This window comes from Sphingobacterium sp. GVS05A (assembly GCF_019969845.1).
Lineage (GTDB): Bacteria > Bacteroidota > Bacteroidia > Sphingobacteriales > Sphingobacteriaceae > Sphingobacterium.
This window is the reverse complement of sequence record NZ_JAHXYR010000011.1, coordinates 1-57,671: the sequence shown is the minus strand read 5'-3', so window position 1 is coordinate 57,671 and position 57,671 is coordinate 1. Positions and strand designations below refer to the sequence as shown.

General features: G+C 43.9%; 47 protein-coding genes (1 of these 47 running past the window's edge). 23 read left to right on the top strand and 24 right to left on the bottom strand.

What is annotated here, in order from left to right; translation table 11 throughout:
* From LC454_RS23470 to LC454_RS23440, 7 genes are all read left to right on the top strand, one after another.
* Window positions 1–1,753, top strand: the end of a protein-coding gene (locus LC454_RS23470) for a hybrid sensor histidine kinase/response regulator (protein ID WP_223584881.1). It extends 2,258 nt beyond the left edge of the window; 1,753 of the gene's 4,011 nt are visible here — the last part of the coding sequence; the start codon falls outside the window, past its left edge; its stop codon occupies window positions 1,751–1,753.
* A 181-nt stretch (window positions 1,754–1,934) separates the two neighbouring features.
* Window positions 1,935–4,796, top strand: coding sequence for a TIM-barrel domain-containing protein (locus tag LC454_RS23465; protein WP_223584880.1), 2,862 nt, complete (start codon window positions 1,935–1,937; stop codon window positions 4,794–4,796).
* 29 nt (window positions 4,797–4,825) lie between these two features.
* On the top strand, window positions 4,826–7,963 hold the full coding sequence (locus tag LC454_RS23460; RefSeq protein ID WP_223584879.1) for a SusC/RagA family TonB-linked outer membrane protein: 3,138 nt from the start codon (window positions 4,826–4,828) through the stop codon (window positions 7,961–7,963).
* 12 nt (window positions 7,964–7,975) lie between these two features.
* Window positions 7,976–9,604, top strand: coding sequence for a RagB/SusD family nutrient uptake outer membrane protein (locus LC454_RS23455; protein ID WP_223584878.1), 1,629 nt, complete (start codon window positions 7,976–7,978; stop codon window positions 9,602–9,604).
* Window positions 9,605–9,694: 90 nt separating this feature from the next.
* Window positions 9,695–10,591, top strand: coding sequence for a hypothetical protein (locus LC454_RS23450; protein WP_223584877.1), 897 nt, complete (start codon window positions 9,695–9,697; stop codon window positions 10,589–10,591).
* Window positions 10,592–10,625: 34 nt separating this feature from the next.
* Window positions 10,626–12,221, top strand: a complete 1,596-nt coding sequence (locus LC454_RS23445; protein WP_223584876.1) for a glycoside hydrolase family 43 protein — start codon at window positions 10,626–10,628, stop codon at window positions 12,219–12,221.
* Window positions 12,222–12,251: 30 nt separating this feature from the next.
* On the top strand, window positions 12,252–14,696 hold the full coding sequence (locus LC454_RS23440; RefSeq protein WP_223584875.1) for a glycoside hydrolase family 2 TIM barrel-domain containing protein: 2,445 nt from the start codon (window positions 12,252–12,254) through the stop codon (window positions 14,694–14,696).
* A 105-nt stretch (window positions 14,697–14,801) separates the two neighbouring features.
* On the opposite strand, the gene LC454_RS23435 is transcribed toward LC454_RS23440, so the two are convergent.
* On the bottom strand, window positions 14,802–16,154 hold the full coding sequence (locus LC454_RS23435) for a DUF3472 domain-containing protein (RefSeq protein WP_223584874.1): 1,353 nt from the start codon (window positions 16,152–16,154) through the stop codon (window positions 14,802–14,804).
* Window positions 16,155–16,395: 241 nt separating this feature from the next.
* Between LC454_RS23435 and LC454_RS23430 the strand changes: the two genes are divergently transcribed.
* From LC454_RS23430 to LC454_RS26490, 3 genes are all read left to right on the top strand, one after another.
* A complete protein-coding gene (locus LC454_RS23430) occupies window positions 16,396–16,854 on the top strand; it encodes a GNAT family N-acetyltransferase (RefSeq protein ID WP_223584873.1) in 459 nt (152 codons plus the stop codon).
* Between the two features lie 12 nt (window positions 16,855–16,866).
* Entirely contained in the window at window positions 16,867–17,697 is an 831-nt protein-coding gene (locus LC454_RS23425; RefSeq protein WP_223584872.1) for an arylamine N-acetyltransferase family protein, read from the top strand.
* Between the two features lie 177 nt (window positions 17,698–17,874).
* A complete protein-coding gene (locus LC454_RS26490; protein ID WP_262903140.1) occupies window positions 17,875–20,208 on the top strand; it encodes a TonB-dependent receptor in 2,334 nt (777 codons plus the stop codon).
* On the opposite strand, the gene LC454_RS23410 is transcribed toward LC454_RS26490, so the two are convergent.
* Window positions 20,174–21,343 carry a PepSY-associated TM helix domain-containing protein gene (locus tag LC454_RS23410; protein ID WP_223584871.1) on the bottom strand — a complete coding sequence of 390 codons (1,170 nt, stop codon included), beginning with the start codon at window positions 21,341–21,343 and terminating at the stop codon, window positions 20,174–20,176. The two genes, LC454_RS26490 and LC454_RS23410, sit on opposite strands and share 35 nt — an antisense overlap.
* Window positions 21,344–21,683: 340 nt before the next feature.
* Here LC454_RS23410 and LC454_RS23405 point away from each other — a divergent pair, with 340 nt between their 5' ends.
* The gene (locus LC454_RS23405) at window positions 21,684–22,421 is read left to right on the top strand and encodes a hypothetical protein (RefSeq protein ID WP_223584870.1); all 738 of its coding nucleotides are present in this window, start codon (window positions 21,684–21,686) and stop codon (window positions 22,419–22,421) included.
* Between the two features lie 111 nt (window positions 22,422–22,532).
* On the opposite strand, the gene LC454_RS23400 is transcribed toward LC454_RS23405, so the two are convergent.
* The 6 genes from LC454_RS23400 to LC454_RS23375 form a co-directional block, all read right to left on the bottom strand.
* The gene (locus tag LC454_RS23400; RefSeq protein ID WP_223584869.1) at window positions 22,533–22,745 is read right to left on the bottom strand and encodes a hypothetical protein; all 213 of its coding nucleotides are present in this window, start codon (window positions 22,743–22,745) and stop codon (window positions 22,533–22,535) included.
* 229 nt (window positions 22,746–22,974) lie between these two features.
* Window positions 22,975–24,402 carry an MFS transporter gene (locus LC454_RS23395; RefSeq protein ID WP_223584868.1) on the bottom strand — a complete coding sequence of 476 codons (1,428 nt, stop codon included), beginning with the start codon at window positions 24,400–24,402 and terminating at the stop codon, window positions 22,975–22,977.
* Between the two features lie 34 nt (window positions 24,403–24,436).
* Window positions 24,437–25,795, bottom strand: coding sequence for a TolC family protein (locus tag LC454_RS23390; RefSeq protein ID WP_223584867.1), 1,359 nt, complete (start codon window positions 25,793–25,795; stop codon window positions 24,437–24,439).
* 24 nt (window positions 25,796–25,819) lie between these two features.
* Window positions 25,820–28,921, bottom strand: coding sequence for an efflux RND transporter permease subunit (locus LC454_RS23385; RefSeq protein ID WP_223584866.1), 3,102 nt, complete (start codon window positions 28,919–28,921; stop codon window positions 25,820–25,822).
* A gap of 6 nt (window positions 28,922–28,927) precedes the next feature.
* Entirely contained in the window at window positions 28,928–30,001 is a 1,074-nt protein-coding gene (locus tag LC454_RS23380) for an efflux RND transporter periplasmic adaptor subunit (protein WP_223584865.1), read from the bottom strand.
* A 317-nt stretch (window positions 30,002–30,318) separates the two neighbouring features.
* Entirely contained in the window at window positions 30,319–30,864 is a 546-nt protein-coding gene (locus tag LC454_RS23375) for a helix-turn-helix domain-containing protein (RefSeq protein ID WP_223584864.1), read from the bottom strand.
* 229 nt (window positions 30,865–31,093) lie between these two features.
* Here LC454_RS23375 and LC454_RS23370 point away from each other — a divergent pair, with 229 nt between their 5' ends.
* Window positions 31,094–31,360: a hypothetical protein gene (locus tag LC454_RS23370; RefSeq protein ID WP_223584863.1), complete on the top strand. Its 267-nt coding sequence runs from the start codon at window positions 31,094–31,096 to the stop codon at window positions 31,358–31,360.
* 10 nt (window positions 31,361–31,370) lie between these two features.
* Here the strand turns inward: LC454_RS23370 and LC454_RS23365 are convergent, their stop codons facing one another.
* From LC454_RS23365 to LC454_RS23345, 5 genes are all read right to left on the bottom strand, one after another.
* Window positions 31,371–32,441 carry an iron-sulfur cluster-binding domain-containing protein gene (locus LC454_RS23365; protein WP_223584862.1) on the bottom strand — a complete coding sequence of 357 codons (1,071 nt, stop codon included), beginning with the start codon at window positions 32,439–32,441 and terminating at the stop codon, window positions 31,371–31,373.
* A 42-nt stretch (window positions 32,442–32,483) separates the two neighbouring features.
* Window positions 32,484–32,855 (bottom strand): hypothetical protein, encoded by a 372-nt coding sequence (locus LC454_RS23360; RefSeq protein ID WP_223584861.1) that lies wholly within the window; start codon window positions 32,853–32,855, stop codon window positions 32,484–32,486.
* A gap of 123 nt (window positions 32,856–32,978) precedes the next feature.
* On the bottom strand, window positions 32,979–33,224 hold the full coding sequence (locus tag LC454_RS23355) for a heavy-metal-associated domain-containing protein (RefSeq protein ID WP_223584860.1): 246 nt from the start codon (window positions 33,222–33,224) through the stop codon (window positions 32,979–32,981).
* A 104-nt stretch (window positions 33,225–33,328) separates the two neighbouring features.
* Entirely contained in the window at window positions 33,329–33,664 is a 336-nt protein-coding gene (locus tag LC454_RS23350) for a hypothetical protein (RefSeq protein ID WP_223584859.1), read from the bottom strand.
* Window positions 33,665–34,201: 537 nt separating this feature from the next.
* Complete coding sequence (locus tag LC454_RS23345; RefSeq protein WP_223584858.1) at window positions 34,202–34,393, bottom strand: cold-shock protein; 192 nt, start codon at window positions 34,391–34,393, stop codon at window positions 34,202–34,204.
* A 711-nt stretch (window positions 34,394–35,104) separates the two neighbouring features.
* On the opposite strand from LC454_RS23345, the gene LC454_RS23340 reads away from it, so the two are divergent.
* Window positions 35,105–36,253: a cysteine desulfurase family protein gene (locus tag LC454_RS23340; protein WP_223584857.1), complete on the top strand. Its 1,149-nt coding sequence runs from the start codon at window positions 35,105–35,107 to the stop codon at window positions 36,251–36,253.
* Here the strand turns inward: LC454_RS23340 and moaCB are convergent.
* The 9 genes from moaCB to LC454_RS23295 are packed head-to-tail and all read right to left on the bottom strand — an operon-like array spanning window position 36,250 to window position 44,067.
* On the bottom strand, window positions 36,250–37,158 hold the full coding sequence (gene moaCB, locus LC454_RS23335; protein ID WP_223584856.1) for a bifunctional molybdenum cofactor biosynthesis protein MoaC/MoaB: 909 nt from the start codon (window positions 37,156–37,158) through the stop codon (window positions 36,250–36,252). The genes LC454_RS23340 and moaCB overlap by 4 nt on opposite strands.
* 1 nt (window position 37,159) lies before the next feature.
* Window positions 37,160–37,600 carry a molybdenum cofactor biosynthesis protein MoaE gene (locus LC454_RS23330; RefSeq protein WP_223584855.1) on the bottom strand — a complete coding sequence of 147 codons (441 nt, stop codon included), beginning with the start codon at window positions 37,598–37,600 and terminating at the stop codon, window positions 37,160–37,162.
* Window positions 37,593–38,699, bottom strand: a complete 1,107-nt coding sequence (locus LC454_RS23325) for a HesA/MoeB/ThiF family protein (protein WP_223584854.1) — start codon at window positions 38,697–38,699, stop codon at window positions 37,593–37,595. The genes LC454_RS23330 and LC454_RS23325 overlap by 8 nt, the downstream gene beginning before the upstream one ends.
* Before the next feature lie 2 nt (window positions 38,700–38,701).
* Window positions 38,702–38,929, bottom strand: coding sequence for a MoaD/ThiS family protein (locus tag LC454_RS23320; protein ID WP_223584853.1), 228 nt, complete (start codon window positions 38,927–38,929; stop codon window positions 38,702–38,704).
* On the bottom strand, window positions 38,926–39,435 hold the full coding sequence (locus tag LC454_RS23315; RefSeq protein ID WP_223584852.1) for a molybdopterin-binding protein: 510 nt from the start codon (window positions 39,433–39,435) through the stop codon (window positions 38,926–38,928). Before LC454_RS23315 ends, LC454_RS23320 begins: the two co-directional genes overlap by 4 nt.
* A gap of 8 nt (window positions 39,436–39,443) precedes the next feature.
* Window positions 39,444–40,178, bottom strand: a complete 735-nt coding sequence (locus LC454_RS23310; protein ID WP_223584851.1) for a sulfite exporter TauE/SafE family protein — start codon at window positions 40,176–40,178, stop codon at window positions 39,444–39,446.
* A 6-nt stretch (window positions 40,179–40,184) separates the two neighbouring features.
* Complete coding sequence (gene glp / locus LC454_RS23305; RefSeq protein ID WP_223584850.1) at window positions 40,185–41,954, bottom strand: gephyrin-like molybdotransferase Glp; 1,770 nt, start codon at window positions 41,952–41,954, stop codon at window positions 40,185–40,187.
* Window positions 41,951–42,931, bottom strand: coding sequence for a GTP 3',8-cyclase MoaA (gene moaA / locus LC454_RS23300; protein WP_223584849.1), 981 nt, complete (start codon window positions 42,929–42,931; stop codon window positions 41,951–41,953). Before moaA ends, glp begins: the two co-directional genes overlap by 4 nt.
* A gap of 5 nt (window positions 42,932–42,936) precedes the next feature.
* Window positions 42,937–44,067, bottom strand: a complete 1,131-nt coding sequence (locus tag LC454_RS23295; protein WP_223584848.1) for an XdhC family protein — start codon at window positions 44,065–44,067, stop codon at window positions 42,937–42,939.
* 294 nt (window positions 44,068–44,361) lie between these two features.
* Between LC454_RS23295 and LC454_RS23290 the strand changes: the two genes are divergently transcribed.
* From LC454_RS23290 to LC454_RS23270, 5 genes are all read left to right on the top strand, one after another.
* A complete protein-coding gene (locus tag LC454_RS23290) occupies window positions 44,362–44,814 on the top strand; it encodes a (2Fe-2S)-binding protein (protein ID WP_223584847.1) in 453 nt (150 codons plus the stop codon).
* A gap of 27 nt (window positions 44,815–44,841) precedes the next feature.
* Window positions 44,842–47,133, top strand: coding sequence for a xanthine dehydrogenase family protein molybdopterin-binding subunit (locus tag LC454_RS23285; RefSeq protein WP_223584846.1), 2,292 nt, complete (start codon window positions 44,842–44,844; stop codon window positions 47,131–47,133).
* Window positions 47,134–47,279: 146 nt separating this feature from the next.
* A complete protein-coding gene (fdhD, locus tag LC454_RS23280) occupies window positions 47,280–48,158 on the top strand; it encodes a formate dehydrogenase accessory sulfurtransferase FdhD (RefSeq protein ID WP_223584845.1) in 879 nt (292 codons plus the stop codon).
* 45 nt (window positions 48,159–48,203) lie between these two features.
* Window positions 48,204–48,554, top strand: coding sequence for a DUF7009 family protein (locus LC454_RS23275; RefSeq protein WP_223584844.1), 351 nt, complete (start codon window positions 48,204–48,206; stop codon window positions 48,552–48,554).
* 40 nt (window positions 48,555–48,594) lie between these two features.
* Window positions 48,595–50,997: an FdhF/YdeP family oxidoreductase gene (locus LC454_RS23270; protein WP_223584843.1), complete on the top strand. Its 2,403-nt coding sequence runs from the start codon at window positions 48,595–48,597 to the stop codon at window positions 50,995–50,997.
* On the opposite strand, the gene LC454_RS23265 is transcribed toward LC454_RS23270, so the two are convergent.
* Complete coding sequence (locus LC454_RS23265; protein ID WP_223584842.1) at window positions 50,985–51,620, bottom strand: NTP transferase domain-containing protein; 636 nt, start codon at window positions 51,618–51,620, stop codon at window positions 50,985–50,987. The two genes, LC454_RS23270 and LC454_RS23265, sit on opposite strands and share 13 nt — an antisense overlap.
* 223 nt (window positions 51,621–51,843) lie before the next feature.
* On the opposite strand from LC454_RS23265, the gene LC454_RS23260 reads away from it, so the two are divergent.
* The 3 genes from LC454_RS23260 to LC454_RS23250 are packed head-to-tail and all read left to right on the top strand — an operon-like array spanning window position 51,844 to window position 55,229.
* Complete coding sequence (locus LC454_RS23260) at window positions 51,844–52,308, top strand: (2Fe-2S)-binding protein (RefSeq protein WP_223584841.1); 465 nt, start codon at window positions 51,844–51,846, stop codon at window positions 52,306–52,308.
* 15 nt (window positions 52,309–52,323) lie between these two features.
* Entirely contained in the window at window positions 52,324–52,995 is a 672-nt protein-coding gene (locus LC454_RS23255; protein ID WP_223584840.1) for a hypothetical protein, read from the top strand.
* Between the two features lie 2 nt (window positions 52,996–52,997).
* Window positions 52,998–55,229, top strand: a complete 2,232-nt coding sequence (locus LC454_RS23250) for a xanthine dehydrogenase family protein molybdopterin-binding subunit (protein ID WP_223584839.1) — start codon at window positions 52,998–53,000, stop codon at window positions 55,227–55,229.
* 163 nt (window positions 55,230–55,392) lie between these two features.
* On the opposite strand, the gene LC454_RS23245 is transcribed toward LC454_RS23250, so the two are convergent.
* Window positions 55,393–56,178 (bottom strand): CPBP family intramembrane glutamic endopeptidase, encoded by a 786-nt coding sequence (locus tag LC454_RS23245; RefSeq protein WP_223584838.1) that lies wholly within the window; start codon window positions 56,176–56,178, stop codon window positions 55,393–55,395.
* A gap of 434 nt (window positions 56,179–56,612) precedes the next feature.
* On the opposite strand from LC454_RS23245, the gene LC454_RS23240 reads away from it, so the two are divergent.
* The gene (locus LC454_RS23240; RefSeq protein ID WP_223584837.1) at window positions 56,613–57,137 is read left to right on the top strand and encodes a TetR/AcrR family transcriptional regulator; all 525 of its coding nucleotides are present in this window, start codon (window positions 56,613–56,615) and stop codon (window positions 57,135–57,137) included.
* 5 nt (window positions 57,138–57,142) lie between these two features.
* Complete coding sequence (locus LC454_RS23235) at window positions 57,143–57,571, top strand: nuclear transport factor 2 family protein (protein ID WP_223584836.1); 429 nt, start codon at window positions 57,143–57,145, stop codon at window positions 57,569–57,571.
* The last annotated feature ends 100 nt before the right edge of the window (window positions 57,572–57,671 follow it).

Here is a 57,671-nt window from a genome sequence, read left to right as displayed (position 1 = left end):
GACAATGCGGGCCAGTTTTACCAATCTTGACTCCCGAAGGTATCGTTTATACATCAGGCAGGCCATCGGTTCCAACAGTTGGTCCGAACGGGTGCTGTTGCTGACGATTGATATCCAGCCGCCTTTTTGGCGCTCAAATTGGGCTTTTGTGCTTTATGCTACAGTAATATTAACCCTACTTTGGGTATTTTATTATTGGACAAAGCTACGGATTAAGACACGTAATCAGCTTTATTTGGCGAAAGAGCAGGCCTTGCAGGCTAAAGAACTGGATGCCATGAAAACGCGCTTCTTTACCAATATCAGCCATGAATTCCGTACACCAATCAGTTTGATTCTGACGCCGGCCCAGCAGCTACTGGACGAGGAACAGGATGCCAGCAAGAAGACTGATCTTACCCTCATCAAGAAAAATGCAGATCGTCTACTTAAATTGGTGAATCAGCTGCTGGACTTCCGAAAGCTTGAAAAAAGTGAACTTGAGCGGAATGAGGAGTACGGTGATCTAATGGACTTTATACGCCAACAATTCACTTCATTCGTTGGACTGGCGCAACTTAATCAGATCCGTTTTCAGGTACATATTGCACCAGAGGGACAGGCCGGATGGTTTGACAAGCATAAGCTGGAAAGCATTCTCCATAATCTAGTCTCCAATGCGATCAAATTTAGCCCAAAGGCTGGTAACGTCGTCTGTAGAGCAGAGCTGACAGCTGGTGAAAAAGCACAAGTACTTCATATTGAAATTCAGAATTCAGGAGCACCGATTCCTGAATCATTGCAGTCCCGTGTTTTTGAACGCTATTTTCAGCTGGAAGTGCCCAATGGGAAATTAAACCAGGGAACAGGCATTGGCCTATCTATCGTGAAAGATTATATCGAATTTCTTGGTGGTAACATCGAGCTAACAAGTAATCCGGAATGGACAACATTCACAGTGGATTTACCTATACAACACAGTGAGATGCCTATTGAGCCACAGAAAAGCGGCTACTCAGATAAACCCTGTATTTTGGTGGTCGAGGATGATATTGATTTCTTGCTTTACCTGGAGCGTACGCTGCAGACAGACTATATCATATTTACCGCGGTTACGGTAGCCGAAGCAAAAGCGTGCCTGTTGAAGCAACAGGTCGATCTGGTGGTGACCGACTTGAACTTACCCGTTGAAAGTGGGCTGGATCTCTGCCTTCATATCAAAAAACAGGCAAAGCTGGCGCATATTCCAGTGCTTATCGTAACTGCGGTGGTCAACCAGCAGCTCGCCGTCGAAGCACTACAGGCGGGTGCAAGTGATTATATTAACAAACCTTTCCATATCGGTTTGCTGCGTTCCAAAATCGCGCAGATCTTCAACCAACAACAAAACCTCGTAAAACGATATAAAAAACAGATTCAGGTGAATCTGTCACAGCCGGAGATCGAATCCGCGGATGAGCAGTTTATACGAGCGCTGGTCAGGGAAATCGAGAAGGATCTCAGCGACTCCACGCTTTCAGTGGAACTACTGGCAAAACGCCTGCACATTACCCGAGTTGGACTCTATAAAAAAGTACTCGCCATTACAGGCTATTCGCCAATGGAATACATCCGGCATATCCGGCTGAAACGCGCCATGCATCTCGTCCAGAATTCCAAATTGTCCATAGCAGAAATTGCTTATGAAGTGGGATTTGGCAATCCAAAACAATTCAGCAAATATTTTAAATCCGCCTTTGGAAACTTACCTTCTTTTCACCGTAAGAATCTTTAAATCATTCAATTAACCATATTTCTTTCAAATCACTACCTGTTGCTTGTTAACAAATCGCCCCCTAAAAGTTAACAAAACATAGCCTTAAGACAACCGGTTGCACCATATCTTTGATTTGTTCTTTCACTTGGGAAGGACATCAATAACCAAGGGAATACAGTAACCAATAAATCTTATTTTAATGCGCAACATAACGTATGCTTTAAGCGGTTTGATGCTCTTTGCAATCGTGCATCAGGGATTCGCACAAACTCACAAAGCTCAGCTTGAAAAAACGGCCACTGGCATAAGGGTCAGTTTCAAAAACTCCGAAACATCAATAGATCAGGACGTCTATCTGGACGCCATCACGGATAAGATCGTACGGGTAACGGTAGTTCCTAGCGGAGCTGTCTTAACTAAACAACAGAGCTTGGTCATCGTAGACTCGTTACATCGGCAGCTTAAATCACTGACCATTAGATCAAATGATTCTACTGCCACGGTACAGACAGCCGATCTGTATGCTTTGATTTCATTGCAGACCGGTAAGGTGGAGTTTTACGACTTAAAGGATCGTCCCATTCTGAAAGAGGCAAAGCGAAATTCCAATTCTTTTACTGCCAATAGCTACAATGGCGATGCTTTTTATCACATCAACCAGGACTTTATTGTCAGTCCTGAAGAGGGTATATATGGTCTTGGGCAACATCAGAACGCTGTAATGAACTACAACCGTGGAAAACAGGTCACCCTCCTGCAGTATAATACTGAAATCGGAATTCCATTTTTGCTTTCCACCAACAACTATGGCTTGCTCTGGCATAACTATTCCATCACGAAAGCGGGTGACGTACGTCCTTTATTGCCGCTGAATGCATTGAAACTTTCATCTAAGGAGGGGCAAGAGGGCTGGCTGACGGCGACCTACATGAATCGAAATAACGATGAGGTATACCTTTCCCGACCGGAGTCGATCATTGATTATGGTTATTTAACAGATCAGCACAAGTTTCCCAAAGATGTGAAGCTTGCGGATAGTAAGGTCGTTTATGAGGGTACCTTAGCTTCGCCGTATTCAGGCAGGCACGTGCTGCACTTCAAATACTCGGGCTATATGAAGGTCTGGATCGACGGCGAGCTTGTCGCTGACCGGTGGCGGCAGTCCTGGAATGCCGGTACTTTTGAGCTTGAAAAGGTCTTGGAAAAAGACCAGGCACACCAGATCCGGATGGAGTGGATCCCGGATGGGAGTGAGTCATACTTTACCTTAAATTGGCAGAGCCCAATTCCTGCAGCTCGGCAGGACCTCTTTTCATTTAATTCCGAAGCCGGGGATGCAATTGACTATTATTTTGTCCATGGCACATCCATGGACGATGTGATCAGCGGTTATCGACATTTGTCAGGTAAAGCACCAATTATGCCGATCTGGAGTTTTGGTTTTTGGCAGAGCCGCGAGCGCTATAAAACGCAGGCAGAAATCGAGCAGGCAGCCATGGAATTCCGCCAGCGGAAGATTCCGATTGACAACATCGTGCAGGACTGGTCGTATTGGTCAGAAAATGACTGGGGAAGCCAAAAGTTTGATCCCAACCGCTTTCCTGATCCGAAGGCAATGGTGAAGAAACTGCATGACAAAAATTTAAAGATCATGATCTCCGCCTGGCCAAAAATCAATGAAGAATCCACTGTATATGCCGAGTTTAAGACTAATAAGTGGATTTACCCACGAAATATTTACGATGGTCGCAAAGATTGGATCGGCAAGGGCTATACCTCTACATTTTATGATCCCTTCAACCAGGGTGCAAGGGATGCTTTCTGGAAGCTATTGGACAACAACTTGTTTAAAATAGGCGTCGATGCTTGGTGGATGGACGCCAGTGAACCGGATATTCATTCCAATATTGATCTGGATGAACGTAAAGCTGTTTTCCAACCCAGCATCGGCTCTTCAGTGCGCTACTATAATGCCTTCCCGCTCCAAAATGCCAAGGGCATTTATGAAGGCCAGCGGGCAACAGATCCAAATAAACGGGTTTTTATCCTGACGCGTTCATTTTTTTCTGGCCAGCAGCGCTATGCTGCGGCGGCTTGGAGCGGGGACATCGCGTCCCGATGGCATGATATGAAAGACCAGATTGCCGGCGGAATAAATTTCTCCATGTCCGGTACACCGTATTGGACAATGGATGCGGGCGGATTCCTGGTCGAAAACAGGTTCCATAAGCCTAATGCTACGGATCTGGAAGAATGGCGCGAACTCAATAGCCGCTGGTACCAGTATGGTGCATTCTTACCACTATTCCGAGCGCATGGCCAATTCCCGTACCGTGAGCCTTATCACATTGCACCCGAGGAACATCCGGCTTATAAAAGTATGCTCTATTCAATCAATTTGCGCTATAAATTGCTGTGCTATAACTATAGCCTGGCGGCAAAGACCTTTTTCGAAGATTATTCCATGATACGGGGGTTGGCCATGGATTTTCCGATGGATAAAGCAGGATTTGACCGTAATGACCAGTACCTCTGGGGACCTGCATTATTAATCAACCCGGTTACCGAGAAAGGTGCAACAAGCCGGAAAGTACATTTTCCAAAAGGTGCCGACTGGTACGATCTGTACAATGGCAAGAAAATAAGTGGTGGCCTGGACCTGGTGGTAAATGCGCCCTATGAGCGTATTCCCGTATATGCAAAAGCTGGCGCCATCGTTCCAATAGGTCAGCAGCTGCAATACACAACAGAGAAAAAGCAGACTGTCCTGGATCTATATATCTATGCCGGAGCCGATGGCCAGTTTTCACTATATGAAGATGAAGGCAATAATTATAACTACGAAAAGGGAAAATACAGTCGCATTGATATCCGCTATGATCACAACACAGGCACTCTGTCATTGGCTGATCGCATAGGTGATTTTGAGGGTATGTTACGCAACAGAAAATTCAATATCATTTTTGTCAATGATAAAAATGCTGTGGGTATCGACAGCAGCACAAGAAACTCAACAACAGTCGCTTATAACGGAAAAGCCTTACAGGTGAAATTAAAATAATGTAAAAACCAATTTATAAATCAAATCATATGATAAGCAAACAATTGTTGAGCAGGGGTGTGGCCGTGGTGGTCATGACCGGAATGACTTCGCTGGTCTGGGCACAGTCCTTTACAGGATCGGTTGTTTCAGCTGATTCAGGCTTGCCGATCGGGGGCGCGAGTATTAAAATAAAGAATCAGAAGATCTCAACAAGCACGGATGAGTCGGGTAAATTCTCATTGCAGACTCCAAAAGGAAGCGTGCTAACGATATCTTACGTGGGCTATAAAACGCAGGAAATTACAGTTACTGGAGCGAACAGCGTCATCCGCCTGCAACCCATCACCTCGGATCTGGACGAAGTGGTGGTCATCGGTTACGGTGTGCAAAAGAAAAAGCTCAATACTGGTGCAAACTTGAAAGTCGAAGGCGAGGAATTGCAGAAAAGAAATCAGCTGAACCCCTTACAGTCACTTCAGGGGCAAGCACCGGGTGTCTCCATTACATCCACTTCTGGTCAGCCCGGAGCGGATATGAAAGTGGTCGTCCGTGGATTGGGAACGATTGGTAATTCAGGACCGCTATATGTCATTGATGGTGTGCCGGGCGGCGATATTTCGGTATTGAACGCAGCAGACATCCATTCTATCGATGTCCTCAAGGACGCCGCTTCGGCAGCGATTTACGGTTCGCAGGCTGCCAATGGGGTCGTGCTGGTAACCACCAAGATGGGCTCAGCCGGTAAAAGCCAGCTATCCTTTGACGGCTATACCGGTATCCAGAATGTCTCACGTAAGGCGAAATTACTGGATGCCCATCAGTATAAAACAATCATGAATGAGCAATCCCTCAATTCGGGTGCTTCGACAATCAATTTTGATGGCATGCAAGGACTGGCCAACACCAGCTGGCTGGATTATATGTTCAAGGACAATGCGAAAATGGACAATTATAATGTGGCTCTGACCGGTGGTACCGAAAAATCCACCTATGCACTGTCGATGAACTACATCAGTCAGGAGGGGATCGTAGGTGGTAAAGACGTATCCAATTATCAGCGTTATGGCTTCCGTACAAATTCGGAACATAAACTGTTTGACAATTTTGTCAAAATCGGGCAGCACCTCAATTTCAATTACATTAAAAACCGTGGCATCGGTGTGGGAAACCAATACAATAATACTTTACGCGGTGCTTTCACCACTTCGCCGCTGTCACCGGTCTATTCAGACAACGGACTATATGGCAGCCCCTTCAACGATACTTCCAACTCACCGTGGTACAATGGAGATAGCAATCCGTATGGTGTAATGATGACCAATTCTAATAATAGCAACGATGGGCAGAAGTTGCTCGCGGATGTCTTTGCAGAGATCGAACCGATTAAGGGACTGAAAATACGCTCCTTATTGGGCTTTAATTATTATGCATCGGAATACCGGAGCTTTACGCCCTTGTACCGTTTTTCTATTTATACCTACAATCAGGACCATACCACCACTTCCCAGAATATGAGCAAGGGGCATACATTGACCTGGACAAATACCGCTTCCTATGATTTTGATATCCAAACGGATCACCGCTTTTCGGCTATGATCGGAATGGAGTCGCTACGATATCAGGGAACGTACCTTTCGGGCTCAAACTGGAACCTACTTTCGCAGTTCAACGATTTTGCACATGCCTATCTGGACAACACAACGGGGCAGGCGCATCTGGATGAGAAAGGAAATGTGGTTGAGACCCGCACCGTTTCGGGAAAACCGGAAAACGTCACACGTCGGGTTTCGTATTTCGGCCGCTTGGGCTACAATTATAAAGAAAAGTATCTTCTGAATGCTACCTTGCGCGCCGATGCTTCATCCAAATTTTCACGTGCCAACCGCTGGGGGTATTTTCCGTCAGTATCAGCGGGTTGGGTGATATCTTCGGAAGATTTCTTTCAGGAGAATCTAGGTGGAATAAACTTCCTTAAACTCCGTGCTTCCTGGGGGCAGGTGGGCAATCAGGATATTGCTGATTTCCAGTACGCCGCGCCAATCAGCACCTCAACGGGAATTACCTCGTCCAATCCCGGAGCCCATTATGTGTTCGGCACCAGCAATAACAATATCTCCGGTGCCTATCCGAGCCGCCTGTCCAATCCCAACTTAACCTGGGAAACCTCCGAACAGACAAATATCGGATTTGATGCCAAGTTTGCACAAAACCGTCTGGACTTGGTGGCCGACTTTTATGTCAAAAAGACCAAAGACTGGCTGGTGACGGCGCCAGTGCTGGCGACTACAGGAACGCTGCCCCCCTTTATCAATGGTGGCGATGTAAAAAATACCGGAGTCGAACTCGGACTCAATTGGTCGGATAAGGTGAACGAATTCAAGTACCGTCTTGGTGTCAATGGAGCATATAACAAAAATAAAGTTGGTCAGATCCCAACCGAAGACGGTATAATCCATGGTCAAACAGCGATGTTATACGACAATTCAGAGGAATTTTACCGCGCGGCAAATGGCCTGCCTATTGGTTATTTCTGGGGCTATAAGACCGATGGTCTTTTCCAGAACCAGTCAGAAATTGATACCTGGAAAAATGCCGGAAAGGGTATTCTGCAAGCGGATGTCAAGCCTGGTGATGTAAAATATGTGGATCAAAATAATGACGGGATCATCAATGCCGCTGACAAGACCAATCTAGGGGTAGGTATGCCTAATTTTACCTATGGATTTAACATCGGACTGGATTACAAGGGGTTTGATTTTTCGATCAATGCTTACGGTTCTTTAGGCAATAAGATCGTGCAGTCTTACCGAAATCATACCAATAAGCAAGCGAACTATACCACCCGGATACTAGACCGTTGGACGGGCGAAGGTACTTCCAATACCATCCCGCGTGTGACTGAAACAAATGTCAACTGGCAGTTTTCGGACTTATACATTCAGGATGGCGATTTCCTGCGGATCAGCAATGTAACCCTAGGTTATGACCTTTCAAAACTGATCAGGTGGAAATACGCCAATCAGATCCGTTTCTATCTGCAGGGCCAGAATCTCTTCACTTTTACCAAATACGACGGCATGGACCCGGAGATCGGTTATGGCACGGATGGTTGGGTATCTGGCATCGACCTGGGCTATTACCCTAGGCCACGGACTGTATTATTTGGTTTAAATGTTAAATTCTAAAATTGAGAAATCATGAAAAAACTAAGTTATATCTCATATTCCATGTTGTTGGGTTCCCTTTTATTGGGCTCCTGTTCATCTAGTTTCCTAGATGTTGAACCGATGACAAGTGTTCTGGAGAACAATTTTTATAAAACAATAGCAGACGCCGAAATGGCTTTGGTCGGTTGTTATGACGGCTACCAACGGACCACCTCTAACGGCAGCCAAGCTTTTTATATCACCTCGGAAGTCGCCTCTGACAACTGTTTTGGAGGTACCGGGACAACGGATGGTCGTGGTTTTCAGGCAATAGACCGCTTTGATATTGGGCAGTCCCAATCAGACAATAATATTTTCGATGGCACTTGGTCGGATTATTATTCGGGTATTTTTAGATGTAATACGTTGCTGGGAAAATTGAATGGCACAGATTTCTCCGGTAATACAACGGCACGCACACGGATCGAAGGTGAAACCCGGTTCCTGCGGGCACTCATGTACTTCGATCTGGTTCGCCTCTTCGAAAATATACCATTACTTACCATTCCGACAAGCGATAATATCCCGCAGTCGGATCCCAAGGAAATCTATAAGCTGATTGTTTCGGACCTTAAATTTGCTGCAAGCAGCATTCCGGCGAATGCTTATCCAAAATCGGCCGCTGCAACCAACGACGGCCGGGCAACACCTTTTGCTGCAAAGGCACTACTGGCAAGGGTTTATCTCTTTTATTCAGGCTATTATGCCGCTGAGGATATCGATATCTCCAAAACCGAAGCGCTGGCGGGATTGGAAGAAGTAATCAAAAGTGGCCAATTTGCTCTGGTCGCTGATTTTAAAAATCTATGGCCAGCAGCGAGTTATATTCCCAATGCCACAGACAATACATTGGATATTTCAAAATATGCGGGCAAAGGAAATTCGGAAGTGGTATTTGCACAGAAATTTAACAATACTTCAGATTACGAAGGTCATATCGATGGCAATCGCTGGGTCGTTTTCCTGGGCTTGAGAGGTAAGAATTGGTCGCCTTACGGCCAGGGATGGGGAGCATGTACCGTGAGCAAAAACTTCTTCAATACCTTTGATAACAATGACACCAGAAAGACAGCTTCAATCATAGACATCAACGGCGAGAAAATCCCTGATTTTGACCTGAAAGACCAGCGTGAATACACAGGATACGCCATCAAAAAATATGCACCAACAGCATTGCCGGATGGCACCACAAATACTGGTGGAGATAAGGATATGCAGTTGTCACAGGATCAGGATTACTTTGTAATCCGTTATGCGGACGTTTTGCTAATGGCAGCTGAACTGGGCTCACCCAATGCACAGCAGTATTTTGATCAGGTTCGCAAACGGGCCTATAAAACGAATTTCGTCGCATTGCCCGTCTCAAAGAGTAATATCCTGAAAGAGCGGAATTTTGAATTTGCCTTTGAAGGTATCCGTTACTGGGATGTGCTGCGGCAGGGGCTCAATAATGCTGCCGCTATACTGGAAACGTCCGAAGACGTACTAAGTGGATCGGCGCCCGATAAGGTCATTGTGACAAAAAGTAAATTTTTGACCACACGGGGATTTATGCAGATCCCGAATAAGCAGATCACCCTTTCAAATGGTGTACTGAAACAGAACGCCGGATGGAATTAATAAAAAGTACCGATCAATGATCGCTTGGTTTAACGATATAAATCTATACAAATGAAAAAAATAATAAGCTATGTCATCAGCCTCTTTGCGGTGATGACAATGGTTGGCGCATGTACTCCGGAAAAATATGCATTGGGGGAGATTGACGTCAGTCCGGCACAGCTGGCTAATGGAAAATCCTATACCGTGGAGCACGACGCCAATAATCCGAATATTGTTTATTTAACAAGTTTAATGGACTCGAAATACACGCCTTTATGGGAACACCCGCAGGGTCGCAGCCAAGATAAAAAGGTCACATTGAAGATGCCTTTTCCGGGGGAATACAGCGTCAGGTTTGGTATTGAAACCCGTGGTGGCATGGTCTATGGCAAGCCCGTAACGTTCAAGATTGACGAGATGTACGCCGAATTTATCAGTGATGAGACTTGGACTTTATTGAGTGGCGGCGCGGGAGAAGAAAAAACCTGGTACCTGGACCTGGATGCTGAGGGAGTCTCCCGTTATTTTAAAGGGCCTATGTATTTTTATGGTACCGGCGACTGGTGGGGAACGGTAAACAAGACCGGCGAACCATTGAACAGCGACAGCTGGAGCTGGGAGCCGGATTGGAAAGGCAATAGCTGGTTGATGCCTGCGGGCGATTATGGGAGCATGACCTTTGATCTCAAAGGTGGCGCAAATGTAAATGTAAACCATGCCATGCTGGGGAAAGTGCAGAAGGGGGTATTTAATATCGACACGGAAAAGAAAACCATGCGCTTGACCGGGGCGTCGCCGTTGCATGGCAAGCCGCAGGATGGGATCGTCGTCGACTGGGGTGATGTACGCATTATGTCATTGACGCAGAACACAATGCAGCTAGCTGTATTAAGGGACCCTGTACTTTCAAATGATGGAGCGGCCATGCTGACCTTCAATTTTATTAGTAGGGAGTATAAGGAAATTTTAGACCAAGCGGAATCGGATTCCAATCACGCAAGATAGGAGGCAGTACATGAATAGGAATAAATTAACTTTTTTGCGTAGGATATACATGTCCTTGGCTATCTTTGGCTACCTGCTACTATTCTTGACGATACCGAGCTATGCGCAGACAGGATTTAAAAATCCGGTTATCCGTGGATTTAACCCCGATCCGAGTATCTGTCGTGTGGGAGATGACTATTATCTCGTGACCTCCTCCTTTGAGTATTTCCCAGGGCTTCCGATCTACCATAGTAAGGACCTGGTCAACTGGAAGCAGGTGGGGCACTGCCTGACCCGGGCGTCGCAACTGAATCTCAAAGGGGTAAGTTCATCCGGTGGGCTATTTGCACCATCAATACGCTATCACAATGGTCTATTCTATGTGATCTGTACCAATGTATCGGATAAGGGTAATTTTTATTGTACAACAGAAAATCCTTCTGGTTCCTGGAGCGATCCAATCTGGGTGGATATCAAAAGCATAGATCCGGACATCTTCTGGGATGAGGATGGTAAAAGCTATTTTGTGACTCAGGGAGACGAAGGTATCCGTGTGACCGCCATTGACTTGAGTACGGGCAAATTGACCTCAATGGAGAAAGTAGTCTGGGCCGGTACAGGGGGACGTTTCCCGGAAGCGCCCCATATCTACAAAAAAGACGGCTACTATTATCTGTTATTGGGCGAAGGCGGAACGGAATATGCCCACAGCGCAAGTATAGGACGGAGCCGCTCCATCTGGGGACCTTACGAATCCTGTCCACTCAATCCGATTCTATCTCATTCCAACCGTTTGGGACAGGGGAATCCCATTCAAGGGGTGGGTCATGCAGACCTGGTCCAGGCCGCTGATGGCTCCTGGTGGACTGTATTCTTGGGATTCCGTGTGACACAACAGTATAGCTATTATCATATACTTGGACGCGAGACATTCTTAGCACCGGTAAGCTGGCCCAAAGATGGCTGGCCACAGGTCAACGGCAACGGAAAGGTCCAGTTAGATATGACTGTAAAAACCCCTCCAGCTGTGCCGGTAGCGGTCCCCGCACAGCGCGATAATTTCACTGATGCGCAATTAGGCTTGCCATGGCAATATCTGCGCAATCCCGACTCATCAAAGTACTCATTGACCGAACGCCGCGGAAGCCTGTGCCTGTATACAAGTCCGATTTCATTAAACGAAACGGAATCGCCCTCCTTTATCGGTCGTAGACAAACCGAACACGACTTTCAGTCCAGCGTAAAACTTGAACTTGTCGCCAATGCCGATGGGGAAGAAGCCGGTCTAACAATGTATCAGAACAATTCACACCATTACGACTTCTTTCTCAGCCGCAAGGGGGGAAACTATATGCTGCAGCTGCGTGCAAAAGTTGGCTCCCTGCATTATATCGTGGCTGAGAAGGAAGTTGCAGGCAGCGAGGTAGAATTGCGTATCAGTGGAACGCCTTTAACATACGCCTTTGCTTTTAAAGATGTAAAATCCGGAGGCTACAGCAAGTTGGCCAGCTTGGATACCCGTTACTTAAGTACCGAAGTAGCAGGCGGTTTTACGGGGGTAATGATCGGCCTGTATGCTAGCTCCAATGGGAAGGCGACCAAAGCGAAAGCATTTTTTGACTGGTTTGATTATCAACTATCTTCTTAACTTATGGAGTCATATCATTGCTATAATCTTATGCTGAAACTACTCTTATATAACAGGTATGGTCGACTACTGACTACAGTGGCACTTTGGCTGTTGATGACAGTACCCCTGATCGGACAATCCCGGCAGGAAACTATTTTTAATGCCGACTGGTGGTTTAAACTTGACAGCATCGGGCAGCATAGCCATACACGGGACGGTAGTGACTGGCGTCTGCTTGATCTACCACACGACTGGAGCATCGAGACGCCTTTCCGAGCGCACAGCCCCGCAGGTAGTAGTGCAGCTTATCTGGACGGTGGGGTAGGCTGGTACCAAAAATCGTTTAAGCTGAGCAAGGCGGATAAAGCCCAACGGATATTTATCAAATTCGAAGGTGTGTACGAAAACAGCGAAGTTTGGATCAATGGGCATCTGCTTGGGAAACGGCCAAACGGCTATATAGGATTTGAATATGAACTTTCGCCTTATTTACGTTGGGATGGCAAGGAAAATCTGCTTTCGGTCAAAGTTGACAACCATAAGCAGCCCAACTCACGGTTCTATTCGGGCTCGGGGATCTATCGCGATGTGCGGTTACTAACCCGTAATCCGGTCAGTATAGCCACAAACAGCACATTTGTTCAAGCTACACATCTCGATGAAAACCGTGCTGTTGTGAGCCTGTCACTGGATATAGAACAAATCCCGAAGCAGACCGGAACGCTTTCCCTGCGGACACAACTGGTATCACCCGAGGGTGTAGTAGTCGCCACTGAACAACATGTACTAGGCAAGCGTGGGCCAGGTGTCTATCCTTTCCAGCAGGAAATCATATTGGATAATCCGCTTTTGTGGGGAATAGAGACACCCCATCAGTATACTGCCCGAGTCCAGCTTCTGGCTGACAACCGGATCCTGGATGAACAGGACACCAAATTCGGCTTGCGCAGTTTTAGCTTTGATCAACAGCAGGGATTTATTCTGAACGGCAAGCGCCTCAAAATCCGCGGTGTCTGTCTGCATAGTGATCTTGGCGCACTGGGAATGGCTTTTAACCGATCTGCAGCGTTACGCCAGCTAGAGATAATGAAAGCAATGGGTGTCAACGGCATACGTACTTCCCATAATCCCGCAGCGCCGGCATTTTTGGACCTCTGTGACAGTTTGGGCTTTATAGTGATGAGTGAAACATTTGATGTCTGGAAAGGACATAAAAACCCCTTTGATTACCATTTATATTGGGATCAATGGTTTCGTCGGGATTTTGCTGACCAAGTTAAACGTGACCGAAACCATCCCTCGCTGTTTATCTGGTGCCTGGGCAATGAAGCGCAGGAACAGTGGCATTCCAAGACGGAAGGTGCAGCGATTCCCAAGGCTTTAGCAGCTATTGTAGACAGCCTTGATGGTACCCGCCCGACAACCATTGCCAATAATGAAATGTCAAGAGAAAATCCTGTATTAATGAATCCCGCCGTGGATATTATGGGCTACAATTATAACCATCAGAAATGGGCCAGTTTTCCGACAGATCATCCAGGAAAGAAGTTTATCGTAACTGAAAGTACTTCCGCACTGGAAAGCCGAGGCCAATATGATCCTGTACCTTACGATTCCATCCGGATGTGGCCTGAGCGATGGGATATCCCTTTCAACGGTGGCAATAGTGATAAAACCATCTCAGCATATGACAACGTCTATACTCCCTGGGGATCGAGCCATCAGACCAGTCTACGCTTAATGGAACAGTATGACCATATCGCCGGAATGTACGTGTGGACAGGATTTGATTACCTTGGCGAACCAACGCCTTATACCTGGCCTGCACGGAGTTCGTATTTCGGGATCGTGGATTTAGCAGGGTTCCCGAAAGATGTATATTACCTGTACCAAAGCGTCTGGACCGACAAGCCGGTCCTGCATGTGTTACCACATTGGAACTGGAAACAGGGCGATAAGGTTGATGTGGTGGTTTATTATAATCAGGCAGACCGGGTGGAACTATACCTAAACGGAAAAAAAATCCGTGAGCAGTCCAGAGATACCACCCGTTATGACCTTGTTTTTAAGGCGATTAATTTTGAAGCTGGTGTACTTGAAGTGATTTCTTATCGGGATAACCAAAAGGTATTGAGCAAAATTGTCCGCACGGCAGGAAAGCCTTATCGAATCAAATTGTCCAACGAAAAATCCACGCCTAATACGGTGGGCAATGAACTAACTTATGTGCATGCCTATGTGCTGGACGAGCAGGGTACCATCGTGCCCGACTCAGCCCATGATATTAGGTTTTCCATTGAAGGGGAAGACGCAAGGATCGTGGCTACCGACAACGGTAATACAACTGATCTCCGGAGTTTTCAGTCGGCCTCGCGGCAGGCATTTCATGGAAAAGCACTGGCCATCATCGCTATTAAAAATAAGGGGAAAGTTGTTGTAAGAGCCGAAAGTAAAGAGCTTGTCTCGGGGGAATTGCAAGTTGAATCAAAATAAGAACGCCTGTAGGCCAATCTGCAATCCATATAACCTAAGAAGGGCGGTATAGTTATACCGCCCTTCTCAATATTTATCCGAGATGATCCCTTGTCGCGTTTCAGGTTATGGTAGTGTCGTAAGATCTATCGCAGGCGCAGCATTTCCATTAGTTACGGTAAACATAGTACCCGGGCTGACCACGGTATTGAAAAAACCACCATTTTTAAGGAAGAAACTATTTCCATTGCTGCCACCCATGGCATCAATGCGCTGGTTGCTGGAATAGGTTCCATCCACTGTAAATTTCGCCTGAACCACCGGCATCCAGGTGCCTGATGCAGTCCTTATCCATTGATTTTTATAATCTGCTGAGCGTCCAAGGTAACCGTTATCGGCGTTAAAGTTTTCAAGGAAGCTATGGAAATTGGTCAGATAAGTAGATATCTTGGGTCTTTTCCAGCTCGCAACCAGTACCCAGCTATTGACCGAAGGATCATTGAACCAAGCGGTAAAATCAGTGGCGCCATTCCCATCGGGCTCACCTTTAAGCAAGAATTTGTAGCTCTTGCCGCTTGTCCAGCTATATTTCATATAACTTTGCCCACCGGAACCCTCGCCACCAAACTCGCCCGTCGTGGTGTTAGCTCCTTTGCGGTTGAGTGTAATGCGATCTTCAACGGGTATTTCCGCTGGATTGTCCGTGCTGTAAGGACTCCATACCGAAAACAGTACACGGCGCTCGGTAGCCGAATTGACCTGCATACCAAAATACCCTTGACCGAATCCATTGGCCATAAAATAGGAACCGATTTTATCTTCGCCAGCAGGGACATTGATTTCGCTATAATAATAGGAGACCTGCTGGTTAGTCGGTACAGTGTACCCCAAGTGACAGGAAGGTCCACGTCTTGACCAATAGTAGGTATTGTTGACATTGTTGTCGCTGTAGATGGCAGTACCGGTTGTCGCTGATCCGCTCAAAATAAGATGGGAGACATCGGCAAAGTAACCACCGGTTTTGGAAACTCCCTGCAGATCCATTTTGACATAACCGCCAGCATTTATTGTATAGTTACCCACGGTATAATCCTTTACTGTGCCGCCCTTGAGGCTCAGCTGCTTACTCACACCGTTGATGGTCAACTTGACCACGCTGCTGTCACCATTGGGCAATACTTTGGCTCGGATTTTCACACTTAATGTTCCTGCCTGTGGCAATTTAGCATAGGTGCTCACAATACTGTTGGCATTGGTCCAGTTGGCTAAGCCATTGCTATTGATGACTTCAACTGCCCCGGAAGGTGCTGCTGTAATAAAGGCATTCCCGCCCAGGGGGACCTCATAACCGTTTGGACCTGGTGTGGCTGCCCGCAAGGACAGCTTTTCTTCAGTCTCCGATTTTATAACGGTTTTTTGACAGGAAACAAAACAGATCAGTGCCGCACTGAGCAGTGCTGCAAATTTAATTTTTCTCATAATTTATCTTTAATTGTTTACTATTAATTTATCAAAAAACTTACATGTTACGAAAAGGAATTAAACGCAATCGATTGTGTTATTTACTTCTGTAACAAGTTCTGCACTTTTGCAGCAATTTACAACGGCTTGACATTTAAGCTGCCCCTTGAATCACCAATTTTTGTATATTGCATTAGCCCCTTATTACCCCAAATTAGAACAGGTATAATTACAATTAGCACAAACACAGCTCTTAGGAATGGAACTAAAAATCAGACAAGCACAGGAGAATGAAATCGATGTATTATTGGAATTTGAACAGGGCATTGTAGCAGCCGAGCGCCCCTATGATGAAACCTTAAAGGAAGGAAAATTTCATTATTATGATCTGCTGGAATTAATAAAATCAGCAGAAGCAGAGGTACTGGTTGCTGCAATCGGCGAACAGATCGTCGGATCAGGCTATGCCAAAATAGTCGATGCCAAACCCTATCAAAAGTATGCAAAATATGTCCATTTGGGATTTATGTATGTCAGGCCTGAATATCGCGGTCAGGGTATCAATAAATTGATTCTGGAGGCATTGACGAGCTGGGCAAAGGAACGAAATATCTCCGAGGTCAGACTGCAGGTTTATGATCAAAATGAAAGTGCAAAAAAAGCATATAGCAAAGCAGGGTTTAAGCCCAATTTATTGGAAATGAGAATAGAGATTTAACTTCATAAAACAATGGAAGACCCAACATTAAAAGACTATCTGGAGCGAATAGCAATATCGGATGGTGTTTCTGGGGATCTGGAAACATTAAAAAAGCTTACGCAAGCGCATCCAAAGCATATTACCTTTGAAAACATAGATTCATTTACAGGCATCGTCCCTGCAATAGATACAACGGATATTTTCCAGAAGCTGGTCACTGAAAAACGGGGTGGTTATTGTTATGAACAGAATTCTTTATTCAAAGAAGTTTTGCAAGCCCTGGGGTTTAATATAAAAATGCATTTGGCGCGAGTGTTGTGGAGCAGCAAAGATGGCTCGGAAACCGCACGCACGCATATGCTGCTGACGTCCGATATCGAAGGCCAAAAGTATCTGGTGGATGTAGGATTTGGCTCGATGACACTGACGGCACCGGTATTATTTAATTCGGAGCAGGAGACTCCAAACGGTCTATTTCGCCTGATCAGCCTAGATGATAATTTCTACCGATTGGATGTGTTCAAAAATGAGTGGTTACCCATTTATAAGTTTACTTTAGAGGAGGTTCAACTATCGGATCTGGATATGGCCAATTGGTACGTAGCGACCGGCCCCAGTTCGATGTTTAATAAATTTCTGATGATCACCCGTGTCGATGAGCATGCACGATACGCGCTTTTCAACAAGGAATTTAATATCCGTGATAATGAGGGTGGCAAGAAAAGCAGTGAAATCAGCAGCGAGGAGGAGCTACAGTCGGTTTTGACAAACTACTTTAAACTCAATCTGCCAGCATCCTTATTGACAGCGCTCTATACCAAACTTAACGCAATTCAAAGTAGCTTTCAGGTTACACAGTAAGGGGTTGCACGCAGCACGGACAATAGGGCTTGTCCGTGCTGCGTGCTCAATAATTGATAGCTTGTCATTATTTTTCTTGTACCTATATTTAGATTTATTCAAAATAATGATATCTTTGGACTGTTATTATTTTGAATTTAATCGGTACCATAATCATCTATCAGACCGCTACAAGAAATGAAAGTTAACCCATCTAAGCTCACAATCGCATTATTATCTTGTTCTTTTTCATTATACCCATTAGTCTCCGCGGGTTCAGTATTTATCAGTAAAATTCCTTTATATAATTCAGTTCCCAAAAAACATCAAAAGGGTTCGATCTCAGGTCGAGTGGTCAATGCACAAGGTATTCCTTTATCAAATGTGCATGTTCAGCTCCAGGGGGCAAAGAGCAGCAAGTCTGACAAAGATGGTTACTTCAGATTAGCCGATATTGATTATGGTAAATACCGTTTGACCTTAAGCTTCGTAGGATTTGGTAAGCAATCTCATGACATTGAATTGCGCGAGGACAAACTTGATTTAGAAACTTTTACGTTGAATGCTGAACAACAGAGTTTGGATGAGGTTGTGGTGACAGCAAGTCGATTAGCAGAACATATTGATGAGGTACCCTCATCGATCACCTATATCGGTAGTAAGGCGCTCGATCAACAGCGTCAGATCAACGATAACCTACCATCCATCTTGATGCAGAAGGTGCCCAGCATTTCACCCAGTGAAGAAAGCCAAAATAATTTTATAGCCAAAATTCGTGGACGCAATTTTTTGGTATTGATTGACGGTATTCCACAGTCTACTCCTTTACGCAACGGTGGGCGCGACTTGCGGACGATAGATGCCAGTGCAATCGATCACATCGAGGTTATTAATGGTGCTACAGCGATGTACGGCAACGGAGCAGCAGGAGGTGTGATAAACTACATTACCAAAAAACCGCAACATGGTAAAAAACTGAGTTCGTCAACCTACCTCAATAATTCATTGAGTCTGGTAAAGCCGAGCGACAGCTATGGCTACAATATTGCGCAGGTATTTTCAGGGCAGCTAGACAAATGGGATTATGTTATTCAGGGTAAAGCTGGACGTTCGGGTGTAGTGCGAAGCTCCGATGGGGCTGTTGCCAGTCCGTTTTATGGACTGGGTGAGACAGATTCTTATAATGTCCTCGCCAAAATTGGCTATCAAATAGCCCCTGATCATCATGTTGAATTTATGGGTAATTATTATCGTAGCTTACAAGATAGTAAATATGTCGGTACCAAGGGCGATTTTGGCAAGTCTCCTGCTATTGGTATCCCTTCGGACACCGTCATTAACGGTGGCACCCCTTATAACAAAGCATTTCATTTAAAGTATGATGGTCAATATGGAAAGACGATAGCAAATTTGAGCTTGTACTATGAGGATATGAATACGGTCTTTGAAACTTACAACCAAAATTATTCTGACCACAAAGGAGCAAGGCTAAACTTTAATACACCTTTTCAACTGGGTGCATCGACCAACATGTCTCTGATCTACGGTGCTGATTTTCTGAAGGATCATACCGTACAGAAAACCATGAAAGATGATCTGGTTACACCAGATATGAATATGAATAATATCGCTTTTTATGTGCAGAGTAAATTGAACATTGGTACTGACTGGATTCTAAAAGGCGGGGTGCGCTATGAAAATATTCGGTTTAAGGTGGGTGATCTGACCAAAAATGGAAAGCTAACTGCTGGTGAAAATAATAATTCAGACGCTTTTGTCTTTAATATCGCCACGCGGTACAATAAATATAGTTATGCGCAACCTTTTGCTTCCTTTTCTCAAGGATATTCTATCGGTGACGTCGGACTTATTCTGCGCAATGGTGTACCATTGAGCCAAATTGATCCTAAACCTGTTGTGGTCAATAATTTCGAACTGGGTGTAAATGGCAAGATGGATATATGGGACTACCAGGTGACAGGGTATTATAGTACGTCTAAGAAAGGAACCACTTTTGCGGAGACTTCGACACCAGGCAATTACGAATTGACCCAAGTACCACAACGCATTTATGGCGTGGAGTTTGTCGGAAACTTAAAACCCGTCCGATGGCTATCATTGGGTACTGTGCTTGGTTATATGGATGGACGTCAGGATCTGAAGAATGAAGGCAAGTACAAAGATAAATTAGACAACTCCATTATTTCTCCATTCAAAATTAATCTAAATGCCGATTTCAAGTTAACGGATCAATGGAATGTGTATTTGCAATACCTTCATTTGGGTGGGCGGGATGTATTTCCTGCAGCAGAATATAATTATGGAAAATACCCGATTTCCGGTTATAATCTGGTTGATTTCCAAACGAGATATAAATACCAGAAGTTTACCTTTTTATTCTCCATCAACAATTTATTCAATGCCGATTACTATCCCATCCATGCCGAAGTACGTGGTGCAACCAATGAAGGACGCTATTACATCAAGGGAACTGGCACTATGGCAAATTTAGGGGTACAGCTTGACCTCTAGGTCTACGCTTTTTTCTGGCCGTTGTCTTTTTATTTCTCTTGTTGAGCCATATCCAAAGACCGGTTATGGGAAGAGTGGCAGCCAAGCTAACGGCCAGAAACAGGACAATTTTTGAAGGAAGACCAAATACCGAACCAACGTGGATGGGTTTGACCATCTTTCGCATTTGTTCGGCCAAAGGCAACTTGTTCATGGGGTTGTTTTTAATCAGCTTTCCAGATCTGCTGTCGAAATAGGCCTGATTGATCTGCAACAGTGTGCCAGCAAAAGATTCCTTTGTCAATGAAAAAGCTAGATTTCCTTGATCCGGAAATGTCATTAGTATATTTCCCGGGTTAGGATAAAGGTTGTTAATCTGCTGATACATTGTCTCAAGCGGCGAAAAGGCAACAGGAATGTCCGTTGTTGGATTTTTTACCCTTTCTTTTGTTATCTTGATATCTACACCAAATAGTCTAAAAAACTGCTTATTGTACCAGTCAAAGCTCCAGGTTAAACCTGTTAGGGTAAAAATAAGGAGGAACAATGCTGCATAGAGCCCCCCGACAGCGTGAAAATCCCATACTTTTCTTTTGGTAGAAGCGGACATTTTAATTTTAAAACGTTGCTTGAGCAGGAGTTTATTTTTAGGCCACCATAGATAAATCCCGCTTATCGCGAGAAATAGGGTTGCAATGGCCGAGATCCCCGTAATGGTCGTTCGAATTTTGTCCATCAAAAGAAAGCGATGAATGTCTAATACTCTTTGAAAGAAACGCTCAGCCTGTGCTCCTTTGGACAAGACTTCACCTGTATAAGGGTTAATATAGGCATACCAATATTTTTCTTTTTTTGAACCATATTGAATCCGATAGCTTCTAGCGGGATCAGCGGGTATTTCAATACGAAAAAGCCTTTTATCCGGAAAAATATTTTTTGCCCCTGACACAATCGCATCGACAGGTAAGCGACTTTTTAGGGCAACAACTCGCTGTTCTTTGGGCCATAGCAAAGGCGTCAGTTCTTTCTCAAAACTTAGGAGCATTCCCGTGACACAAACGGTCAAAAAAATGAGGCCAAAAAATAATCCGATATAAAGATGTAGTTGTTGAAATACTTTTTTTAGACTGTTTTTGGGGGTCGTCTTATTTGCCATTGCTTTTGATAAAGTACGATGATAGGACAAAAGTACAGTATTATTAGTAATAATTCTAAACAAGAGAGGTGAATTCGAATAAATATTGGGTTAGCTTTACTATATTATTTATCTGTCGTCCAACAACCGAATGCTGAAACACAGTATTGTAGATTTAGGTATGGAGAAAATGGTGGTAGAAACTATGGTATTAATGTTAGCGATTCAAGGGTACGGGAGCTACAAGGGGAAACGTTTCTTTGCAATTGTTCAACGAATCGTAATTTTCTGTTGACGGATTTTAAATAGGAGGTCATGGCTATTGTCGAATGCTTTATTTTTATTTCGAAAATTTATATAGATGAAAATAATTTGGACATGCATTCAATGGTTAGTGGTTGCCGCCTTCATCGTTGTGTTCGTTTTTGTATTCAACAGTTACCGCTATCTACTCTATGCCTTGATATGTTCTTCCGTGCTCTATTTTCCATTGACAAAAATAATTGCCAACAAATTAAGCAATCAAGATGGCAGCGAGAAGGTTCGATATGATGTCAATGGAAAACGTGTAACAATGCAAATGAGCAAGCTCACCGCATCCGTCATTTTGTTAATCGTTGTTTATAGTGTAGTGATTAGTGTCTTTTCCATAAGTCCATATTTGGAGCGGAAAGAGTTTGTACTGACGCATCCAAATTGGGTCGCGGTAACACCTTCCATCCTAAACCTTACAGCTGACATTCAACGCGGGAAGAATAAATATGCGTACATAGATTTGGAGTACCAGTTTACTGCAGATAAACATTCGTATTCAAAAAAAATAGGTAAAGCAGAAAAGTTGTATTCATTTTTTCCCATTATCGGGAAGCGACGTTTTGAGGAAATGCGGATTGACTTGTTAAACAGAGCAACCAAAAAAAATATCGCTAAAGAATGCCTATTGTTTTATAACCCTAACGATCCCGAACAGCAAAAGTTTTTTCTAGCTAACGATAATTTCTATCCACAGGGATCATGGCTGTACGATATGTTGTTTGTATTTTCCACAATATTTTCTGTTATTGTGATTATGGCCATGTTGTTTAAAATAATACCATAATAATAGCATGAAAAATCAAATCATCCAAAGATGAAAAAATGCTTAATATTGCTTGCAATTGTTCCGATTATTAGGCAATAAAACGGAATAGCGATAATAATCAGGGGATTATTACATTAGATTATTGATGTTGCATTTTAGCTGGATCGTCATAATATGCATAATTCGGTCTTTATCCTCGTCGGCAATTGGGTTTTCACCACCTGAGGGCATATCTCCGAATCGGCCAACAAAAGGAAAGTCTCCACCAAATACAGATTTATAGAAATCAAAGGCTTCCTTACAATTTCCGTTAAAGGTTAAATAAACATTGACTGTTGCCATATTTTTAAATTTTAATAATAATCAAGTTAAATTATACGTTGAAGATCCATTTCCGTTGGGTATCAGCTGCTGACGCGGGGTCTTTTCTTTTCCTAAGATGACAACATCAATAACCTTATTTTTGTTCTACACATTTAAACAAAAACCTCCGCAACCGAAAGCTATTATTTATTTTTCTTTCGGTCGCGAAGGCCTGTTATAGTCCGGAGGAGCAATAGCAATTTTTTAGCTATTGCCGGATGGTTCTGATCGAACCAATAACAATTAAAATTGCTACAATACAGAGGGCTCCCGCTGAGAAAAATGCTGTTTGAAAGCCTGCATTTAATGCATCGGCATCGGATGCACCAGTCATTTTCAAGCTATTGGTTTTCGCAGCGGAAACAGCCACGATAATTGCCAAGCCCAGGGCCGATCCGACCTGATAACTTGTATTCACCAATCCGGAAGCTAATCCCATCTCGTCCGGTTTGGCCCCGGACATCGACGCAATCGTTCCCGGAATATAGGTTAGCGACATCCCCAAAGCTCCCAACAAAGAGGCTGGCAGTACATCTTTCAGGAAAGAACCATCTGCTGGAATCGTGCTAAATAGAAATAAGGAGCCCGCAAGGATGACCAGACCAGTTATAATATTAGTTTTGAATCCGAACCTCGCGACCAGTTTTCCTGTAAAACCGACCATCAGGATCATAATGGCTATGGTCATCGGTAACAGGGCTAGGCCGCTATGAAAGGCTGAATAATGCAGAATCTGCTGTAGGTAAAGGTTAAGAAAAAACCATAGTGGAATCCAGGCGGCGGCCAATAGCGACATCATCAGGTTACCTGCCGATAAATTAGGGACCTTAAAAATAGTCATCGGTACAAGTGGATCACTTTTCTTTTTCTGCAGCATAATGAACACAATAAATAATAGGATCGATATGCCCAACAATACTACTGTCTGTAAGGAACTCCAGCCGACATGTTCTGCCGACACAATGGTATATACCATCAACACAAGCGCGATGGTGGCCAATATTGCTCCGGCAAGGTCGATTTTTCCTTTTTTTGTGCTGCCCTTAAACAACAATCGCTTGCTGAACAGCAGGACAATAAGCCCTGCGGGGATATTGATCAAAAATATCCAGTGCCAGGAGAGCCATTCTGTAATCACACCACCGAGGAAAACTCCGGCGGATCCACCAGCTGCTGCCGCGGCTCCCCAAAATCCGAAAGCGCGATTGAGCTCTTTTGGATCGGTAAATTTAGACATGACCAGGGTGAGGGCGGCAGGAGCGATCAGGGCAGAGCCCAGTCCCTGTAGTCCACGACCAATATTCAATACCAGTTCAGACCAGGCGATACCGGCTAAAAATGATGCCGCAGTAAGAATACCAAATCCCCACATAAAGATCTTGCGCGCACCAAAGAGGTCAGACAAACGCCCGCCAAGCAGCAGGAAGCCACCAAATAGGATAACGTAAGCGTTAAAAATCCATTGCAGACTGGATTGTGAATAGTCTAAATCGGCTTTTATTGCCGGAAGGGCGACTCCGATAATGGAGGTATCCATAATGACGATAAACTGCGCCGTGCAGAGTAGGAAAAGTGCTGCCCAGCGTTTTGGATAAGGTACGGTTTTACCCTTTTGTTCGATAGTTTGCGTATTCATGTTGTACGTTTTCTTTAAATTGTCTGTGTAAAATCTACTGGTTTATTTTTGATTTCAGGTCCAATAATCCCAAGGCATGTTGCATCTCCGTATGGAGCATCCTCAGGTTGTAAGTGGCCCGTAGCCGGTTTATCCGTGCCTGTGTCAGTGCGAGGTCAGCATCCGTCAACTCAAGGCGCGAACCTAAGCCATTTTTGAAACGGTCTTCGTTCATCTGATAGTTCAGTTCTGCTGAACTAACGGTTGTTTTCTGGATCTCCAATTGTGTAATTGCTTCTCTCCATTTGCTGATGATAGCGGCCAGTTGGGTTTTGATTTCATCTCTAAAATCGTCTAAGCGTATCTGTTCCTGTTTTAGTTTAATGCTCGCCTGATTGATTTGCGATCGGGTCCTGTTGCCGTTGAAAATCGGTATGGACAGCTGTAGTCCCAAAAACGATGTTCTGGGCCAGGCATAGTCCCCCAAGCGCATATTATCTGCTTGGGCTTGCACCTGATACTGACCTACTAATGCCAGCTTGGGCAGGAGCTCGGCCTCTTTGGCTTCTATCTTTTTCTGTTGAAGATCAATGAGCAGTTGCTTTATAGCAAGGTCCTTACGATTTTGAGCCGCCGTTTTCAATAGATCATCCAATAAATAAGTTTCCTGCTGGCCGCTAAATTCCAGCTTATCACTCAATACAATACCTTGGGATTCATCTATTCCAAGCAACCGTTTTAATTCGATGAGCGAAACATGGGTATTGTTTTTCAGATACGAGACCGATGACTTGATATTTTCTACCTCAATAAAACTGCGTAGTGTATCAGATTTCAGTGCCCGACCTTGTACAAATAGGGAGCGGGCATCATTCAGGGATCTGATATTTCGGAGCAAGCTTTGTTCAAGTAAAGTTAGTTGCTCGCTCATGATCAATATATTAAGATAGTTTACCGAAACCTGAAGCGCAACTTTACTTTTAAGGTCAGCTGTTTTTTGAAGTTCGATCTGTTCATTGATAAATGCTGTTTCCCTTTGCCTGCTGAGGTCTACCGCAAAAATGGGTTGATACAAGGAGAGCATGCCGTTAAAAGCATTTTTTCCTCCAACAGCAACATCTTGTACGGGTTTGCTTGTACCGGCAAAATACCCCGGTAGAAATATCGTTTGCCGGTCAAAGTAGTAGGAATAGGCCACGTTTGCCGTAATGGTGGGTAATAAAGCTCCTCTGCTTTCCGTTGTCAGCGCTGTCGCATGTATTTCCTCCAATAGCTGTGCCTGTACTGTTTTATTTCCCTTTTCTGCGATTTCCAATGCAGCAGTGAGGGAGAGGGCTTTATCCTGAGCAAGCAGTGGTTTGCCTCCGTAGATCAGCAGCAGCGTGGTAATGCATGTATATATTGTTTTTTTCATTGTAATAAACTTTGAAATTGATAATTAGTGCGTTGCGTTTTCATGTAGGCTTTCGACATCTTCTTCAACAATGACTTCCCTGCGCTTATTACTGGACAGGTAGGAGTAGACCGCCGGGATAATAAATAGCGTGAGGATACCGGAGAACACAAGTCCACCAGCGATGACAATGCCTAGGGACTGACGGCTGTTTACTGTAAGCGCAATGGGCAATGCACCGAATATCATCGCCAAGGAGGTCATCAGTATGGGACGAAAACGCTGTTCAGCGGCTGTAATGGCGGCATCATATTTCGAAAGTCCGGTATCTTTCAGGTGATTCGCAAATTCGACGATTAGAATACCATTTTTGGTAATGAGTCCAACGAGCGTAATGATGCCGATTTGACTAAATACATTTAAGCTCTGACCAAACCAGTGCAGGCTCAGGATAGCTCCTGTTACTGCCATCGGTACCGTAAGCATGATGGTGAGCGGGTCTCTGAGACTTTCAAACTGGGCGGCCAATATCATATAGATGAGTAGAAGCGCCAATATTAATGTGAAGGTGATATTGCCCTGGCTTTCGCTGAAATCGCGTGACTGCCCAGCTAAGGAGGATTTAAAATTCTCCCCAAGCACTTCGGCTTTTATTTTTTCGATCTCCTGGATAGCTTCAGCAAGGCTTACACCCGGCATGGGGGCTGCGGATATCGTAGCAGAGGTATATTGATCGTATCGGTAAATCGCGGCTGGACTTACAGCTTCTTTCGTGGTGATCAGGTTACTCAGTGGAATCATCTGCCCCGTAGTTGAGTGGACATAAATACCATTTAAGTCATTGATATCATTCCTATAACGGCGTGACAACTGTCCAATCACTTCATATTGACGGTCATCACGTAGGAAGTAACCATAACGTTGTCCCGAAAGGGATAGCTGTAGGGTACGAGCCACCTCTTCGATGGATACACCCATCAGTGCTGCCTTCTCCCGATCTATCGTTATTTTTACCTCTGGTTTGTTTATTTTAAGATCTGAATCGGCAAACATCAATTTTTTGCTCTGACGTACCGCACCCAAAAATTTAGGTAAGACAGCGGTCAAACTATCCAGGTTTTGTGCCTGTAACACAAACTGGACTGGCATACCACCACCATATCGGGTGCCAATAGTTGGCGGAAGATAGGGAAATAGGAGAAAACCACGGAAATTACCTGAGGCAGCACCATATTGGTTGTATAGGTCCTGGATAGACTTTTTCCTTTCTTTCGGGTCTTTCAGGTAGATACTTTGCACCGCAACATTCACCGGAGCGGGAGCAGGGATAAAGGAAATGGCCACCATGGAATAGGTCTGGTACAAGCCATCGGTAGAATCGTTTACATACTTACCGACCTCGATCATATTCTTTTTCATGTACTCAAAAGAAACTCCTTCGGGAGCTACAGCAATCAGATTCATATTGGAGCGGTCTTCTACAGGTGCAAGTTCCGATGGCAATTGTTTACCGACGAAGTAGATCAGTCCTGTCGTAACAATCAGAAACACCCAGGCGAGCCAGCGTACTTTCATGAAAAGAACCAGCAATTGCGTATAGCCGTTATTTAAGCGGACAAAAAAAGGTTCAGTCACCCGATAGAACCACCCTGGACCAGCTTTCTTTTTGAGAAAATAAGCGCTCAGCATGGGTGTCAGTGTCAGGGCCACGAAAGCGGAAACCAGGACAGATCCGGAAACTACAACGGCAAACTCAAGAAAGAGCTGACCGCTGATACCGCCCATAAATACAATTGGCAAGAATACCGCTGCCAGGGTAATTGTGGTTGAAATTACGGCAAAGTAGATTTCTTTGGAACCTTTAAATGCGGCCTGTATCGGGGACATCCCTTCCTCAATTTTTTTGTAGATATTTTCAAGTACCACGATAGCATCATCGACCACAAGTCCAATTGCAAGCACGAGCGCCAGCAGTGTGAGCACATTGATGGAAAAACCAGCAATATACATAATGAAAAATGCAGATAAGATAGATACCGGTATGGCCAATACCGGTATAATGGTCGAACGCCAGTCCCGAAGGAAAAGAAAAATAATAAGCACGACCAATCCAAATGCGATAAATAGGGTTTCTTCAACCTCCTTGATGGATTCACGGACGGAACGCGTGAAATCAAATCCTACAATAAGTCGGTAATCGGAAGGTATATCTTTTTTGAGCTGTGCCAGGCGTTTATAAAATTCGTCCACAACCTCTATGGCGTTGGCATCACGCTGGATCTGTATCGCTACCCCGATACCGATACGATTCAGATTGCCTGTCTCGTTGATAATAGCGGTACGTTCGTTCATTTCACCAAGTTCTGCTACACCGATATCCTTCAGTTTGATAACGCTGTTGCCGACTTTTTTGATCAGCATCTCATTAAAATCTGCGGCACTGTTGAGTCGTCCCAGCGTCCGTATACTCAATTCGCTGTGATCACCTTCGATGCGGCCGGAGGGCAGATCAATATTCTCTCTGAGTAGGGCCTGTCGGACATCTTCGGGGGTAAGCTGATAGGAAGCTAGTTTAATCGGGTCAAACCGGAGTCGCATGGCATATTTATGCTCTCCGACAATAGCGACGTTATTGATTCCCGGAATGGATTGCATCCTGTCTTTGATAACCGTGGAGGCAATATGACTGACCTCTTTGATATCTTTTGTATCACTTTCTACTTCGAGAAAGGCAACGAGGTTGTCTGCGGAGGATGCTTTCTGAACAATAGGTGGATCTACATCTGCTGGCAGCTGCTTCCGGGATTTGGCGACTTTGTCTCTGACATCATTTAACGCGTCCTCAATGTCAGTCTCACGGTTAAATTCGACCGAGATCACACTGACCTGTTCACGTGATTCCGAAGAGATTGTCCGGATACCACCGGCTTCGGCGATAGACTCCTCCATAGGGCGCGTAAGTTTGGATGCAATGACATCAGGGCTCGCACCGGGGTAGAAGGTAATCACAGAGATGACCGGAGGCTCGGTAAGTGGAAACTCCCGCACCCCCAACTGTTTCCATCCGACAATTCCCAATATAACCAACAACAGAGAAAATACTCCGGCCAATACAGGCTTTTTAATACTTAGTGACGATATACTCATGGCATCTTATTTAGTTGGAATAATAGCTTTTACGGGTGTGCCATCTCCAATACGCAACATATTGGAGACAATAACGCTGTCACCGGTACTCAGACCGGATGTGATGACGGCATCGGCTTCCGTTCGGTTACTGATGGTGACGGCAATGGGTTTCGCTTTGCCATCGACGATAACAAATGCATTGTATCCGCCATCACCGGGCATAAGGGCCTCAGTAGGCACCTTGACACCCTTAGCTTCCTTGTCGCTGCTGCCAAAATGTATTTTGGCGGACATCCCTGGGCGGAATTTTTTATTAGAGTTGTCCACGCGCGCTTGAACTTCCAGACTTCGGCCCGAAGCATCCAGCCCCGGCTCGGTAGCGAGTACCGTCGCCTCAAGTTGCTCTGCGGATAGTGCTGTTGTGAAGCGGACTTTTGTCCCATTGTTGATCAAAGGCAGGTGTTTCTCAGAAATAGAAAAGTTAATCTTGAGGCTGATTTGATCCTGTAGAGTAACCAGCGCGGCACCAGGGATAACATAGGCACCTACATGCACTTTTGAAATACCTATTTTTCCGGAAAAAGGAGCTCTAATGACAGTCTTCGCCAGTTCTACACGGAGCAATTCCTGTTGGGCGGTTAAAGAACGAAAGCGCATAAGTGCTTCATCGTATTCCTGTTGTTTGATCGTTTCGGTTTTCAACAGGTTCTGTAACCGTTCTTTGTTCAGTTTTGCGAGTTCCAATTCAGCTCCGATCTGATTAAGACGTGCCCTGATATCGGTATCATTCAGGATATAGAGTATGGCTCCCTGCTCCACGTAGCTACCGTCCTGAAATGCGACACGGGTAATTTTTTGTGGCAGTTCGCCGACAATGGACACTTCCCGATAAGGCATCATGGTTCCAATAGCGGTCTCATCGTGATGAAGTTGCTCCTCCTGCGCGATCAATATATCGACAGGCAACCGCGCATCATCAGCTTTGGTGCTGCTCGGTGTTGCCGCTGTTTTTTCAGGCTTGTTCTCACAGGCAATAAGTATGATACCAAGTAGAGGAACTAACATACCCGTCCTGGATTTTGTTGATTTGTATAACATGGTCTTGCTTTTTAATTGTGCAATAAATGATTAAACGTTACTATCTTTATAAATTGATCATTGGAATTTTCCGGACATTGTGTCCAGATCGTTTATCCGAATACAAAATTGGCGATACCCGCGCAGGCGCAGCGTATGCAACTCCTTATTCGATTTATAAGATTTACTGATTTTTCCAGCGACTCTAACAGCGACGAAGAAGTTGGCCGATGCCGATAGAGATTGCGTGCGAACCCCGTAACATCAGATGCTAAGGTTCATTTGTTCCGGAAGGATTAAATACGAAAGGGGCGGAGTATAAAAAAGGAGAGCTACTGTTATTTCAGTAGCTCTGTTGGTTTTCTGTCCAGTTTTGCCTGTTTAAAATGGCTTGATGTGAAGCCCGTGTATTTTTTTAGTTGGTTGGATAGGTATGCCTGACTGCTGTACCCCAAGGCATAGGCAATTTCCGTCAGAGACATTTCGGTGTAAACCAACAGGTGTTTTACCTTTTCGAGTTTCCTAAAAATAATATACTTTTCGAGCGTTATTCCCTCCGTTGACGAAAACAGGGTACTCAATGTATCGTAATTCTTATTTAGCTGATCGCTGATCAAGGCCGTAAACCGGGTTGGGACTCCGCTTGCCAATTGCATATCGATCCCTTTTTCAACATACTCTTTTATACCATTGATTATCTTCTGTTTCTTTTCGTAAAGCAATTCGAAACCGTTTCCTTTCAGCATCAGTTCCATTGTATTCATCTTTTGAGGCAAATCATCCGTCGCTTTAAGGATGACTTGCCCAAGCATAATGTCCAATACCTCAAAACCCAGGGTCGTCATTTCCCTTTCCAGTACATACACACATCTATTGCACACCATTCCTTTTATTAACAGAGTCGTAGTTTTCATCATGTATTTGTCCCTCTTTTATATCCGGATAAAATTCACCATTTGTATCAAATATGATTATATAATATTCCGGCTTAGATTTGCAAAATTTTGGGTTATTTTCTGTGGTAGCATTAAATATCATAAAATTAAGGGGGAAAAGTATATAGTTAAGACTGTCGATCTTTCTGAATTTTGTAACAGAAAATATGTTAGCAAGATGAAGAACAAAGCAAGTAATGAACATCAGATCGGCAAGATACTGAAAGACTATAATTTAGGAAAAAGTGGTATGGAGCTTTTTGATAAATATGGCGTGTATGGCGCCACGATTTATGAACTGAAAGATAAATATAAAGATGTCGCAATGGATATTCTGGTGGTATTGGTGAATTTGAACGAAGAGAACAATACACTAAAAATGATGTATGCCGATCTCTGTCTGGAGCATCGAAATCTAAAGGAAATGTTGAAGGAAAATTTTTGAGCTGTATGTGTTACTGCAAAGTAACACATACATCCCCAGTTAAGGGATAACTTTGACAGAGCAAAACTATTCCCGCTGCAATATCCTCAGGGGGTAATGCGTCATGACGGGGCATATGAATTGTACCTGTTGTTTTGACTGCCCAACAGGTTCCACAGGTTCCATTGTTGCAAGAACTTGCTACGTTGATATCATGTATTTTCATAGCCTCCAATAACGATTGCCGCGGTTTAACTTCGATAAGTGAAGTACATTCGAATGTTTGTATTTCATCGTCTACATAGCTGTCCTCGTAGTGCGTTACGATTACCTCATTTGTGTTGTCATCTGTTTCAAAATTAGCCAAATCTGCAGATGTCGCATTGAAATATTCCATATGGATATTTTCTTCGGGAATTTTCAGGCCTATCAGGGCATCCCTGTAAAGGTCCATCAGCGCAACAGGACCACAGATATAATAATGTGTGTCATTAATTGCTGCGACAAGCCTTTTGATCACTGATCGGAGCACAAGTAAAGAGAACCGCCCCGGAATATGATTCATTTTTGTTGAAACAAATTCCGGTGCCGTAAAAGAATAGCAGATGTCCAAAGTGCGCTCAGCTTCGAGTGATGTTAATAGATTCAAAAAAATAGTTTCTTCCGGTGATTTGCTACTGTAGATCAACAAAGGAGTATATTTCGTGCTGTCAATACTCTTCAACATCGAAAATAGCGGTGAAATACCGCTCCCTCCGGCAAGCAGAACAACCTGCTGTTGATCTGCAATCTTCTGATCCAGAATAAAATTTCCGAATGGACCTGTTATGTCCCAGGTTTCGATATTTGCGGCATAATCTACGATATAAGAACTCATCTTACCGCCTCCAACCCGTTTAACCGTAATAGCAGGATAACTGTCGGATGGGATGGAACTCAATGAATAGGATCTTATAAGCAATTCGCCATTGATATTAAGCCGGATATTCAGGTACTGTCCGGGCAGGTAGGTCATCTTCTGTGCTGTTGCATCGAAGTATATCGTTACCGTGTCTTCTGTTTCCTTTACAATTTTATGTGTACGCCAAGTATATTTTTTCATTCCACAATTCCTTTTCTGACAATGATTGTAAGTGCCAAGCCCTTATATTTTTTTTTGCTGTCGCCTGATGTTTTCCAGTTTGATTTTTCGGATGCGTTTGAAGTGTGCTGATGTTAACCCGGTATAGCACAGCAATTGTTCCGATAGGTCATTTGATTTTTCATAACCTAGTGCTTTTGCGATCTGTGACATTGGCTGTTCAGTATACACAAGCAGTTCTTTCACCTTTTCGACAATCTGTTTTAGGAAAATTACTTCCAGACTCATATCACATCGGGCAAGGAATAGATTGTTCAATTCCTGATAATCTGTTTTTAGTTCGTTGCTAAGTTCCAGTGCAAATTGGGCGGGTTTTCCGGTTTCCAACCGCGATTGAATAATCTGCTCCGCCACACGATAAACTTTCGTTATCATATCCGGGCACTCATCTGAATTGTATATATTTATCATAGCTCATGTATAAAAGGGGACTTTTTGCAGGGATTCTTACCAATAACGTAGAGAAGCAGATGGCTTGCTTCTCTACGTTATTGTGCATTATCCGCAACAGCCTGTTGAACAACTTGAAGATTTTTCACTACGCTCAGGTATTACGTTGTAGCCTGCGCGCATGATCGCGGACACCAGTTGTTCTTCAATTTCATTACGTTCAATTAAAACAGTAAGTCTTCCAGCTTCCAATCTTTCGATTTTTACATCCTCAAACTCATTAACCACAGCGTTCACTCTTGTTTGACAGTGTGTGCTCTGCATATCTGGTATGCTCAATTCTACATTTTTCATCTTTAATTTATTTTAGTCTTACAAATTTCCTGATTACCTACCGCGGAATTACTATGGTATTTCGGGTAAGAGTTGTGAAATTTACTGATATACTATGCTGGCGACTATTGGTTAATTGTCCTATTTTGAAACAGAGGCAATAGTTTAATCCGACTGTAATCGTTTGCGATATGGTTCCCCTGTTTTGATAAGATATTCATGTACAATTGCTGCTCCTTTGCTGCGACAGCCTGTATTAATGTCGCATATCTTTTGGGCAGAGATAATATGCCCTTATAATAATTATAAAGTATGCTGTTCTTTCTTAGATAAATTGCCCGTAGCAGATTGAGTTCGGCTATCAGATGCGGGTTATCTAGGCCAGCCAAAAGATTACGCGCGATAAGATCATAACTGCGCTCAAGTTCTTCTGAGATAACCAATTCCAAAATAATATTCATATTTCCAAAGAAGCGAAAGAACTTGCTCCTGGAGAGATTTAACACTGAAATAAGATCGGATACTTTGAGCTGCCGTATTCTCTTAGTCAATAAAAGAGACCTGGTATCTGTTATTGACTTCCGAAGAAGATTCGTGTTTTTTATATCATTTTTATTCATGGGAAATTTGCGCTAATACAGTTGAAATAAACCCTGTCAGCAACATAGGCTATGACAAGTTTAATCAAAGGTAAAATTCGCGACAAAATCAAAATTTCACATATGGAATTGCTGAGCTGATTTGTAATATTTTGTTTTTGAAAAAGTACGAAGAACTATGGGTTGTAGTACCACGATGATCAGTCCTTGGCCATCAGCTATAAACGCTGATAGGTCCTATCGGGGATCCACCAGAATTTCGTGAATGACTGATTTGAGGAACAGCTTAAAACGAGCATTAATTGATAAGGGGAGGAGCAAAAAAAAAGTGCAACAGTAATCTGTTACACTTTCTTAGAAGATGCGCCATGCAACTTCGAGATTGAGTATTCTACTTAATTAAGCGATACGTACATTAGTTGCGTTAACGCCTTTTTTTCCGTTTTCCAAATCAAATGTTACGCTATCATTTTCGCGTACTTCATTGATTAGACCGGTAACATGTACGAAAATGTCTTCACCACCATCAGCTGGTGTTATAAAACCGAAACCTTTTGTCTGGTTAAAGAATTTTACTGTTCCTTCTTGCATTGTATTATATATTAGTATTAAATTATTCTTTATTGAACGCTTTGTCATGATAATGCTATCTGACGATTATAAATCTATTTGTTTCCAAGAAATGATGTTTTGTATTTTAATGGGCTTGGGTTTATGCAAGTTCAAAAAAGGTACTTCACCTATTATTTTGACAACAAAATTAGCTTCTGGAAATGCAAAAACTGAGCGGAAAGGGATACCTGACGATTTCAGAAAAGCAAAGGCGGAGCCTGATTATGTTACAAGTATAGGTATAAAATATTGACATATAACAGGTTTTACTTTTTTATTTTTAGAATAAATTCAATTATAGCCTTTACAAAGCATTAAAGCCCTTTTTCTACGACATTTTTTTTGTTCAAGAAAACACACTATTCGACTTATCTATCTTGCTTTAATTGGAATCTGGATCTGGATCAAAATATCATTATTTTCCTGTTTCAGACGCATATTACCCTTCAAAAGTTCCACCCGATTATGAATATCTGATGGAATAACTCGTTTAGACTTGAGCATCCCGATACCGAAGTCGATGCCGATACTGGATTATGACCAGGTTGCAAGCTATATAAATCAGGGGAGAAGCTTTGCTTGTGAATACTTACATTTGTATATTATTGGATTTCTTTACTGCTGCTCGATTTTGACCTACTACATTTCGGTCAATTTAGTAGGAGAAATCACAAAAAACCAAGAAACTACATGGACAATAGCAATTCAAATTTTATCTACCTCGATTATAACGCAACAACTCCCATCGATGAACGTGTACTGCATGAAATGCTCCCATTTTTCGGGATCAGTTACGCCAATCCAAGCAGTACACATCTGTTTGGACTGACCGTCCAGGACGCCATCGAAGAGGCAACGGCGGAAATAGCAATCGCATTGGGTACGCAGGCAAAAAATATCATCTATACTTCCGGGGCTACCGAAGCAATCAATCTAGCCATCCGGGGACTGCAATTTTCTCCGCGGAAACATATCGTCTGCATCGCCACCGAGCACAAGGCTGTATTGGAAACCTGCGCTTTTATGGAACGGATGGGATTTGAGATCTCCTATCTTACTGTGAACGAGAAGGGGATGCCTGATCTGACTTTACTGGCGGAAACCATCAACGAAGATACCGTACTCGTCTGCTGTATGCTAGCGAATAACGAAACGGGTGTTATACTACCCGTGAAGGAAATCACAGAAATTGCCCATCAGCGCAATGCATTGGTCTTATGTGATGCAACCCAGGCTGTCGGCAAAATGTCTGTAGACCTCAGGGAGCTCGCTGTTGATTTACTGGCATTTTCGGCCCATAAATTTTATGGTCCAAAGGGAATCGGGGGACTTTACATTGCTGATCATGCAAAAAAAACGCTACTCCCGTTGATCCAGGGTGGCGGGCAGCAACAGGGATGGCGGGCTGGAACAGTCAATACGACAGGAATTATCGGAATGGCTGCGGCCCTACGCATTGCCGTTAGTGAATTGGAGCAGGAGCAACAGCGAATAGGTCCATTAAGAGATCTGCTGGAGACCGAACTATTGTCTATCGATGGGGCATTCCGAAATGGTAGCCCCATTGATAGGCTTTATAATACAACAAATATTTGTTTTCCCGGTGCGCTTTCCGAACAACTTATCATGCGGCTAGGGCCCATCGCTGTGTCCAGCGGCTCGGCTTGTTCAGCAGTAACCTCACGTCCTTCACATGTGCTCAAAGCCATGGGGCTCCAAGACCTCGACGCGCTGTCTTCCATTCGCTTTAGCCTAGGCAGGCTGAGCCATGAGGCAGAAATCTACCAAACGATCGAACGGGTTAAACAGCATGTTCAAAAATTGAGAAATACAGACTAATGTCCTGTATTTTCCCGAACCTGAAAAACATGGAGAACCTGCGGAAATAGTGCTGCAATGCTCTCCCGTACCCCGTTGGGCGATCCAGGCAGTGTGAGTATCAACATACGGTCTGCAAAACCCGAAATGCCTCTGGAGAGCATGGCCGTCCTAACTCGTTGCTGTCCGTACTGCCGTGCCGTCTCCATAATTCCCGGAATATCACGGGTAATATAAGGGGCCACAGTATCGGGTGTTATATCACGGTCGGAGAGACCTGTCCCGCCCGTAAAAACCAGAAGGTCTATTCCTGTTTGCTGATAATGCTCCACTCGCTCCTGTATTGCAGCGGACTCATCAGCAACCACCGCATAAGCGATATCAAGTAAACCTTGTTGTTCAAGAAGTTCAAACAGGAGCTTACCCGAAACATCTTGTTTGTGGCCCTTGGCGACCGAATCGCTACAGACTACGACTGCGGCTTTGAGCTGTCCAATCCAGGGTAGCGATTCGTTGCTCTTACCGCCACGTTTCTCCAACAGGCGGATACCGCCGATTTCCACGTGCTTGTCCACAGGTTTTAGCATATCATAGATGACCAAGGCGGCGACCGAAGCGCCATGCATAGCCTCGACTTCCACACCAGTTTTGTAAATCGTATGCACCTCGACTTCAATACTAATCTGTAATCCTGTTAAGGAATAGCGAATGGCGGCATACTCGACTGGTAAAGGATGACAGTCCGGAATCATATCGCCCGTTTTTTTTATGGCGAATAGTGCTGAAGCACGTGCAAATTCAAATATATCACCTTTAGGAATCTGCTTTTGCTCGATCAGCCTGATGGTATTTTCGGATGAAACATTTACCGTAGCTTGTGCGATAGCCTTCCGTAGAGTGGCACTTTTATGTGTAATATCAACCATGTTATCTGTTAGTTTTCCATTGATGGGTATCGTCTTCAAATATTTCCTTGCCCCAGATGGGCATTTCTTTTTTAATACGTTCTACAAGTTCTCCACAGGCATCCATGGCTGCGCGTCGATGTGCTGAAGAAGTAAAAACAAAAAAGCAGATTTCACCGACCTGTACCGGCCCTTCACTGTGATAGACATGCATACAGGTCAAGGGGTATTTGTCGAAAACTGCTTCGCGGATTTCCGTCATCTTTACCAAGGCCAGTTCACGGTTGATGCTGTAGTCAATAGACCGAACCGTTTTTCCATCCACCTGATCGGCCCGGATCTGCCCCAGAAAGATACTATGGGCACCAATTTCGGATTTACTGCCGTGCATTGCAATGGTTGCGGCAATCTGTTCAGGAGGAATGGGACCCTGAATAAATATATCGTTTTTTTGTTTAGTCATTTAAATAGTTTTTTAAGGCCATCATACCACCATCCACATGAAAAATCTGTTGGTTGTTGCCTGCCTGCTCATGGAAATACTGGGCCGCCGTCAAACTTCGTTTGCCGCTCTGGCAGATAAAGATAACGCGTGCGCTATTGATTTGTTCTAACTGTGCTGGCAATGCTGTGAGCGGAATGGAAAGGTGATGCACAGGAAGGCGTGGCAATTCGTATAGCTCACGTACATCCACAAGCAACAGATCTGTGGCATGCCATTGCGTAATAAGTTCCGTAGCAGTAATGACCTGGATCTGTACATCTGCTGAAGCGCAATAATGGATATAATCGAAATCTTCTAATGCCTCCAAGGTTTGGGGATAACTGCTGCTTTCGGGAGCCACCTGTGGTATATCAAAAGTAAAGGTACTATGGTCGAGCATATTGACAGTCATCAACTTATTCACTAAAATAACACCAATACCCGTCAATAATTTAATGGCTTCTGTTGCCTGTAAGATTCCGATCATACCGGGCAGTACGCCTAAAACACCGGCCACATTGCAGTCCGGTGCTTCCAATGGACTTGGAGGTCCTGGGAATAAATGCCTGTAGCTTGTCTTGACACCCTGATCATCGGCTACATTGAATACAGCAATCTGACCTTCATATTGATAGATAGCGCCAAAAACCAATGGTTTATCCAGGAGACGACAGGCATCGCACAATAAATAACGGGCCGCGAAATTATCTGTACAATCTAAGATGACATCGTATGACTGAAGTAGTTCGACAGCATTTGCAGACTTCAGTTGTTTAACCCAATACGTAATTTCGATATCGGGATTCTGCAGCCGCAGTTTACGGGCAGCGACCTCAGCTTTGGCCTGACCAATATCAGCCGTATCGTATAACACCTGCCGATGCAGATTGCACAGGTCAATCCGGTCATCATCTATAATGCCGATGTGCCCAACTCCGGCAGCGGCAAGGTACTGTAGGACTGGGCAGCCCAGCCCTCCGGCACCAACGACAAGCAGGCGTGCTGCCTGTAATTTTTGCTGGCCCGCTTCGCCGAAACCTTGTAGCACATAATGTCTTGCATAACGCTCATTCCGCATGTTTATCCTCCTGAATAGGGTGGCATCAAAGCCACGACGTCATTTTCCTGTAATACGACAGGCTTATTGATAATTGTATTATTGACAGCAATCAGCAAGCGACGATGGTTAAGTGTTGTATGCTGACTGGATAATACCGCCAAAAGTTCTTCAGTGTCAACTACTGTGATATAAAATTCCTTCTCCAGAATGTCTGTCAATGCTCCGAATGTCTTTACCTGAACTCTCATTGTCCGATACGTTTAATGTGTATATAACGCAAACCTTTTACATAGCGCCTTCCTGTGGCAATGTCTGCAGCCGAAAGCAGTGCAAAAGGATCTTTTTCCTTACCATTGCTGGCCTGTTCAATATTAGTCACCAATATGGTCTGATCTCCTATTGCCGTATTGAACAGCTCGTTCCATGAAAATACAACCTTATAACCGTCAATGGCCTCACAGACCAGGTAGTATTCACTGAGCACCTTCGGTGATTCGGCTCCAAAAGGAATTTCCTTTAACAGATCTCTGAGCAAGCGTCCCTGGATATTTTTGAGGGTAGAACGATAAGCCCCGGTATGATTATAGATCCGGAGGCTATCCACCGCGGTATGTCTGGGAAACTGTTTGATCTGATCCAGGTTCAGACTGGCCTGTTGCTTTCCCAAAACGGTAATAACAATACCTGGGGACTGTTGTCCATAGAGTACGATACACAGAAAGGATAAAATGAGGGTTGCAAACGTTATTTTCATACCATGAATTAAGCTGTTGTGAACAATAATTTATAGGCTGCCACCAAAAGCACTGTAGCAAGCACATACTTTAATACATCTTGATTTAATTTTTTTGACCCCAGATAAGCCCCCAATAAACCTCCTACGAATGCCACAGCGACATAAGCCCACATATGCGCATTGAATGAGATACCCTGTGTGAGCATACCGCCAAGTCCCGACAATGAATTTACAAAAATAAATGCAGCACTGATTGCTGCAGTCTGTTTTTGATCGGTCCACTTGAGCAGGATCAAAAAGGGAGATAGAATAATCCCGCCACCAATACCAATCATGCCGGATAACAAGCCGACAACAGCACCGATTGCCAGTGCACCAAGGTTGTTGTAAGGTTTTAGTTCATCTTCGGCCGGACTTCGGAAAAAGAAAAATCGAACGATCGGAAAGAGCAGCAGTAGGCCCAGTAAACGTTTGTAGAGATGATCCTCCAAGGTAATCATTCCACCGATGAAAGCCATAGGCACAGAAGCAACTGCCACCATTAGAAACAGATTACATTTAAAATAATGACCTTTGTAATATTGTATAAAAGAGGTCAGCGAAACAAAAAGATTAAGTACTAGCGCCGTAGGTTTCATCTCCTGTGGTGCAATACCATAGAGGGCCATCAAGGCCAGATAACCGCTGGCACCGCCGTGCCCAACAGCGGCATAAAGGAAAGCGAGAATAAACAAAAAAAAATAGAAGAGCTCAAAATGCATGGTTCCCTAGGTTAAAAGATGGATAAAAACTTCGTCGCCTGCGGTGCAGCCTTCCGAATCCTCCTCCAGGATCAACAGACAGTTGGCCTGAGCATAGGATTGCAGCCGATAAGACTCTTGTGCATGCAGGGGTTCGACGGCATGCCCATCATAGTGCGCCTTGAGGAAATGGGTCAAGCCGGGCTTTTTGCTATATGCACGGGTGGTATTTGTCTTGATGCAACGGTTGCGTTCGGGCAGCCGCATAATACGCTCCAACGCTGCTGCAACGTAGAGATAAAAGCAGGTCAAGGCGGATGAGGGATTACCCGGTAGGCCAAAAACCAGTTTCTGCTCCCGTGTGCCAAAAAATAAAGGTTTACCAGGTTTTTGACGGATACGATGAAAATGTTGTTTAACACCACAGCCTTTGGCAACATCCACCACATAATCGTAATCACCTACGCTGACACCGCCGACCAAAAGCACAACATCAGCTTTTTCCAGCGCCCCCTCAAGTGCAGTATGGAGTAGACTTTTGTCGTCGCGCACATGGCTGCTTTCCACGCTGTATATGCCCAACTGCCGTAAAGCAGCTTTGAGCTGATAGGAGTTGGATTCATAGACCTCACCATAACCGAGCGCTGTACCTGTGGATCTAAGTTCATCTCCAGTGAGAATAATATGTACAAGGGGAGCGGCATAAACCATCACTTCGGTACAGCCGATATTGGCGAGAAAACCAATGGCAGCTGGGGTCATGGTCGTTCCGGGAAGCATTGCTATACTACCGGCTTCTACTTCGGATCCTTCAGGACGAACATTGTCGCCCAATATTAGGGCTTCGTCCTGTATAAGAATTGTATTTGTTTTACTTAGCCTTACTTTCTCCTGCATCACCACCGTATCAGCCCCTAAGGGCAGTGGCGCACCGGTATAAATGCGCATAGCCTGTCCACTGCTGAGTGTCCTTACAGTTGTTGTACCGGCAGGGATCTTATCCGCAACGGGAAGTTCCAGCGCCCTGTCCACAAAGCGGAGGGCATAGCCATCCATCGAAGACTGTGCAAATCCCGGAATAGCCTGTGCGGCTATTACCGTTTGTGATAGGGTATAACCCAATGCATCCGGAAGGGCGAGCCGTTCTTCCCGTGGAGCAGGCAGATAATGATGAATGATATCTCTAGCCTGTTGGACACTAATAAACTGATGGGGGAGGCGGAAGTAATCTTCTTGGGTATCCACATCATATTTTGCTGCTTCATAAGGAAATATGATCCGATCATCGAAATGCTGTTCTGCAAGTTTCTTTGCTCCCTGTTGACCTTCGAGCTGCATGAGGCTATCAAAGTATTTTTTATCAAAAAGAACCGGTGCACCCCATGTTCCTGAAAAACCTGTTGCGACAATGCCCTTACCGCTGCTATCGGCAAGTTGAATAAGCTGCTGAAAGACATGTTGATCCACAAAAGGCTGATCACATAAACTAATGATACAGCGGTCAACCTGTGGCTGATTTTTTAAAAGATCTTTTAACCCAACAATGATAGAAGTGGATAAGCCTGCCATCCAATGTGGATTGATCGCAACACTGACCTTACTATTTTGCAGTACTGCATGAATCGGATCGGGATAAGCGCCGATAACAACACTTACGCTAACATCCGGAACGGCCATGGCTGCTCTACTGATGCGCTTCAACAAAGGTTCACCTTCAAACTCAAGCAATTGCTTGGGAAGACCGAGTCGCGAAGAATTGCCCGCCGCCAATATAATTATGCCTGTTTGTTTTGTCATCCACCAATGGTTATCATACTCCGATTTTTCAGAAAATCGGTGTCTATCTGTTCAAAATTCATCATTAATTGTCCACCAAGTTCCTTGGACTTAGACCGTATATTTTCCTGGATCAAAGGCAACACTTCGCCGCCAGCTCGTAAAGTTGTCAACAGATCTGTTTCGCCTTGGGAAAACAGACAGTTTTTAAGTTTACCATCCGCCGTGAGCCGTATCCGGTTACATCCCGCGCAGAAGGGTGCGGTCATGGTGCTAATCAGCGCAATACGCCCTGCATGACCGGCAATTGAAAATGCTCTGGCTGTATCGTGAGGGCCCGCGGGAATGGGGTCGGTAGGATAGAACATATGAATTTGGTGGAGGATATCGGCTTGTGTATACACTTGGTTGCTACTCCATTTGTTTCCGCTAAACGGCATAAATTCAATAAAGCGGATTTCCAAAGGTGTATTTTCGGTCAAGGCGACAAAATCGAGAATTTCATCGTCGTTGACACCTTTCATGACAACCATATTGATCTTGGTGCGGATTCCATTTTGCAGGAGCAGATCAATATTGTTACGCACACGGTCAAAGTAATCTCTCCGGGTGATCTGAAAAAAACGTTCGGATCGCAAGGTATCCAGACTGATATTGATGCTTTTGAAATTCGCCGCCACAAGCTGGGGCAGCATGTCGTCAACCCGGATGCCATTGCTGGTCATATGAAGTTCAACAGGAAGTTGGGATAAGCGCTCAATAATAACCGGAGCATCCTTTCGCACCAAAGGTTCGCCACCTGTCAGACGGATCTTGCTGATGCCCTGATCCACAAACAATTTGGCTAGTAGTTCGATTTCGTCCACCTGCATCAGCTGACCATGGGGTGTAAAACTATATTCTTCCTCCGGCATACAATAAAAGCAGCGCAGATTGCAGTTATCGGTAAGCGATATCCGTAAATAGTTGTGTATGCGTCCAAATCTATCCTTGAGCATGGTATTTAACGTATTAGTGGATTTTCGGCATGTATTTTTGTTGCAAGAAACTTAAGAGAGCCACCCGGTCGATCGCTTAAAACAGCCTTGATCTCCGCGATAATAGCAATTGCAATTTCGTCTGATGTTTCGGCACCGATATCAAGACCGACAGGGCCATGAACAATCTTTTGCTGCACTGCGCTGAGTTCGATTCCAAGTTGCTCCAGATCATCAAACATGCGTAGCAATTTGGTTTTCGGCCCCAACGAACCAATGTAGCTGGTCGGTGTGTGGATCAACTCTTTAATTAGTGTGAGGTCATAGCGATAATTATGCGTCATTAACACAAAAACAGTCCAGGGATCTATACTTATTTTTTTTATGACCTCGTCTGCCGGACCTATGATCAGGTAGTCGGCTTTCGGAAATCGCCCTGTCGTGGCATGACTAGCCCGTCCATCCAACACGGTAATTTCCCAATCCAATAACTTGGCTGTTTCCACAACAGGCTGTGCATCATTTCCGGCTCCGGCGACGATCAGATGTATCGTGGGAGCGAGGTATTCAATAAGCACCTCCTTATTTTTGCCAGCTTCCTCAAAGGAAGCCAAAACCGACTGTTGCTTAGTTTTTGCCAGTTTGATATACTCCGCCAGTTCCGGCGATTGCGTATTTTCATGCGGTATTTCATCTGTTAACCCGACAACAAGCAACCGGGTTCCGCCTTGTTCTACTTGTCGGTCAATTGAAAATTGGGTAATCAATAGAGCTTCTTGTCGCCGTTGCAATAAGCTTTCCAGCCATATAATTGGATGATCGGCCTGCTGTAGATCAATATATTCGAAAAGAATATGGACAATACCGTTACATCCAAGCTGCAGTCCGATTGCTGAGCCTTCTTGTGTATTGGTATCGTAACTGACAAGCCTATTTTTTCGCTGATGAATGGCCAACAGTGCTTTTTTTAACGCATCACCCTCCAAACAGCCACCACTAATAGCACCAGTCATCTGGCCATCTTCAGTCACCAACATACGGGCGCCCGGTCTACGATATGAGGATCCCTCCACCTTGACCACCGTAGCAAGTGCCATAGCGGTATCTTCGGAAGCGGCGACACGGGCAGCTAAAACAATGTCTTTGATCTCTTTCATGCAATTATGGGCAAGACGGTTGAACGCGGATATAATGATTAAATTGAACAGCTTTCCTATTACAATGCCGTTGTTCAAATTTAACGATTTACACGGTAAAAAACACGAAAACTGTAATAATGGTAAAAACATCTGTAAAATGTATAATTAAATGATTAATTTAAATACAATTTTACAGTAGTGAATACGTTGAAAGCGAATACATAAGTAAAAACTTATCATATACAATAACGAGAAGCAAAACCATTAAACCGATTAATTAAAACTTGTAAAGACAAGAAAAAAGTAACGATTATGGCAAAATATTCAATTCTGGTAAACGGTAAAAAGCACGATGTCGATGTGTTGGAGGATACGCCTTTGCTGTGGGTGCTCCGTGATATCATTGGTCTAAAGGGGACCAAATTTGGCTGTGGTAAAGCCCTCTGTGGGGCCTGTACCGTACACCTCAATGATACAGCTATCCGATCCTGCTCATTTCCTATTTCCGCCATAGGCGAAGGTAAGGTGACAACGATCGAGGGGCTTTCTGAAGAGGGTGATCATCCGGTACAGCAGGCCTGGGAAAAACATATAGTCCCCCAATGTGGCTACTGTCAAACGGGACAGATTATGAATGCTGCGGCATTATTGAAAAAAAATGCCAAACCTTCGGAACAGGAGATTGAGCAAGCCATGCAGGGCAATCTATGCCGCTGTGGTACCTATAACAGAATTAAAGCAGCCATCATGGATGCGGCCGGTTAGGCCTTCACAAAAAAATGTAGAAATCGCATGAAAATATTAGCTCCTTTTCAAGAAAGAAAGTCCGAAAGGGTAGATTCGGAGATTTTTAGTGTTTCCCGGAGAGACTTTTTAAAAGCCAGCGGGCTGCTAACCGGAGGATTGGTACTCGGTGTCAGCTTTTTCAGCTGTGACGATAAAGGTAAAAAGGTCGCCACTGTGGCACCTCATGTTTATTTGAGCATTGCCTCGGATGGCAAAGTAACCATTGTCGCACACCGTTCGGAGATGGGACAGGGAATCCGCACCTCACTACCACTTATCGTGGCCGATGAACTCGGGGCAGACTGGAGTAAGGTAGAAATTGTGCAAGCCGAGGGGGATGAAAAGAAATACGGAAACCAAAACACCGATGGTTCATTCTCAGTACGTATGTTTTATAAACCCATGCGGGAGGCGGGTGCCATCGCACGGTTATTGCTGTTACAGGCTGCAGCCAAAGAATGGCAGGTTGACATCGCTGAATTAGACACCCAAAATGGACAGGTCATTCAACGTGGATCGAGTAAAAAGAAGGATTTTGGCGATCTGGTACAAACAGCGCTATCCTTGCCTATTCCAAAAGTGAATGAAATCAAACTAAAAGATAGGCAGCATTTTAATATGATCGGCAAGGAAACGCCAATCATTGACCTGCACAATATCGTCACAGGTAAGGCAGTTTTTGGGATTGATGCGATTGCCGACGGGATGAAAATCGCGGTGATCAAACGCTGTCCTGTTGTTGGGGGTGCCGTAAAATCTGTTGACGATAGCAAAGCGTTGGCCGTTCCCGGTGTCATCAAGGTAATTACGATCAAAGGTGCCGGCTTACCGGCAACCTTATCCAGACCACTCAGTGGGGTAGCAGTGATTGCCGAGAATACCTGGGCAGCCATCAAGGCCCGCGACCTACTGGAAGTCCAATGGGAATTCGGACCCAATGCGGGTTACGACTCCGCCAAACAGATCGAAGAACTCAAGCAAGTGGTCGCACAGGAAGGTACAATCCGTCGCAAACGGGGTGATTTCAATGCTGCCAAGGCCAATGCCGAAAAAGTGATTGAACATACCTATATCGCACCATACCTGGCGCACGCTACCATAGAACCACCCTGTGCCTTAGCCATTGTAAAAAATGGAAGCTGTGAAGTATGGGCTTGTACCCAAAACCCACAGGGCGCACGTGATGCTGTAGCCAAGGAGTTGGGGATTGCCGTTGAAAAAGTAAAAATGAATGTAACGTTGCTGGGGGGTGGATTCGGCCGCAAGTCGAAACCCGATTTTATCCTTGAAGCGGCTATCCTAGCCAAAGAATCAGGCCTCCCGATCAAGGTGCAGTGGACACGAGAAGATGACATCCGTCATGATTACTACCATGCGATGAGTGTGCAACGTATCGTGGCAACTATCGACAGCCAAAATAAATTAAGCGGCTGGGCCCACCATATCGCTAATCCGTCCATCTCTGCTACCGAAGATCAAGCTGTGGTACAACCCAGCGATGGTGAGCTGATGTTGGGGGCTTCGGATTTCCCTTACAATGTTCCGGCCATCAATATTGCCACACATGATGCCAAAGCACACCTTCGAATCGGCTGGCTGAGATCAGTACGCAATATCCCACAGGTATTTGCAGCAGCAACCATGCTTGATGAAATTGCCGAAGCCCGGGGTATTGACCCCGTTGCCAATGCATTGGAACTGCTTGGAGAAGACCGTCATATTACTTTTGAACAGGAACTGATCAAAACGACTTATCCCAACTATGGGGAAAAGATCGCCGACTACCCCTGGGATACAGGGCGGATGAAAAAGGTGATCGAACGGGTCGCCAAGGAATCGGGCTGGGGTAAAACAATGCCCGTGGGAAGTGCACTGGGTTTTGCAGCACACAAAAGCTTTCTAACCTATGTCGCCTGTGTGGTGGAGGTGCGCGTGGATCAAGACAAAAAAATCAGCATCCCCAATGTATATTATGCCGTCGATTGTGGTCTTGCTGTCAATGTAGACCGGATCAAATCACAATTTGAAGGTGGAGCACAATTTTCAGCCAGTTTGGCACTTAAAAGTACAATCACTGTAAAAGATGGTCAGGTAGAACAGGGTAACTTTGACAGCTATCAGCTCATTCGGATGCCAGATTCGCCTAAGCAAATCCATGTCCATATTCTGGACAGTGACGCCAAGCCTACTGGCGTGGGTGAGCCTCCGGTACCGCCGTTTACACCAGCGCTCTGCAATGCCATTTATGCCGCAACAGGAAAACGGATCTATACATTACCGATTGATCTGACAGTTTAATGCATGCATGTTTACCCTACGATATAATAAAATAAGCAATACAGCATGACAAAATAAACCATAAACAGGAAGCCTACTATCGTCGGCTTCCTAGGCTTATACAGAAGTTTTAAAATACCGATCTTTAAGCTAGTTAAAACCGTTTTATGAAATCCAATACGTTACATCATACATCAATACATCACATTGACCTCGTCAAAGTAACTGATCATTCGCAGGAATGGATAACGGATTATATTTCGGTCGAGGAACCTTTGGAAATTCGGATCCGAACAACAGTTGACGGAATTGCAGCGCATAAAAATATCTCCGTCACCATGCGCACTCCTGGTAATGATGCAGAACTGGCCTCTGGATTTCTCTTCACGGAAGGCCTTATTTCTAAAGCTAGTCAGATCAAATCAGTGGATCATGTAGATGCGCTATGTACCAGAAATGGCCATAACATTATTGTAGTTGAACTAAGCGACGGATTTGCGCCAGAAACAACCGCCCTGGACCGGAATTTTTACACGACATCTAGTTGTGGCGTTTGTGGAAAAGGTTCGATCGCAGCGATCAAAACCATCAGTATTTTTAGGGAACTTTTCCCTGAATATTGCGTTTTGAGACGTGATATGCTCTGTGCTTTGCCCGATCGGCTTCGCGCCGCTCAAAGTAATTTTTCGGCGACCGGTGGTATACATGCCGCAGGCCTATTCGATCTCGATGGACAGCTTAACGTTCTGCGCGAGGATGTAGGCCGTCATAATGCACTCGATAAGCTCATTGGCTATGCGCTGATGGCCGATTTATTACCACTGCAGCGACAGTTACTACTGCTGAGTGGCCGTGCTAGTTTTGAGCTTGTGCAAAAAGCTGCTATGGCGGGTATCTCTATCATAGCAGCAATCGGTGCCCCTTCAAGTCTGGCCATAGAACTGGCTAAAGAATCTGACATGACCTTATTGGGCTTTTTACGGGATCACCGATTCAATATTTATCACCTTGGAAACAATATTGAGATTGAAGGGTTAATTGTATAAAGGGTTGGTATAGATGATAAAAATCGGACAGTAAATAGATAAAAGATGAAAATAAGGATCAAAGATAATACAGTTAGACTACGATTGACCATGTCTGAAATTGATCAGTTAGGCATTCAGGGTGAAGTATCTGGTCGCACCGAATTTATCCAACAACCTCTTGTTTACAGCATTGTACAGACAGATACAGAAGCACTTGTCGCCTCATTTGTTGATCATAAAATTACTATTGGTCTATCTGCCTTCATGATAAAGGAATTGGTTCAGACAGATCGGATCGGCTTCGAAGGACAGTCGGGAAAGGTGAAGTTGCTTGTTGAAAAAGATTTTGCCTGTATTGACAATACTGTGGAGGATCAGAGTGACAATTTTCCAAATCCAAATCTTAAATGCTGACCTCTTAATAGAAAATTAGGTATGTCAATAGCCAATCGTCATGGAAGAGAACAACAAAAAGCAAAAACTGGAACAGGAAATTAAGGCTGAACCACAGACAGAAAATCCCTATAAACTCCTCGATCTCAAGCTGACTCCGGTGGAGAAATCAGCTGCAGGTATCCCAGCCGTATTAGCGGCCTTTGCGGATCTTATTGAAGAAAAGACACTCTTTCGAGGAACCAAAGCGTTATTCAAAATGAATCAGGTGGGCGGATTTGACTGCCCCAGCTGTGCTTGGCCTGATCCGGACGATGAACGCTCCCCTGTAGGTGAATACTGTGAAAACGGCGCAAAAGCTTTAGCGGAGGAAGCAACCACAAAAAGGGTGACTCCGGAGTTCTTTAAAAATAATTCGATCTATGATCTTTCACAACTCAGCGATTATGAGATTGGCAAAATGGGGCGTCTGACAGATCCGATGTACCTAGCTCCTGGGGGAACACATTATGAACCGATCAGCTGGGACGCTGCATTTCAAAAAATTGCAGAACAACTTCATGCCTTGACATCTCCGCACGAAGCTGCTTTTTATACCTCAGGTCGTACCAGCAATGAGGCTTCTTTTGTCTATCAGCTATTTGCCAAAGAATTTGGCACCAATAATATGCCCGATTGTTCCAACATGTGCCATGAAACTTCGGGTTCAGCATTGCGGCCAACAATCGGTATTGGAAAGGGAACGGTCAAACTTGCTGACTTTTATGAAAGTGAACTGATTGTTATCATTGGACATAATCCGGGTACCAATGCACCACGTATGATGAGTGCGCTGGAAAAGGCAAAAAAAAATGGCGCCAAAATCATTGCCATTAACCCTTTACCAGAAGCAGGTCTGATGGGTTTCCATAACCCACAGCAGATCAATGGTATCATCGGTAAGGGAGTAAGTTTAGCGGACCTCTACTTACCTGTGAAGATCAATGGTGATATGGCTCTCTTAAAAGCATTGGAGCTTATTATGCTGGACCTGGAGCATAAAAATCCTGGAAAAGTCCTTCATGCCGACTTTATTAAAAGTAAAACAACGGGTTATGAAGCCTTTCGGGAGCAATTTGATACTTCTAGATACAATCTTGAGCACCTAAGCCAACAAAGTGGTGTTGCTTTAACTGATATTCAGCAAGCGGCTGAAATGATGGCCTTTAAAAACAAAATTATTTTCTGCTGGGGAATGGGTTTGACGCAACAACCCAATGGCGTGGACATGATCCGCGAGATCCTGAATATCTTGCTGCTAAAAGGAAGCATTGGGATTAAAGGTGGTGGTGTCTGTCCAGTGCGTGGCCACAGCAATGTACAAGGTAACCGCACCATGCTTATTGACGAGAAGCCTACAGATGAACAGCTGGACAGGCTACAGCAGTATTTCGGATTTGAACCACCACGCGAACATGGCTATGACGTCGTAAGTGCCATTAAAGCCATGCATGCTGAAAAGATAAAATTTCTGTTCTGTATGGGTGGAAATTTTCTTTCAGCGACACCTGACACAACATTCACTGCACATGCGCTACGCAAGCTTAATCTATTAGTCTGTGTATCTACAAAGTTAAACCGTGGGCACCTGATCCATGGCAAGGAAGCACTTATTTTACCAACTTATGGTCGTAGCGACAAGGATATTGTCAGTGGGGAGGTGCAGATCGTCAGCACAGAAAATTCAATGGGTGTAGTACAGTCCTCAAAAGGTGTACTGGATGCGGTATCCAAGAATCTGATCAATGAAACACAGATTGTATGCCGTATGGCGATGGCTACATTGGGCAATCGGTCTGTTGTCGACTGGCAGCGTTATCACGACAGTTATGATGCGGTGCGCGATGCGATCGAACACTGTATCCCGGGTTTTGAAAACTATAATGTCAGGGTAAGGCAGAAAGACGGTTTCTACTTGCCCAATGAAGCCCGGGATTCACAGTTTTTTGCACAGCAACTTGGTGGTTTAGCCCCATTTACACGAACCGAAATACCTGAAAACCACCTGGAAGAAGACGAATATATGATGGCGACTACACGCACGCATGATCAATTCAATACCACCATCTATGGACTTGACGACCGTTACAGGGGGATCAAAAATGAGCGGCGCGTGATTTTTATGAACCAAAAAGATATAGCCAAAGCAGGTTTTAAAGCTGGGGACAAAGTGGATCTCTATAACTATGATGATGGGATAGAACGCGTAGCACCTTTATTTTTGATTGTATCCTATGCAATTCCCGAAAAGAATACAGTTACCTATTTCCCCGAAACAAATGTGCTGGTATCGGTCAATAATGTGGTAAAGGAAAGTAATATGCCTGCTTCCAAATATGTGAAGATCAAGATCAAAAAACATAATCCTGAGGTGTATAAAAAAGTGGATGAAATGCTTTACCGCGGTGCACTTCAGCGGCCCTGAGATTTTTCTGCAATAATCGCTTTTACCCTGTTGACCTCGGCGATGGTATTGACGTTGGTGAGCATTCGTGCATCGAATGAATCAATCAGTGCGACCTGCTGGCGGATCAACACCTTACGAGGGGATAGTCTATTTTGTGCGACCTGCTCTTTGAGGATAGGGTAGCTTTCCGGCTCCCAAATTGCAAATAAAGGTTCGGGTAATGTATCCTGAGGACTTGTAAATGCTGTCGCAATTTTTAGCGGATCGCGTCGTTGGATCAAAGAAGCGATAGCTGCACTATCTACCAACGGTAAATCACATGCAAGGACAAGCCAAGCCTGATCAGGGAACAGATCAAACGCCGTCATTATACCGCCAATAGGGCCAATATTTGGGTAGTTATCGGGCAGCAGCTTATAGCTTTGCTCCAATTCAAGACTATCTGCCATTTCTATAGCCTGTTCCGCACGACAGGAGATATAAACCGCTTCACAGCAAGCCTGCAACAGGTCAATCAGATAATAGCGTTGCTCCTTACCATTCCATTGAATCTTTTCTTTCGGACTCCCCATACGCTGACTTTTGCCGCCTATAAGCACAAGACCATTTAATTTAGGGGATATAGGATCATTGTAAACCATTGGTATTGCTATCTGTCAATCAATTTTATTGAAGTTACGCAATTTAGTTTGATCGGGAAAATATCACTTGCCTATCCCACGGCTCGGATATTGACTGCTAACCCCAATTACTGAATTTGTTACCAATATTACCTATTTTAGTAATAATTTATCCTACATATTGGTCAAATACCTATTTTTATATATGGGATCCCTTTACGGGAGTAACTAAGAATAAACAATTATGAACAGCATACGAATCAATAAAAAGAAATATACGGTAAACGTAGATAGCGAAATGCCTTTATTGTGGTTCCTAAGAGATCATGTGGGATTGACAGGTACAAAATATGGATGCGGAGTTGCGCAATGTGGTGCCTGTGTCGTTCATCTCGATGGGGAGGCTGTACGTTCTTGCGTGACGAAGATGAAACGTGCGATTGGTAAAGAGGTCATCACTATTGAAGGCTTGTCAGAACATGGTGATCATCCGTTGCAACTTGCATGGAAAGACGTTGATGTCCCCCAATGTGGCTATTGTCATGCCGGACAGATTATGTCTGCCGCTGTGCTGCTACGCGAACGTCTAGATCCTACTGATCAAGATATTGACGATGCAATGACCGGAAATATCTGTCGTTGTGGCACTTATTCACGTATTCGCAAAGCGATTCATCATGCTGCGGAGCTCCAGAAACAAAAGGGTTAAAGAATAGGCATATCCATGGAACTATATAAAGAAAAAAGACCGCTAGGAAAAATCAGATTCACTGTAACACTGAGTGTTATAGCGCTGTTTATAATTGGATTCGTCTCTGCTTTTTCAGATGAGACCAACTATGCTGCAAATGAAGAAATATATGCCACGGTCAAAAAAGATAGTATCAAATCTGTCGAGGCCTTTAAAAAAGTCTACGCGGTATTACAGAGTCCCCGTTGCGTGAATTGCCATCCCAGTGGTGATATCCCATTGCAGGGCGACGATAGCAGGCTACATGCCATGTTTCCCAAACGTGGTGTTGACGGTAAGGGTATACTGACGATGAAATGTACCAACTGTCATCAGACTGAAAATACAGCGGGTTTAAAAACACCCCCAGGAAGTCCGGAATGGCATCTACCATCAGCAACAATGAAAATGGTGTTCCAGGGACGTAGCGCGCATGAACTGGCAAAACAATTGGTGGATCTGAAACAAAATGGGAACAAAGATCTCAAAGCATTGATTGCACATGCCGATGATGGTCTGGTCAAGTGGGGTTGGACCCCGGGGGAAGGCAGAACATTACCACCGATAAGTCATGCCGAGTTTAAGGAAGCATGGATTACCTGGTTGACTACTGGTGCTTATGCACCAACGCAGCAAGGGTTGGATGGTTCAAATTTGAAAAATTAACGATGAGAGCAGAGAAAACAACAATAGATAGGAGATCTTTTTTAAAAGCCGCTTTGTTGGCTGGAGGTGGAATGATTTTGCAGTTTAATTGGCCTGGGGCGATTGCAGCAGCTGCAGAAAACAATCCGACCGAATCGGCCCCCTTTACATTGAACAGTTATATCAAGATTCATCCGGATGGTAAAGTGACACTTTTTAATCCCAACCCGGAGTTTGGGCAAAATGTCAAAACATCGTTGCCGATGATTTTGGCAGAGGAATTGGACGTCAGTTGGGATCACGTGCAGGTTGAGCAGGCAGACTTTTTCCCGGAACGTTTTGAACGTCAATTTACCGGGGGCAGTCAATCTATCCGTAGAGCATGGCCAGTGTTGCGTACTGCTGGTGCTACCGCACGGCAAATGCTAATTCTTGCTGCCGCTCAACATTGGGCTGTCTCTGCAGATGAAATAACGACTGATGCGGGTATCCTATACCATAAAAAAAGTGACCAAAAGCTGTCTTATGGAGATATTGCATCCGCGGCCGCTCTGATTCCGCTACCAAAAAATGTGAAGCTCAAAGCGATTGCCGATTTTAAAATTATTGGCTCATCCAAACGCAATGTTGAAATCGACAATATCGTGACCGGCAAACCATTATTTACAAGCGATTACAAAAAAGAAGGGATGCTAATCGCTATGATTGTCCATCCTGCTAGTTTCGGCAGAGAAATTACAGCCATAGATGATAAAGCCGTTCGTCAAATGCCGGGAATAAAAGAAGTATTTATCATGGAGCCTGTGCTCAAGGATTATAAGAAAAACGGATTTGATGTATTTACTTATGAGCAGGTCGCTGTCATCGTTGGAAACACGACTTGGGAGGTAATGCAAGCCAAGAAAAAATTAATCTTGCAATTGAGCAGTCCAACAGGTAATACGCGCAATGGAAAACCTGATTTTTTGGAAAGCACAGCGCGACATTATGCAGATATGGAACATCATTCCACACTGCCCGCAGAAGTGAAGCGGCGGGATGGTGATCCCGAATCGGCCTTTAAAAAAGCAGCAAGGATTATTGAACGCACCTATACTGCACCTTTCTTGGTGCATAATACGATGGAACCGGTGAGCTGTTTTGCCGATGTCAGGGCAGATCATGCCGAGTTGTACGCCCCCATACAGGCACCTGAGTTTATTACCACAACGTTGTCTGCCCGACTGGGCTTACCAAAAGAGAAAATAAAAATTAATCTAGCCCGAATGGGTGGTGGTTTTGGATTGCGGGCCTATGGACATCATGTGATTGAAGCCGCAGTTATTTCCCAAAAGATCAAAGCTCCCGTGAAGTTGATGTATACACGCGAGGATGAAGCGACCTATGGTATTTACCGGCCTAGTTATAGCGCTACGTATAGAGCTGCTTTAGATGAAAACAATCAATTAATTGGTTTTCATATCAAAGCGGGTGGTATCCCTGAAACTCCACTACATGAAAACAGATTTCCAGCAGGGGCGATAGACAATTACCTTGCTGAGGCCTGGGCCATACCTTCAGCGATTACAATAGGAGCTTTCCGCGCACCGCGATCCAACTTTATAGCAAGTGCTGAACAATCTTTTTTGGATGAGCTCGCTTTTGAAATGAAGAAGGATCCCCTAGATTTCAGGTTGGAATTGCTCAAACGGGCAAAGGAAAAGCCTGTCGGACAACGCAATGACTATGATGCTGACCGCTATGCAGGCGTAATTCAATTGTTAAAGGACAAAGCGGCAATCCTAGCAAGGCCAGCTGGAACGGGAAGGGGGATGGCTGCTTATTTTTGCCATAATACCTATGCTGCTGTCATGGTAGATATCGGTATGAAGAATAATGAACCCTATGTCAAACAAGCCCTGGCCACCCTAGACTGTGGTATTGTCATCAATAAAGACGCTGCCATTAATATGGCTGAGGGCGCACTCATTGATGGGATAGGTAATGCTTTATATGGCGAACAACTATTTATGGATGGGGTACCATTGAAAAGTAATTTCAATACCTATCGGATGATCCGCATGAATGAGGCGCCCGAAAAAATCGAAGTACATTTTGTAGAAAATCAGGATAATCCAACGGGTATGGGGGAACCACTGTTTCCGCCGACATTTGCCGCTGTAGCAAATGCTTTATTTGACTATACTGGAAAAAGATATTACAAACAGCCTTTTGTCAAGCAATATTTGGACGAGAACAAAAGTCCTGTAATTTAGATGAATTACAGGACTTTATGAATATGCAGGATTTAGTCTCTTTGTATGGCGACTCAAATTTCAGAAATTGAGGGCATATAATTGGCCAATAAAATTTGATCTTTTTGAAACAATGAAGGCTATTCTATCGTATTCCTAGTATTGATGATTTTTAGTTGATTCTCTATTTTTCCAATCGTAGTTTTAAAGGTTTAAAGAATAGATAAACTGCACCGATGCCTAATGTCATTGCAACAACATAGCCTATAAATGCGACCGTTTCGGCTTGTTGTTCTGCTCCGCTACGAACTGTTTCGATAAAAAAACCTGTATTCCCCTTGAAGCCAAATAGCCAATGTATTAGATTCCAAGCAAAATGAAGTCCAGCCGATAGCGCGATATTCCCTGTTTTCAAAGTAGCAAAGCCAAATAGGATTGCTCCCAATCCTGATCCAATAAATGCATTTACGACAGAATAACCTCCTAGGAGGTGTTCAATAATGAAAACCGCTGTAACAATAATCATTGCGATAACAACACCAGCATTTGCCTTTAATTTCCAAAGCATATATGTCCTAAAGACAAGTTCTTCACGACAGGCGACAAAAAGAAATAATGGAATATATATGCCGAAAATATGTGGATTGAAGGTTTGCGACCGAATAAAGGATACTTCGCTAAAATTAATTACAATCAAGGTCATTATAAGCACCATAACTATACCCATACCAAATCCCGATGCAAAGTATATGAAGCTCTTTTTATTATAACCTAGTCCATTTTTGGAAAGTGTACTTTTATCATTCTGAATGAACCAATAAACCAAGGCAAAAGTAAGGGTGGATGCAATGATTATAGAAAGCAGATCTGATGACGGGAGCTGTTTTGTAATGGCAGATGAGCCAACAAAAATGAGCAATGTAAGCAGGTAAAAAATGATCACCTTTAAATAGCTAAATACTTTTCCCATTTTTCTATAAGCTCCTTTATATAAAGTTAATAGATTATTGGCAGAAATCGTTGAGCTATCTTCAGTTATCCTCAGGATCGTTGATAAAAATTATCCTGGGAGATTATAGAGCTTTGCCATCTTGGCCAACCCAACATATTTTTCTCACTGATAAAATTAGATAACGCCACTATTTTAAAGAATAATCTAGATTAAGTATTAAACTTAATGCACATTAAGTTTTTGAGAATGGTGATAAAAGTTCTTACAGCTAATTTTATATGCAACGATAAATTTCCGAATACAATCATAATCAATTAATAAAAGATAAATTATATCTATTATTGTCTCATTACAGGTATCATTTATGGTTCTATTTAAAAACAATCACTAATCAGACAGACTTGTCTGTTTAATGATTGTTTTCTATTTTTGTTTTACAATATTAGAAAGAAATGGATAACCCGAGAGATAGAGTTTTAAATACTGCCTCCTTATTATTCCACCAACAGGGATACAATAGCACAGGAATAAATCAAATCATAAGTGAGGCAAAGGTTGCCAAAGCTAGTTTTTACCAGCATTTTAAATCCAAAGATGATCTATGCATTGCTTTTTTGACCTCCAGACATGCCTTTTGGTTTTCGGAGCTCCGTGCATATACGCAAGACTCAGCCAGCCATAAACAATCCATATTGACTGCATTTGATTTCATTATTTCTATGAATCAGAAGGAGGATTTTAGAGGTTGTAGTTTCCTAAATATTCTTTCTGAGCTCTCAAAAAAACAAGATGCAATTCTTTCTGTCATACAGTCTCACAAAAATGATCTGAGGAAATTTCTCACAGAAATACTAGGTGAGGGTTTATTGGCTGCGCATATCTATCTGTTGTTTGAAAGCGCTATTATTGAAAGTCAGCTTTTTAGATCAAATGAACTTGTTCTGAAATCAAAAGAAATTGTTAATCATATTATTTAAAATTTATGGAACAGAAACATCCATTGCCACCCTTTACATTGGAAACGGCAAAACAAAAGATCCAGATGGCTGAAGATGCATGGAACTCCCAGAATCCTGAGCGGGTATCCATGGCTTATACGATAGACAGCGAATGGCGAAATCGGCATCTATTCATCAACGGTAGGGAAGAGATTGTCCAGTTTCTCACGACAAAATGGGCAAATGAACTTGATTACAAATTGAAAAAAGAGTATTGGTCTCATACCGAAAATAGAATTGCTGTCCGATTTGAATATGAATACAGAAATAAAGATGGAAGATGGTTTAGAGCCTATGGAAATGAGAACTGGGAGTTTGATGAAAATGGTCTGATGAAAAAGCGGTACGCAAGTATTAACGATTTAGAAATAGTAGAGGGGGATAGGGGGAGTGTAACACCAACTGTGTCATAGGATTAAAACTTAAAAACCTCTTTCGAGTTTGAGTCTATCCCCAAATCTAATATAAAGTTGGGATATGGTCAAGCCCCAGTTATGCATTGGCATCGTCCAT

Bases quoted from the DNA above. Each gene is read 5' to 3' on its own strand.
- LC454_RS23405 (WP_223584870.1), top strand. From the start codon at position 21,684: ATGAAAATAATTTGGACATGCATTCAATGGTTAGTGGTTGCCGCCTTC.
- LC454_RS23245 (WP_223584838.1), bottom strand. From the start codon at position 56,178: ATGGGAAAAGTATTTAGCTATTTAAAGGTGATCATTTTTTACCTGCTT.
- LC454_RS23330 (WP_223584855.1), bottom strand. From the start codon at position 37,600: ATGACTAAACAAAAAAACGATATATTTATTCAGGGTCCCATTCCTCCT.
- LC454_RS23345 (WP_223584858.1), bottom strand. From the start codon at position 34,393: ATGCAAGAAGGAACAGTAAAATTCTTTAACCAGACAAAAGGTTTCGGT.
- LC454_RS23410 (WP_223584871.1), bottom strand. From the start codon at position 21,343: ATGGCAAATAAGACGACCCCCAAAAACAGTCTAAAAAAAGTATTTCAA.
- LC454_RS23315 (WP_223584852.1), bottom strand. From the start codon at position 39,435: ATGAAAATAACGTTTGCAACCCTCATTTTATCCTTTCTGTGTATCGTA.
- LC454_RS23455 (WP_223584878.1), top strand. From the start codon at position 7,976: ATGAAAAAACTAAGTTATATCTCATATTCCATGTTGTTGGGTTCCCTT.
- LC454_RS23435 (WP_223584874.1), bottom strand. From the start codon at position 16,154: ATGAGAAAAATTAAATTTGCAGCACTGCTCAGTGCGGCACTGATCTGT.
- LC454_RS23370 (WP_223584863.1), top strand. From the start codon at position 31,094: ATGAAGAACAAAGCAAGTAATGAACATCAGATCGGCAAGATACTGAAA.
- LC454_RS23285 (WP_223584846.1), top strand. From the start codon at position 44,842: ATGAAAATATTAGCTCCTTTTCAAGAAAGAAAGTCCGAAAGGGTAGAT.
- glp (WP_223584850.1), bottom strand. From the start codon at position 41,954: ATGACAAAACAAACAGGCATAATTATATTGGCGGCGGGCAATTCTTCG.
- LC454_RS23385 (WP_223584866.1), bottom strand. From the start codon at position 28,921: ATGAGTATATCGTCACTAAGTATTAAAAAGCCTGTATTGGCCGGAGTA.
- LC454_RS23460 (WP_223584879.1), top strand. From the start codon at position 4,826: ATGATAAGCAAACAATTGTTGAGCAGGGGTGTGGCCGTGGTGGTCATG.
- LC454_RS23270 (WP_223584843.1), top strand. From the start codon at position 48,595: ATGGAAGAGAACAACAAAAAGCAAAAACTGGAACAGGAAATTAAGGCT.
- LC454_RS23465 (WP_223584880.1), top strand. From the start codon at position 1,935: ATGCGCAACATAACGTATGCTTTAAGCGGTTTGATGCTCTTTGCAATC.
- LC454_RS26490 (WP_262903140.1), top strand. From the start codon at position 17,875: ATGAAAGTTAACCCATCTAAGCTCACAATCGCATTATTATCTTGTTCT.
- LC454_RS23250 (WP_223584839.1), top strand. From the start codon at position 52,998: ATGAGAGCAGAGAAAACAACAATAGATAGGAGATCTTTTTTAAAAGCC.
- LC454_RS23265 (WP_223584842.1), bottom strand. From the start codon at position 51,620: ATGGTTTACAATGATCCTATATCCCCTAAATTAAATGGTCTTGTGCTT.
- LC454_RS23310 (WP_223584851.1), bottom strand. From the start codon at position 40,178: ATGCATTTTGAGCTCTTCTATTTTTTTTTGTTTATTCTCGCTTTCCTT.
- LC454_RS23255 (WP_223584840.1), top strand. From the start codon at position 52,324: ATGGAACTATATAAAGAAAAAAGACCGCTAGGAAAAATCAGATTCACT.
- LC454_RS23340 (WP_223584857.1), top strand. From the start codon at position 35,105: ATGGACAATAGCAATTCAAATTTTATCTACCTCGATTATAACGCAACA.
- fdhD (WP_223584845.1), top strand. From the start codon at position 47,280: ATGAAATCCAATACGTTACATCATACATCAATACATCACATTGACCTC.
- moaCB (WP_223584856.1), bottom strand. From the start codon at position 37,158: ATGGTTGATATTACACATAAAAGTGCCACTCTACGGAAGGCTATCGCA.
- LC454_RS23295 (WP_223584848.1), bottom strand. From the start codon at position 44,067: ATGAAAGAGATCAAAGACATTGTTTTAGCTGCCCGTGTCGCCGCTTCC.
- LC454_RS23360 (WP_223584861.1), bottom strand. From the start codon at position 32,855: ATGATAACGAAAGTTTATCGTGTGGCGGAGCAGATTATTCAATCGCGG.
- LC454_RS23355 (WP_223584860.1), bottom strand. From the start codon at position 33,224: ATGAAAAATGTAGAATTGAGCATACCAGATATGCAGAGCACACACTGT.
- LC454_RS23350 (WP_223584859.1), bottom strand. From the start codon at position 33,664: ATGAATATTATTTTGGAATTGGTTATCTCAGAAGAACTTGAGCGCAGT.
- LC454_RS23260 (WP_223584841.1), top strand. From the start codon at position 51,844: ATGAACAGCATACGAATCAATAAAAAGAAATATACGGTAAACGTAGAT.
- LC454_RS23325 (WP_223584854.1), bottom strand. From the start codon at position 38,699: ATGCGGAATGAGCGTTATGCAAGACATTATGTGCTACAAGGTTTCGGC.
- moaA (WP_223584849.1), bottom strand. From the start codon at position 42,931: ATGCTCAAGGATAGATTTGGACGCATACACAACTATTTACGGATATCG.
- LC454_RS23275 (WP_223584844.1), top strand. From the start codon at position 48,204: ATGAAAATAAGGATCAAAGATAATACAGTTAGACTACGATTGACCATG.
- LC454_RS23395 (WP_223584868.1), bottom strand. From the start codon at position 24,402: ATGAATACGCAAACTATCGAACAAAAGGGTAAAACCGTACCTTATCCA.
- LC454_RS23400 (WP_223584869.1), bottom strand. From the start codon at position 22,745: ATGGCAACAGTCAATGTTTATTTAACCTTTAACGGAAATTGTAAGGAA.
- LC454_RS23375 (WP_223584864.1), bottom strand. From the start codon at position 30,864: ATGGTGTGCAATAGATGTGTGTATGTACTGGAAAGGGAAATGACGACC.
- LC454_RS23235 (WP_223584836.1), top strand. From the start codon at position 57,143: ATGGAACAGAAACATCCATTGCCACCCTTTACATTGGAAACGGCAAAA.
- LC454_RS23425 (WP_223584872.1), top strand. From the start codon at position 16,867: ATGGAAGACCCAACATTAAAAGACTATCTGGAGCGAATAGCAATATCG.
- LC454_RS23290 (WP_223584847.1), top strand. From the start codon at position 44,362: ATGGCAAAATATTCAATTCTGGTAAACGGTAAAAAGCACGATGTCGAT.
- LC454_RS23365 (WP_223584862.1), bottom strand. From the start codon at position 32,441: ATGAAAAAATATACTTGGCGTACACATAAAATTGTAAAGGAAACAGAA.
- LC454_RS23390 (WP_223584867.1), bottom strand. From the start codon at position 25,795: ATGAAAAAAACAATATATACATGCATTACCACGCTGCTGCTGATCTAC.
- LC454_RS23380 (WP_223584865.1), bottom strand. From the start codon at position 30,001: ATGTTATACAAATCAACAAAATCCAGGACGGGTATGTTAGTTCCTCTA.
- LC454_RS23320 (WP_223584853.1), bottom strand. From the start codon at position 38,929: ATGAGAGTTCAGGTAAAGACATTCGGAGCATTGACAGACATTCTGGAG.
- LC454_RS23440 (WP_223584875.1), top strand. From the start codon at position 12,252: ATGCTGAAACTACTCTTATATAACAGGTATGGTCGACTACTGACTACA.
- LC454_RS23430 (WP_223584873.1), top strand. From the start codon at position 16,396: ATGGAACTAAAAATCAGACAAGCACAGGAGAATGAAATCGATGTATTA.
- LC454_RS23240 (WP_223584837.1), top strand. From the start codon at position 56,613: ATGGATAACCCGAGAGATAGAGTTTTAAATACTGCCTCCTTATTATTC.